Origin of the sequence: Rhizobium tibeticum (assembly GCF_900110205.1) — a bacterium.
GTDB lineage: Bacteria > Pseudomonadota > Alphaproteobacteria > Rhizobiales > Rhizobiaceae > Rhizobium > Rhizobium tibeticum.
Window position 1 is genome coordinate 1 of the sequence record NZ_FOCV01000035.1, and the last position, 56,730, is coordinate 56,730.

The window sequence follows — 56,730 nt, forward strand, 5'->3', positions numbered from 1 at the left end:
GTCTATGCCTCCCTCGTCCAGGGCGACAAGGGCGAGCACAAACTCATCTGGTCCCGCTAAACAACAACCAAGGCGTCCCGCTCGCCGCGGGGCGCTTATCTCCTCCCCCCGGAATTATGCGAAGAGAAATCCGCCGAAATCACCGGCAAATCCGGCCTTCAGCGACCGACACTCTGCATAATCACGTTCTCAGCATAATCGACATTGCCGGCCAGCACCCGGAAGTCCGGGGCGCCTTCGGAGGCGCGTTCGACCCTGACGATCTTTGCCTTGACGTTGAGGTTGAGGGTCTTGATGGTGCCGGTGAAGCCGTCTGTTGAGGCGGTGAAGGAGCCGATGGTAGCCATTGTCGCATTCCTTTTCTGTTGCTCGAGCCGCGCCCATCGCGGTCTCGATGGCTGTCGATCAGACCGGCGACGATCGGCCCGCACCCGCAGGGCCGCAACGAAGTGGAGGACGGCCATGGGCCGAGGCTTTCTTGGTTATCGCGGGGAATGACGCCGATCCGGGGTCCCCGCGTGACCTGTCACGTGGGGTGGTCGCCGTCAGGGGAAGAAAACGAGCCGGCCGTTGCGGGAGGACGATCGAGCCGAGCAGCGTGAGGCGTTCTCCGGTCAGACATGCCCCATCGAGACCGCACTGGGCGTGCCTTGCGCAAAGATTGAAGGGATAGAGAATGGCGGATCCAGGCGCGCCAGGATCGAGGCTGCGACACCCGCGCGTGTCATTTCCCCCTCTGAGGCGAGCTTAGGATCAGGAATGCGTGATACCAGCGAGCCTTCGGGCTGTGTCGGCATTTTTGACTGTGAGTGCGATTTTCTGAGGAAGGCAGGACTGAAACTGAGCGGCGTGGTCGACTCGAAATGCCTTGTCGAGCTCAATCCGATTGTACTCGTCGAGAATGATCCAGCAGGAAAATCCAGGCCCGGCACGACGGCATTCCATTCGACCGATGGCGAGCAAAAGCCAATCCGCGTCGTGCAATTGCGATGTGATGGGGGAAACAGAAACACAGTCCCGGGCACCGCCACCGTGCGACGACAACGCAAACGCGGCTCGCCTTGCGACCGGACTTGTCACCCGCGGTCGCTTGGCGCTTCCGCAGGTTGCCCAGGCTCAAGCATTGTCGGCCCTCGCTACTATCCTCGAGACCGATCATAGGTTCCTGATGGATTTCTTCGGCAGCACCCATCAGGCCGTATGTAACGATGTGGGAACGACCAATCAGCTTGTGTATTGGTCGGCGGCCAGAATGACGAGCTTGTCTTTACCGCGCTTCGTTTCCCCTCGAAGCGCGCCTCATATCTGAGAAAGGAATTGCTTCATTGCCAAGCCTCCACTGAATTACCTATAACACGTATTCTATGCAATTTATGTAATTGGGAAGCTGTCGTCGCGGAGAGCTGTTCCTGTCAATCAGGGGCCGGAACCTCTGTTGCGCTATTCCTGACTTTTGCCCCTTCTTACACGTTGGATTGACCTCATGGCTGAAATTCCCATCCGTTGCTTTGCTGTATCGGTCGTTCTTCTCCGTGCTACAGGCGCTGAAAACCGAGTGCTGCTTCTGCGTCGAAATCACACGTTGATTGGCGAATGGTGCCAGATCGCCGGCGGCATCGAGGACGGTGAGAAGGCATGGGAAGCCGCGCTACGCGAGGTCAAAGAAGAAACCGGCTTGAACTGTGATCGCCTCTATTCGGCAGACATATGCGAGCAATTCTATGAGGTCGATCGCGATGCTATCAGCATGCTACCGGTTTTCGTTGGCTTCGTAGATGCTGGGGCAACTGTGGTCATCAATGACGAACATAGCGAATTTCGTTGGGTTTCATTCGAGGAGGCCTTGAGGATGGTGCCGTTCGCAGGCCAGCGCCATGTTCTGAAACACGTGGAGGCCGAGTTTGCGCAACGGGAGCCTGTGCGCCATCTGCTCATCCATGGGTGACTGCAAATATCCCGCAGACTGTGTGGGTCGCGGCGGCGGCCCGCCGACGGTTCTCGGCCCCTTGCGCCGGCGATCCATCTAATCCTTCATCGGCTCGCCGAGCGTATGCATCAGGCGGTTCGCCCAGCCGAAGATGGCTGACGAGAGAACGAGATCGAGAGCTTCCAGTTCATCGAGACCGACATCTGCTAGCGCCTGCGCGTCGGCCGCCGTCGCTTCAGGCGGCGTTATCGACAGCCGTGCCGATAAGTCGAAGATCGCCTGGAGATGCTCGTCGAGCGTCGCCTCGAGACCGTCGGCAAACACCGCTTCGATGACGTCCGTGCGTTTCGTCAGGTTGTTGAACCGGGATGCGTGGACGGCGGCGCAGTAGACGCAGCGGTTGACGACGGACGCGGCGACTGCACCCAGTTCGCGTTCGCTCGCCGCCAGCCCATCTTTTCCATACATGATGAGGTTGAAAAGTGGTGAGCGAACCGCGAGCGTCTCGGGGTCGTGCGCCAGAGTGAGCACATAGGGCGAGATGCCCTTGTTGGACGGCGTCGTCTGCATCGCCGCATGCTGCTCGTCGGTGGCGGTCGCGAAATCGACTGGAACCACGTAGGGCTGCCAGCGCGGCACCGTGGTGGTGAATGTGTGGACCACCTCGCTCATCGCATTTCTCCAAGCAGCTTCAGGCCCGCAAGAACGCGCACCTGGTAGTTGACGAAGGCCGAAAGCTCCGCAAGCCGGACGATGTCTGCGTCGGTTACGCCGACCTGGCGCAGCGCCTCCACATGGGCACGCGTGGCGTCGCGGGGCGCGACCGTGAGCCTGTCGGCGTAACGGACGATCTCCGCGGTACGCGGGTCCGGCACGTTCGTGTCGGGCTTGGAGAGCAAAGCGGTCGCCCCTTCATCGGCGCGGGCGACCAGGGTGTCGTAGTGGCTTGCTAGCGCCGGGCTGCGGTTATGGCGCGCCATGCGGGCGGCGAGCGCGGCTCTGAGCCCGTGGGACAGGCCGCCGGGATCGCGTGGCAGAAGCACGGCGTCGTGTGCCGCCTGGCTCAGGCGCAGGATCTCTGCGCGTTTCTCCATGGCTTGCGCGAGCGCGGAGCCCGGTCTTGCGGAGACGAGGGTTTCGATGAGTGTCAAAACAAGCTCCTCAGTACGTCAAAGGCATGCGACCTAGGTAGGCGCGGCATCTCATTATGTCAAATGGTAATGAATGGTCGCGTTTGATGCGAAATTTTTATCTATTCCCAATCGCCAATTGAGAATTGTCATGCTTTACTGACATGAAGGAGGGTGTTTAATGTCTATTATGCATTCTAACTCTTTTGATATTCGGCAGCTCGAAGCCTTTGCGGCGGTGATGTCGGCGGGCAGCGTGACCGGGGCGGCACGGCTGCTTGGCCGATCGCAGCCCGCCGTCACCAGGCTGATCCAGGATCTGGAAGCTGACATCGGCTACGCGCTCCTGCACCGAAGCGGGCCGCGCATCACGCCGACGTCGCGTGGTCTCCTTTTTCACGCCGAGGTGGAACGCCATCTCGCAAGCCTGACGCACATCCGCGAGCGGGCGAACGCTATCGGTCTTGAGGAGCCATTGTCGTTGACGATCGCGGCCACTCCCTCGCTTGCGGCCGGCGTTCTGCCTGAGGCGATCGCGGCAGTCGCCCCGAACCTGCTTCCCCGCCATCTTCATGTGCAGGCGCTGGCGGCCGAGAATGTCGTGCAGGCGGTGCTCGCCCGCTCGGCAGACTTCGGGATCGCAAGCCTACCGCTGGAACACCCTGGCCTCGACGTCCACTGGGTCGCCGACGCACCATGCGTTGTCGCCCTCGCCGCGAGCGATCCGCTCGCCGACCATGACGTGGTGCGCCTTGCCGATCTTGCCGACCGCCGTATCATCACCCTGGCGAACCCATATCGTTTGCGACACCGCGTCGACGAGGCCCTTGAAAAGGTGGGCGTCATGCCGCAGCGGATGATTGACGTCAACGCCTCGATGACGGCCCTCACGATGGTCCGTGCCGGACTGGGAGCCGCCATTGTCGAGCCGGCGACCGTCGTTGGCGTTCCGCTCGAGGGTATCGTGGTGCGCGTGCTCGACCACACGATCCCCTTCCTCTTTGGCGCGATCTCGCCTGCCGCGATGCCGCTCACCCCGACCGTCGCCGCCGTGATCGAGGCGGCGCGCGCAGTGGCTCTGGCGATGCCCGGTTGCCGACTGCATGAGTCGGGCGGCGTCGAGGCCTTGGCCGACACCGTCTACGGACAAACCCCGCCGCCTGGAGGAATGCTGTCATGAGCGACCTGTCCTCTTTTCCGAATGGACTCGACGCCCTTGCAGCACGCCTGCGGCAGGATCTCGCCTGGCTGGAACTCCCTGCCAAGTCCTGGGTCCCTCCCCGCGACGTCGATGGCCAACGCGTCGTCGACGTCGTGATCATTGGCGGGGGCATGGCCGGGCTCGTCGCTTCGGGCATGCTGAAGCGGCTCGGTGTCGCCAACCACGTTGTCCTCGACAAGGCGCCCGCCGGTCGGGAAGGTCCGTGGGTCACCTTCGCGCGGATGCGAACACTCCGCTCGCCTAAGCAGTTGACCGGACCGGCGATGGGGCTGCCGGCCCTCACGTTCCGCGCCTACTATGAGGCGCTGCATGGCCGCGAAGCTTGGGTCGCGCTCGACAGGGCGCCGCGCGAGACGTGGATGGACTACCTGGTCTGGTACCGCCGCGTGCTCGACCTGCCGGTGCGCAACGGGGTCACCGCCGATGCTATCCTCCCGCGCGCCGACGGCATGCTCGACATCGTATGCCGCCAGGCCGGCCGCACCGAAACGATGATCGCCCGCCACCTAGTGCTCGCAACGGGCCGCGACGGTCTCGGCGGACCGTTCGTTCCTCCCATCGCCGACGACATCGAGCGCACGTTCTGGGCCCACACCGCCGACGCTATCGATTTTGCCGCGCTCCGCGGCAAGCGGATCGGCGTGGTGGGAGCCGGCGCTTCGGCGATGGACAACGCCGCCACCGCGCTCGAGGCCGGGGCGGGGCGGCTCGACCTGTTCGTGCGCAGGACGGATCTGCCACGGATCAACAAGTTCACCGGCATCGGCAGCCAGGGCGTGGTGCACGGCTTCGCCGGCCTGCCCGACGACTGGAAGTGGCGCTTCCTCAACTACGCAATGCGCGAGCAGACGCCGCCGCCACGGCCGAGCGTCCTGCGCGTCAGCGCCTTCCCGCAGGCCCATCTCCATCTGGAAAGCCCAATCGCCGGGTTGGAGCAGGACGGCGATCACGTCGTGGTGACGACGCCGAAGGGCCGCTATCCCGTCGACTTCCTGATCTTCGGTACCGGCTTCAAGATCGAGCTGACGAACCGGCCGGAGCTCGCCGCCGTCGCTCCTTACATCCGCCTATGGCGGAACCGCTTCCCCGTGCCCGCGGGCATGGGGAACGGCGAGCTCGAAGCCTCGCCCGACCTCGGAGACGCGTTCGAGTTCCTCGAGGCCGAGCCGGGTGCATGCCCGGCGCTCTCCCGGATACATTGCTTCAACTTTCCGGCGACGCTGAGCCATGGCAAGCTCACGGGCGACATTCCCGCGATCAGCGAAGGCGCCGACCGGCTCGCGCGCGGCATCGTCAGGGCCCTCTTCGTCGCCGACCGCGAGCGCCATTTCGCCGATCTGCAAGCCTTCGACACGCCCGAGCTGCTCGGAGACGAATGGGCGGACGACGAGACTGAAACGCTTTCCGAACGACCTTCCGAAAGGATACCGACCTGAAATGCTTGAGCTCAAGAACATAAAGCTGTCCTACGGAAGCACGCAGATCCTGAACGGCGTCGATCTCTCGGTGAAACGCGGCGACGTCGTGTCGATCATCGGCCCGAGCGGCACCGGCAAGACGACGCTGCTGAAGTGCATCAACTACCTGGTGAAGCCGGCGTCGGGCACCATCGCGTTCGACAAGATCAAGATGGACTACCAGCAGGCGGACAAGAATGCGATCCAGGCTATCCGGCTCCGGACGGCCATGGTCTTCCAGCAGTTCAACGTCTTCAAGAACATGACCGTCATTCAGAACGTCATGGATCCCCTCGTGGTCGTGCAGCGCAAATCCAAGGACGAGGCGCGCGCGATCGCCAAGCAGGAGCTGGAGCGCGTCGGCCTGTCCGACAAGCTGGACAACTACCCGTCCCAGCTCTCCGGCGGCCAGCTTCAGCGCACCGGCATCGCGCGTGCGCTGGCGGTCAAGCCGGATGTGATGCTCTTCGACGAGCCGACGTCATCGCTCGACCCGGAACTCGTCGGCGAGGTTCTGAAGGTGATCAAGGACGTCACGTCTTCGGGGATCACCTCGCTGCTCGTCACCCACGAGATGCAGTTCGCAAAGAACATCTCGAACCGCATCGTCTTCATGGATCGGGGCGTCGTCGCCGCCGACGGCAGCCCGGCCGAGATCTTCGAGTCGCCCTCCAACCCGCGCCTCGCGCAGTTCCTCAGTTCCGAACACTCCCTCCAGTAGAGAAAGGTGCCTGACGTGTCTCCCATCAAGTCAACTTCCCGCCGTACCTTCGGCCTCGCCGTAGCCGGCGTCGCCATCGCCCTCGCAACCTCGGGCGTATCCCATGCCCAGGACGTTCGTACGATCAAGATCGCCACGGCGGCCGAATCCAAGCCGCTCTCTTGGGGCGCGATCGGAGTCGAGCCGCAGGGCTACGAGCCCGACGTGCTGAAGGCGATCAACGCCAAGCTGCCCCAGTATAAGTTCGTGATGGAAGGCGCGGCCGACATCGCGCAGGAAACAGGCCTTGCCACCGGCAAGTACGACATCGCGACCGGCGGCTACTATCGGGCGCCCGCTCGCGAAAAGCAGTTCCTCATTCCGGAGGCCCCGATGGGCGCCAGCCTGATCAAGATCTACAGCCGCAAGGACAGCAACATCAACGAGATGAAGGATCTGGTCGGCAAGAAGATCGTACCGGTAACGGCGGGCGGCGGCATCTACAAGTTCGCCACCCAGTGGCAGGAAAAGAACCCCGACTACAAGATCGAGATCACTGCATCGAGCGCTGGCGTCCCCTATCCGGACCGCCTGAAGGAAGTCCAGAATGGCAAGTACGACGCGCTAGTTCTGCCGTCGAACCTGGGCGAGCAGACCGTGATCGACAATCAGAAGCTCGACATCAAGGCGAGCGAGCCGGTCGCCATCAACAATACCTACCTCCTGATCCACCGGTCGGAGGAGAACAAGGCCCTGGCCGACGACATCAACAAGGTGCTCAAGGAACTGAAGGACGACGGCACGTTAGCCCAGATCTCGCAGAAGTGGTTCGGCGAGGACGTCACCAAGTACATCAAGTAACAGGCCCGCCGACGATCAAGGCAAAGTTTGCAAGAAGGAGTGTTCCAAGGTGGACCTTTCCATAATGATCCCCGAGCTGCTCAAGGCGTTGCCGCTGACGCTCGCGATCACGTTTACTGCCATGATCGTCGGCTTCTGCCTGGCTTTGCTTGCGACGACGTTCCGGGTTCGCAGGACGCCCGTGGTCTGCCAACTGGCAGACCTCTACGTGTCCTACGCCCGGAGCGTTCCCGTCGTGCTCCAGTTGTTCGTCGCCTTCTATGGGCTTCCGTTGGTGGTCGGCCTGTTTGAGATCGAGGATTTCGTGTCGCCCAACGTAGCTGCGATGGTCGGTCTCAGCCTCTACCATGGCGGCTATCTGTCGGAAGTCATGCGACCGGCATACCTTGCCGTCGATCGTGGCCAGCACGACGCGGCCGACAGCCTGGGATATTCCTTCCTTCGGAAAATCACTCGCGTCGTGGGCCCTCAGGCCGTGCACATCGCATTGCCCGGCTATGGCAACTCCATCATTTACCTGATCCACAATGTCGCGTTGGTCATGTACATCGGGGCGGCGGACGTGATGGCGACCGCCCACCTGGTCATGGAGCGGGACTACAACCAATACCAGTTCGAGACGTATCTCGTGCTGGCGGTGATCTATTCGGTGCTTTGCCTGGTGGCGTGGCTCGTCGTGCGCTTCTTCGAGCTTCGTTCATCGAAGTTCGCGCCGAAGGCGGCGACGCCGGCGAGAACCACCGTCATGGCAAGCGTCTGATCGAAGAGAGGGTCACCACATGTTCGATATCGAAGTCTTGCTCCCGGACCTTTGGAGCATCCTCAGCGCAGTGCCCGTGACGCTCGCCATGGCGCTCGCGATCTTCGTCCTCTCCACGATCATCGGCAGCCTGTTTGCGATGGTCGAATACAGGCGGATACCGGTGCTGCGGGAGCTCGTCGTGGCCTACAAGGTCGCCTTCAAGGGCGTGCCGATGGTCATCGTGATCTTCCTCTCGTACTACGGTCTTCCGCCGACCCTTCAGTTTCTGTCCTCCCTGATCGGGGTGGAGTTCAACGGTCACTCGACACCCAACTGGATCACGCTCATCGTCGCGTTGACCGCCTGCGTCGCCGCGTTCCAGGCGGAGGTCGTGAAGGGTGCCCTGAACTCCTTCGACACCGGCCAGGCTGACGCTGCCTATTCGCTGGGATACCGACGCGGCCAAGTTTTCCGACGGATCATGCTTCCCCAGGTGATCGTCGCGGCGATTCCTGACCTCGCCAACTCGTTCATGGTGATCATGAAGGCGCTTTCCCTCGGATTTGCCATCGAGGTCGTTGACATCTTCGCGCAGTCCCAATTGACCGCCGCGCTGAATTTTTACTACCTCGAAGCCTTTGTGATCGCCGTCGTGATCTACATGGTCATCGCCTATGTCGTCACATATGCCGCCGACAGGATGGAACGAGCGCTTAGAGTATGGGCCTGACTGCTCGAATTATAAGTTCCGATGCTTTTTGTCAGGTCTGGCAGTTCGCCCCGGGACTAAAGGGTCCATGTGGGATCATCGAAATCAGTCGTGTACGGCCATGCCCCACCACCCTTCACGAGAATTGAAGTGACCGTAGTAGGCTCCTCGAGGCAGTGACAACATTGGGCGCGGATCGCTCCTCACTGAAAGAGATAGATGCGGTCCCTTCTTCTTCGGGGCGGCTGGCCACTTCCACATTAAATCCGGATCGACGGCGGGACTGATTGGATCGGGCTGGCTCTATCGCCGCTTCCGCGCCGACCGCTTCCTCATTTCCATCGCCAGTCGCGCCGGTCTGCATCAGCCAGAAGTTGGGCGGCATCGGGAACGCCAAGTCCCTTGGTTGGCCTTCCTGCCGAAATCACTGTTTCGACCGATAGCCCTGCACGACATGCCGGCAGGCCCGGATCGTCAGGGCCATCACGGTAAGAGTCGTTCCAGCTACGCCGCTGCCAGGAAATGCCGAGGCGTCGGTGACGATAAGATTGGGAACGTCCCAGCTCTGATTGTAGCCGTTGAGCACCGAATCATTGCTGGACGCCCCCATCCGCGCGCCGCCGGTTTCATGGATCGCGGCGCCCATACACATGGTCTTTCGGAACCATCTGCGAAACATGAAGCGGCTGAACCGATCCGCATCCGGAAACGCCCCTCGCCCCATCTCCTTTAGGCCAGTCGGCGAACCGATGAATTCTAGCTCGCCGCCCACACCTTTGATGGTCTCGATCAGGATCTCCTCCTGCTTCTTGAGGAGAGCGAGTTCCTCGTCCCTCATGGCGCATCGTATGTGTGGCACGGGAATGCCCCAGGCGTCCTTTCGCCGCGGATCGAGAGTGATGCGGTTGTCCGCATAGGGAAGCATACGCCCGAAGCCGAAGAAAGAAAGACGGGCGTCGCCGTCGGCGTCCGTCGGCGCGCGGCCGACGCTGCCCTGGAAGTCGAAGTCGCCGCGGCTTAGTTCCGCCTTGTCGAAGCGAGGGATGAAGATGCCGCCGGACGGATTGTAGAAGTCATCAGTTGGCGCCGAGGTGTCCTTTGCCCAGCCCTTCGCTTCGGAGAACGAGCCAAAGGCGAGGCAAGGAAGCTGGTCCATGAAATAGCGACCCAGCGTTCCGGAGCTGTTGGCGAGGCCGTCTGGATGTCTGGTCGACTTCGAGTTCAGAAGCAGCCTCACGCTTTCGATCGGCGACGCGCACAGCGCCACGATTGCCGACCTGACACTCTCGACGCCCCCTGTGACGCGGTCGATGATTTCAGCGCCGGTCGCAAGCCCGGTTCCCTCGTCCGTGGTGATACGCCGGACGACGGCATTGTAGCGCGTGGTCAGAAGACCGGTGGCTTGAGCCTTGCGCAGTGGTGCCCATGTGCGCGTAGGATCCGGCGCGATGTATCGCCAGGAGACAACATGGCGGCCGTGCCACTTACCTTCGACCTTCGCCTTAAAGGCCTCCTCCGCTGGCGTCAGCCCCGCCCGCTTGGCGTATACGCCGTCCGGCAGTGTCTCCACCCCGTCCGGATTGCCATAGAGCCCGAGCAAGGATTCGGCCTCCTCGTAGAATGGAAGCAGCTCATCGTACGACACGGGCCAGTCCTCGCCCTTGCCTGTCAGCGTACGAATCTTGAAGTCTTCGTCGGTCCAACGAAGGAGAACGCGTCCGAAGCTATGAAGACGTCCCCCGCCCTGTCGTCCTCTGATCCAGAGGAACGGCGAATCCTTCGGGGTCGTGTAGGGATTTTTCCAGTCGTTGACGAAGAAATGGCTGAAGCGTTCAGTAAAGAATGCCGCGCGTGCCTGTATCGGTTGTCCCTTCACAGTGGCTCGTGCGCGCTCCCATATGTTGATGCTGCTTGCAGGCGCCTTTTTGCGAGCGGGATCGAAGTCCTTTTCAGTAACGGCGGGTCCCGCCTCCAGAAGAAGTACTGAAAGCCCTTGCGCGGTCAGCTCCATGGCGGCGAAGGAGCCCGCCGCGCCCGAGCCGATGACCAGCGCGTCGTAAGTAGTCTCTGACATGATCTTGATCCGTATTTGCGTATGCGGTGTTACAGGCGACGGCCGTCCGCTCCGAAGAGCGAGGCCTTGGCAATGTCGATACCGGGAGCGATCTTGGCTCCAGGCTGAAGGCTGACCTCGTCCATGACCCGATAGGAGAAGCTCGAGCCCCCCCAGTCGAACCAGACGACGCTCTCGGCGCCCATCGGCTCGACGACGGAGACTTTTGCGGCGACGGTCTGAAGACCTGCCTGCCCGCCATTGGGAGCGACATGTTCAGGTCGGACTCCGAGTGTCGCTGGACCAGGTACGGGCCCATCCGTGAAACGGTATGCAGAAAGGTCGAAACGGACGCCGCGGCTCTCGAAGACAGAATTGCCGCTCGAAAGGACGATCTTGCCCTCGACGAAGTTCATCGCCGGAGCGCCGATGAAACCTGCGACGAACAGGTTGACCGGGCGATGGTAGATTTCCGACGGCGCCGCGAGCTGCTGGATGACGCCATCCTTCATGATGGCGATGCGGTCGGCGAGCGTCAGGGCTTCGACCTGATCGTGCGTCACGTAGATCATGGTGTTGCCGAGGTCCTGATGAAGCTTCTTGATCTCGACGCGCAACTCGTTGCGAAGCTTGGCGTCGAGGTTGGACAGCGGCTCGTCGAAGAGGAAGACGTCGACCTGGCGGGCGAGCGCCCGTCCGATGGCAACGCGTTGGCGCTGACCGCCCGACAGCGCTGCCGGATAGCGGTCAAGCAGGGCGTCGAGATGCAGGAGCGAGGCGGTCCTCGCGACCCTTGTCTCGATTTCCGCTTTCGGCAGCCCGGCAACGCGAAGACCAAAGGACAAGTTCTTCCGGACCGTCATACGCGGGTAGAGTGCATATGACTGGAACACCATTCCGATGCCCCGATCCCTTGGTTCCTCCCAGGTGACGTTCTTGCCCGATATCCAGATTTCGCCATCCGTGATGTCCTGCAGCCCGGCGATGGAGTTGAGCAAAGTCGACTTGCCGCAGCCCGATGGGCCGAGCAGGACAAGGAATTCGCGAGGCTTGATGTCGAGCGACATCTTCTCGATGACGGCGTGGTCGCCGTAGGAAATCTTGAGGTCCTTGATGGAAACAGCGGATTGCATGCGGTTATCCCTTGACTGCGCCGGCTGCGACCCCGCGCACGAACCAGCGGCCTGAAAAGAAGTAGATGGCGAGGGGAACAAGCGCCGTCAGAATGGTCGCGGCCATGTTGACGTTGTAGGCCCGCTCGCCCGTCGTGGTGTTGACGATGTTGTTGAGCTGGACGGTCATCGGCAGGTTGTCCCGGCCCGCGAAGACAAGGCCGATTAGGAAGTCGTTCCAGATGCCGGTGAACTGGAAGATCGAAGCGACCACGACCATCGGAACGGCCATCGGCAGCATGATCTCGAAGAAGATGCGCCAGAAGCCGGCGCCGTCGACGCGGGCCGCCTTGCAAAGCTCTTCCGGAATGGCGACGAAGTAGTTGCGGAACAGCAGGGTCACCAACGGCAGCCCGAAGATCACATGGACGAGGACGACGCCAGCCACGCTGTTGTAGAGTTCCACGGTGGCGAGCAGCCTCACCAGCGGATAGAGAAAGATCTGGTAGGGTATCAGTCCTCCCGCCATGAGCAGGCCGAACAGGGCTGACGAGCCGTGCGGTCGCCAGAACGACAGGGCGTAGCCGTTGACGGCCCCCACCAGCACGGAGATCGCGACCGCGGGGACCGTGATCTGGACGGAGTTCCAGAATCCGACACGCACGCCGCCGCACTGCGTTCCCATGCAAGCACCTGACCAAGCGGTCTTCCAGGCGTCCCAGAAGAATTGCGCCGGCATCGCGAAAATCTGCCCTAGGCGGATCTCCTCCATGTTCTTCAGCGACGTCACCAGCATCGTGTAGCGCGGCAGAAGGAAGAAAAGCGCCGCGCAGCCGAGGAATGCGTAAAGACCGATGCGACCGACAGTCAGACGGAACGGCTTTGCGCCGCGGGGATGGGAACGGCTCATCGTTGCACGCCCTTTCTTCTGGATCGGATGTACACGGCATAGCGGAAGGGAACCACGGCCATCAGAACGGACAGCACCAGGACCGTAGCCCCGGCGGAAGCCAGCCCGAGATTCTGACGCTCGAAGAGGTTGTCCATGATGAACTTCGCCGGGACTTCGGTGGCCGAACCCGGACCGCCCCCGGTCAAGGCCACCACGAGGTCGTACGTCTTGATAACGCCCATGCCAAGCAGCATCGAGGCGGCGGCAAGGGCTGGACCCAGTTGCGGTAGAATGATGGACACGTAGACGCGCCAGACGGGGATCCCGTCGATCTGAGCGGCCTTCCACTGCTCCTCACTGATACCTCGCATGCCGGCGAGCGTGATGACCATCACGAGCCCCGCGCCTTGCCACAGACCCGCGAGGACGATTGTGTAGATCGCCATGTCGCGGCTTACGATCCAGTCGAAGACGAAGCTCGTCCATCCGAGCGAGCGGACGAAGGCCTGTATGCCGAGCGTCGGGTTGAGCATCCATTGCCAGATGAGACCCGTGACCACGAACGACATGGCATAGGGGTAGAGGAAGATCGTCCTGAACATGCTCTCAAATCGAACCTTCCGGTCGAGCGAGGCGGCAAGCAGGAACCCGAGAACAAGACAGCCGATCACGTACAAGACGCCGAAGATCACGACGTTCTCAAGCGAGGCCAGCCAGCGGGAGTTCCGGAAGAGGCGCGCGTACTGCGCCAGCCCGACGTAGTTCGAAGAGGGGAAAACGGTCGAGTCGGTGAACGAAAGCCGGATCGACCAGACCATAGTCCCTATGTAGACGAATATTGCGGCAAACCATGTGGGAAGCAGTGCATAGCTTGCCGTCCTTGAACGCTTACGCATCTGCGCCATGGCGAACTCCTCGGACGATCGGCGCCCTTACGGCAGTGCCGGTGGCGCGTTCAAGTCGCGATGGGCGAACCGCCCACCCATCGCGCAGCGGAACTTAATCGAAGATCTCGTAGAAGGACTTCGCAGACTCCGCCGGGTCGGCGGAAGCATCGCTCCAATACTCGTTGACGAAGTCATTGAGCGCGCCCGCCTGCTGGGGCGTAAGGACCAGCGCCTGGTCGGGGGCGATCTTACCCGCGGTCATCAGCTCGATACCCTTTTGCGCGCAGATGTCGAGCTTCGACTTGTCGACGTCCGACCGCATGGGGATCGAACCCTTCTTGAGAGAAAACGCGACCTGGACGGCAGGATCCATTGCCACTTCCGCCAGAAGCTTCTGTCCGGCCTCGGAGGCCTTGTCCGCAGTCTTGGGAAACGAGAAGGCGTCCGCGACGTAGACCATCCCGTCCGAACCGGGGACGAGCATGCAGCCGTAATCCCTGCCCGGCTCCTTGCCGGCCGCGAGGAATTCTCCCTTTGCCCAGTCGCCCATGAACTGGACGCCGGCTTTGCCGGAAATCAGCATGGCGGTGGCGTCGTTCCAGTTGCGTCCAGCCGCACCCTCGTCGACGTAACCTCGAAGCTTGCCATAGATTTCCAGAGTTTTAGCCAGGCCGGCGACGGAGGCGTCGCTCTGGTCCTTGTCAACGTAGATCTTGAGGAAGCCATCCACGCCGACCTGGGAGAGCAGGATCATGTTGAAGACCTTTGCCTCCTGCCAGGACTGGCCGCCCCATGCCACGGGTGTCACGCCGGCAGCCTTGAGCTTGTCGAGCGCGGCGAAGAACTCGTCCCAGTTCTTCGGCTCTTCGGTGACGCCCGCCTTCGCGAAGACGTCCTTGGAGTAGAAGACCCAGCTTTCGCCGTGGGCGCCCGTCGGGGCGAGATAGACCTTCCCATCGTAGGATATCAGATCAAGGATGGACTTCGGAAGCACGTCGGCCCATTTCCCGGCCTCCGCGGTCTGCTCGACCGGACTCAGCAGGCCCTGCTTCACGAAGTCGGTGTTTGCGACGCCCATCACGCCCTGCTTGGCAGCCGGCGGATCGCCCGCGACCAAACGGTTCTGAAAGGCGGCGTCCGCGGCGCCGAAGCCGGCGATGGACGAATCCTTCCAGACGCCGCCACGCTTTTCAAACTCCGCCTTGATGACGCCAAGGGCCGCGGCCTCGCCACCCGACGTCCAGGACGTGACGACTTCCGCCTTCGGCTTGTCCTCTGCCAAAGCAGGGCCGACGCCAGCGATCAGGACGGCCCCGGCAAGCAATGCTTTCATTCCAGTTTTCATTGTTCCACCTTTTTTGGAAAACGACCCTCTTTGGCGGGATCTTCGGTTAGGGAGAGTTTTATCGGTAGATAGGGAGAAGCGCCTGGTTCACGAGCCGGAGACCGTTCGCTATGTCGCCGACTGGGTCGGGCGCGGCGTCGAGCTCGAGGATGGCCCAACCCTGGTATCCGCGGTCGCGCAGAAGCCGCGCCCAGCCCGGCCAGTCGACACGTCCGAGGCCGAAGCCACAAAAATAGGGCCGATGACGGTCGTGGATGTGCGCGTCGATCGGAGTATCCGATGGCATCGGTCCAAGCCCGTCCTTCCAATGGGCGATGATCACCCGCTCATGGTGACGGTCGACCACTTGAAGAGGATCGGACCCCGCGAGAATAAGGTGCGCGGTGTCCGGGCACATGTTGACGTAGGCGGGATCGGTCAACAGCATCATGAGGTCGACGTCGCGGCCGCCGGCAAAAATCGAATGAGCCTCGGTGTGGAGAGCGAGCCGCACTCCCCTGCCATAGAGAACGGCGCCGAGCCTGTTCAGAAAGTCCGCGATCTTGCGGGCCTGCTCGAAATCGAAGAAACGGACGGGAGTGGCGCCCGGCGTCTGGCGAAGGGGCGCCCCGATGACCATGATGTCGCTTCCGCAAGCCTTGAGGAAATCCGCATATCGTTCCGCCTTGTCGATGATCGCGGACTGCGCGCCGGCCTCCGTGAAGTCGCCCGCGGCCTCGAGTTCGGCGAAGAAGCCGCTCGCCAGCGTCAGCCCGCGCGAGGAAAGCTCAGCGGCGAAGGATTCGACCGACCCGTATGTTTTGATCGCGTCCTGCCAGTTGAATGGAGAGAACGTCAGCTCGATGCCCGTCACGCCGGAGGCTGCGACGCCGTCCAGTATCTTGTCCCAGAACCTGCGCGGCTGCGTCTGCGCATAGGCCTTGATCGCGTCATGATCTGCGACGTCCCAGGATCCGGGATGAAAAAACGTCACGAGATCGACGCCGAAACGAAGTCTGTCCTCACTTGCCATGAAAGCCTTCCATTCAGACACGGCTACTCGGTTGTAAAGGAGACCTTTACACTATTGAAAGCCGATTGATTTCAATGCATTACGGAATGGCAATCGTTTGCCATGACTATATAATAGCCGTGCCGCTTTTTATGGCAAGCGGTTTTTGGCAAACGTTTGCTAAAATTCCGCGATTGCCTTACGCTAGTCGTTGGAAAAATACGAAGCATCGATAAAAAGCGAGTGAAAACAGACAGATGTCAGGCGACGACAATTCGGGCCCGCTTATGGCCGACGTGGCACGTCTCGCTGGCGTGGCGATCTCCACCGTGAGCCGGGCCCTCGCCAATCCGGGACGGGTCAACGAGAAGACGAGGGCGAAGATCGACGCGGCGGCCAAGCAGCTCGGCTACACGCCGAACGCGATGGCCCGCGGCCTGCGGGTGGGGAAATCGAACGTGGTGATGATCGTGCTTCCGGGGTCGCTCTACTACGGCACGTCGCAAGTGATCCCGCAGGTTCTCGAAAGCATCAACAGAACCTTGATGCAGAACGGTTACAATCTGATGATCGCGAACCTCGACAGAGACGAGAAGTCGGAGCGGCATATCCTTGACCTCGCCTTCGGTGGAACCGTGTGCGGCGCGATCGTGCTTTCGTCCACCTTGCCGGAGGACGGAGGGCGATCCCTCGCCGACGCGCCGATTCCCGTCGTTGCGCTCCTCCAGGACCTGAGCAACGTCGGCATTCCGAGCGTCGTCACCAACGACCGGGAGGCTGTTCGTGAGGCGACAGCAGACTTGATCGCGCTCGGACACAGACGCTTTCTCTACCTTGCGGGCCCATATGGCAACTATCACGACGTCGAGCGCTATGCCGGCGCGCTGGAGGCCGTGCTGGCAGCCGGCCTTCCGGAAGAGGCCATTCTGCGCTCGGGCGGGCTCGACTACCGGCATAGTTTCCAGATTGGCGTGGAGGCCGCGGAATTTTTTGCGAGGCAGAGGGACAAGCCGACCGCCGTTATCGCGACGAGCGACGACATGGCGATATCCTTCATGAGCTCCGCGCAGGAGAAGGGCTACCGCATTCCCGACGACGTCTCGATCGTGTCCTTCGACGGATCGCCGGTCTGCGCCCACTGCTCCCCCACTCTCTCTGCGATTCAGCAGCCCATGGAGGAAATGGGAGAACGGGCCGCGCTGATGCTCATCGGGTATGACGGCGCGGTCTGCGACGCAACTCAGGGTCCGATCGTCATTTCGAGCAAACTGGTGAGGCGGAAGAGCATTGCAGGTGTCGCGCGGTGACCGCCCCATTGCCGCCCTGCCTTTCCAAACTGAGCACACCCGCTGCTTTCGGCAATCTCTAGCCAACGGGCCGCTCTCTATGTTCGAGACGAACCTCGCCAAGCCGTAGACGCCGGCCGCGATGATCCTCAACGTTGGCGGCAACAAGTACCGCATAGTGGGGTTGGTCGCGTTTCGATCAAAGCGGATTTACGTCCTTTTTGTCGGAACGCACGCCCAATACGATGCGACAGACGTGAATAAACTCTGACGTGAAAGGAGATCGATATGTTGAATTTGAAAGCTTTTCGAACACTTCAGAGTGAGGACGAATACAATGCCGCGTTGAAGGAAGTCCCGCCGTATTTCGAGAACGAACCCGACGAAGGGTCCAATGAGGCTGCTCATTTTGACGCGCTGGTCCTTCTGATCGAACAGTATGAAGCCAAGCACTACCCAATCCCGACTGCGAGCCCGGTTGAGGTGGTCAAGTCGGTGATGGTTGCGAACAATTACAGCCGCGCCGACCAGTGGCAGTTGGTTCCAAAGCGCGAGCGGCTGATCTTCTGAATGGCAAGCGGTAAATCAACTTGGACCAGCTTCGAAAGCTTAGTAAAGAATGGAATATTCCTGCTGGCTCACTGATTGGCGAAGTTGCTGCCTAAAAGATCATATTGCCGCAGCGGGCAAGCTGATGAGTAGAACATAGCTTATTGTGGCACCTGCTTCATAAGCCGGAGAGAAGCATGACACGAGCACCACGCCGCCCCGTCAATCCGCTAGACGCCGCGGAGGCCTTGTTCAAGCCGGCAAACAAGGTGGCTGCGGCGCCTGCCGTCGAGCGGCGAGCGCTACCAAATGTCAAGGAGCTCGTCTCACTGAAGCTCGACAGCGACGTCCTCGCCTATTTTCAGGCGGATGGTCCAGGCTGGCAGGAACGCATCAACGATGCGCTGCGTGCCGCCATGAAGGACGATCGCTGAACACTGCAGTCACCCGGCAGCGGATTTTTTCGGGCGGCCGCTACCGTTGCCGATGGAAGGATAACCGAAGACAGGCCCACCGCAGCGCCGGTGAAGAGCAACATCCGGCGCGAGACTTCTATCTTCTCAAGTGATTTATGTGTCATGGCACGCATCCCATGTTGACGTCGTCTGCGCTTACTTGACCGGAACGACGAGGGTTTGTCCCTTCGACACGATGTAGGTGGCCAACTCGGAGGCTCTGCCATCACCGACCCGTTCGCGCTCGGCGTCTAGGCCGAGATCCGCGCGCTGATGAAGCCTGATCTCCGGGTGACTGCCCTTCGCCGCGCCATTTGGGCCTACACAAATTCGAAGCGTGCCTAGTTTGACTGCGCGCAGCCCGATGCCCAGCGCCACGATGTCGACGGAAATCCGGTTGGCCCAGTCAGTGATGACGACAGGCTGGCAGCACAAACGACAGTTCTCAGCTTGAGGGCCAATTCGACCCCGGCGCCGTCCCCGGCCGACATCGATCCGCCAAAATCGAACCTCATCCGAGCCGGCATCTTCGGCCGGTACCGGGATGTTCCAACCGTCAGCTGACATTGCGCCGCGCTCCCGCATTTGCTCGAACAAGCGCCATCAGCATCGGCCCTATCGCAAACTCACCCATTTCGGTCCTTCGGGTCAGATCCCGCAGATATCCGCCTGCCGAGTGGATATGCCCTCCCCTTTCCAGGATACAGGCGATCACGGTCGCGGCGTTTTCCGGCCCCATCCCTGCGCAGGCTTCTTCGTAGGCCGAGAGGCTAACGCCGAGCATCGATCGCACGACGACGGCCGCCGACATCAGGTCTCGCCAATTGCCAATCGTCCCACCGGGGCCATAGTCGAGGATTTGCGGGCAGGCTTGGAGGACAAGGGCGAGCGGGAAGGATTTCAGGCTGTGCCCTGCAGGCAGATCGGCCGCCCTGGCCGCCTCACCGCTGGCCCGGCCGGAAGGTGTCGGTGCTTTCAGGCTTCGCTCATCTGACGGCTCGGTGTTCGGGTCATTGTTACCCACCGCCCTCTCGCCCTGCTTTTTTTCGAAAGCTGGTTCAAGTTCAAAAATGGATTCGGGGTTTGAATTCTGTATGTGCCGCTCATCTTGAGCGGGATTGCCGCTTTGATTTTGCGTTTTTAGCTGCATGTCCAACTGATTGACCACCTCTTCGCGCAACAGCTCCACCTCGTCGAGGGTCGCTGCAAGTTGCGCGGCGGTCGGAACTCTTGGCAAGCGCTCCAGAAGACCACGCAAATGCGCGCTGATCGTCATCCAATCGCCAGCCGCGCCTTCCTCGAGGGCCGCTTCAATCAGTTTGGTGATATCGCGTCGGCACAGCGTCAAGCGTTCCCGAAGGCGCTGCATGTGCATGCGCTCAGCAATAACCTCAGCGGCCAGGCGCTCGATCTCCTCTGATCGGGCAAGCAATGGCGCCAGCGAGAAGCCGAAGGCCTCATCGATCTCGCCGGATCTGCCTTTATGAGCGTAGCGCTTGCCGTTCGGGCTGTCTTTGCGGATCAGCAGGCCGGCCTCGATGAGCACGGCCAGGTGCCGTCTAATCGTCTGCTCGGCCATTCCATGAGCGCGCAGCGAGAGCTGTGCGTTCGAGGGAAACACAACGAGCCCATGCTCTTGCGCAAGCGCGTTTTTCGGATAAAAGCTCAACAGGGCATTCAGCACCGCCAACGCCCGGTCTGTTACCCCAAGCAAAGGCCTGGCCTCGCATAGAGCCCGATACAGCTTCCATTTATCGACCGTCTTGTCTGGCTCAATCTCGCGAGACGCGACTTGGCTTGACAGCATCCCAAGCGTCATCGACCGCCGCCCGAAGGGCGTCGTCACAGTTCCACTCTCCATTTCCTTCACCTTCGATCAGGCAAAAGAAATTTGCTCACCGAAACGGTGCCAAAGACTCTTGACTACGATTCGTGGAAATGCGATTCTCGATCTTGTCTAGAAATCAGAGAGAGGCTTCCACGACTTTGGTCGTTTGGGGGCCTTTTTCTTTTGCGATTACTGCTCCTTAGCGTGTTTCAATTCTTGTCCGGGCGGCGTTGCGCCTGGAATGTCTCCAATAGCTCGGGCAAACGGTCCACGAGATAGGCTGCGAATTCCGGTGCTCGCTGCTCGTCGATGACAAGCCTGGTCTTTTTGGCGCCACGTTCGACTTCGGCGAATTTGATGCCGGTCTTCGTAACGACATGGCTATGAGCTTCGGGGCGGACGCGCCTTGGCGCTGTTTCCCGCATGACCTTTTCAAATCGCTCGTCGCTCGAAAGCTTCTCGTAGGACGGCGTATTGACGAGGCCCATCCAATCGACGTCCTTGCGCGCAGCAAGGTTGGTCGCCAGTTGTTCCCAGCGCGGTCGGCCGATCTTTGGCGCAGGGCCAATCGCTACGATGAGCCCCTCCGGAATGCTGCGGACGATCGAAATCATCGTCGACAGGTTGCCTTTGTGGACGGAGAGTGCCGCAAGGATTGTTTCCCGCTTCACTCCCCTCTCCTCTAGCCGGAGGCCAAACAGCGCCCGCTCAATGAAAGAGAGATCTTTCCGTTCGAGATTTTCCTTACCCTGCGCAATGATAAGACGGTCATCGTCAAGCTCTCGAACAACCGCTTTAACCTTCAAGCCCAGTCTGCGTATGGCTTCGACGCGACGGTGCCCGAAGGCAATCTGATACTTGCCCCGGCTCGTGGGATGGGGCCGGACCAGAACCGGCAAGATCTGCCCGTGCTGGCTCAGGCTTTCTTGCAGCTCCAGGAAATCTTGAGATGCAAAACCATCCAGGCGATCCTTGACGAACGAAGCTTCAATGTCGGCTGGATCAAGCTCGACAATCGCAGCTCCTGCTGCAATCTGCGCCCGCAGGGCCTCGGCGGCCTCGGCGTCTTGCGTGAGGCTCTCGAAGGCGCGATTCATAGATAGCAGCGCCCCGGACTGTACAGCGGGCTTAGCTTGCCGCATCGCGTCTGATGCGCCGCCTGTAATTGGCGCTAGCATGTCGCGCATTGCATCGCGCCGCTTACTCATGACGCTCTCCCCCACGCTTTCTTCACAAGCGCCTCGATCTCGGAGTTAACGTTATCGATCGCTTCCATTGCGCGGTCATAGGTTGATCGATGGAAGTTCTCCCGTCCTACTTCGTAAAGGGTCTGCTTTGTCAGTCCGGCATCTGAAATCGCTGCGGACTTCAGAAGAGGATTCGTCAGCACACGCTCCTCAAAGAGGCTGCGTAGGAGTCCAACAATCTGGCTCTGAGGACCGTCGCTCGGCTCATATCGAGTGACGACGTAGCGGAAGAAATCATAGTCGGCATCACCGCCTGCCCTCTCCACGACATCGAAGAGGCCTGCCGTCATATGGAGGAACTGCGACATGGACGCGACATCCAGCATCTGTGGGTGGATCGTTACAAGCACGCTTCGCGCGGCACAGAGAGCCGATAGAGTAAGATAGCCAAGCGACGGTGGGCAATCGAGGATAACGATGTCGTAGTTTTTCTCGACCGATTGCAACGCGCCGCCTACGCGGGCGAAAAACATCCTGTCCTGCGCCCTTCCCCGCTCCGCGAGAACACGCGGCGTATCGTGTTCGAACTCCTGTAGCTCCAAATTTCCCGGAACCATGTCGAGGCCGGCGAAGTAGGTCTTGCGGATGATGCTGGCGAGAGGAACCTGCTGCTCGTCATAACGGATGGCGCCGTAGAGCGTTTCGTTTGGTTCAAGATCAAATTCGGGCTGCAGCCCGAAGAGCGCCGACAGAGACGCTTGTGGATCGAGGTCAACCGCCAGGGTGCGATATCCGCGAAGGGCGAAATATTGCGCAAGGTGCGCAGCCGTCGTCGTCTTGCCCGAGCCGCCCTTGAAGTTGGTCACTGCAATAACCTGAAGGTCTTCACCCTCAGCTCGGACAGGCGAGTAACCTTTCTTGGTCGAAGCCAGATGCTGGCGGATGGTATGGATCTGCTCGAGAGAATAAAGTCTGCGACCAGCGCCGTTCTTTTCTGCCTCGGGGATGGCGCCCTCGAGGGAAAGGTGACGCAGATAGGCATCGCTGATGCCGATGAGCTTTGCCGCCTCTCCCGCCATGAACTTGCGCAGTTGCTTTTGCGATGTGGGGGGAAATGCACGCGCCCTTAACGCCTGCAGCTGCGCGCTTAATAGATCCGCGTCGGCCTCGACGAGGCGCGTTAGCGATCGAACCTGTTGATCGCGCTCGGCAAGCGATTTCGCGCTGGTCGGCATCATAAACGCTCTTCTGCTTCAAAATGAACAATGAGCGTAAATTGCGCTGAGTCTGCGAGTCGGGTCAAGGCGAATTGGACAGGCTCAACTGCAATTTAACCGCGCGGCGGCGGAACTTCGGGAACACAGGCAGAGTAGATTTCCAGATCAAAACCCTTCTGGGAGGTTCCAGGGCGTGCACCATGCCGTGTGGGTGCGACGACCGTATGACCGGATCATTCTCGTGCAGCGTACCGAGAGGACGACCACCAGGGTCCAAGGGTCTTCACCCTCGGATACTACCGCTTCCTTGACTGACACCAAAGTTCTCAGCTGAGAACTATGATGAAGTTTGCCCCCAAAGACATAGAGTGAGACCTCATGTACGTGAAGTGACCGTGCGACGCTTAAAACGCCCACGGAAGCTGACTAAGTATCAGGTTTCGCTCCCTTTTCGGCTCTGGCAACCATTATCGGCAAGCACCATTCCCTCTGTTTCGCACCGCGAATCCAACCTTTCAAGCAGTCCGAAACTCCAGCCTTCTTAAAGCTTCCCGTCGGGGTTCATGAGCGGTTTCCGCTCGAAATTCACGACTTCCTCCAGCGACCCCGATCGCGGCCAAGTCTTTTCGCGATTCGCCGAACAAACCTTGATGGAAAGGCGGTCTCAATGCCGGATGACATTGGGCAGAAGTCCCTCCTGCCGACGTTGCTGGCCCTGGGCTGCTTCCGACGTCAGTCGGAATTCAGAATCATGCGTGCTGCGTGCCTTCGTAAATAGCGCCCCCGTCAGGCTCCATTGATCTCAACATCATTCCGGTCGGGATCGAGCAGATAGAGTTGCGGGACACGACGGACAACCAGCCCGACTTGGCGACTTCAAGGGGCGAACCTTCGGAACCGATCCCCAGATCAGCTACACCTTCAATGTGAACGACAGATCTCCACCAATCCCAGGGGGTACTGGGAGTTTGGCCCCGGCCAAGGCGAGCGACTGAGTAGAGGGAGCTGTCGCCCGTCTGACGTGTTCTGGTATGCTGACGAAGGTCTCGCCCCGCGAGCAGTGTTCTTGCGTCTCGATCAGTCGACTGCACTGAGCTTCAGAGAAGCCACGCCTATCGCGACGTTGACGCCTTCTTCACCTTCCAGCGACAGCGGCTGCAGGGAAACGCTATCGCGGCTTCCGCCAACCAGAACCTTCGCGCCGCCGCCGAGGCCAAGGCTGGCATCGGCCTCGACACCTCGATAGGTCCCCTGCAGGCCCAAGACCGGCTTGCCACTGACGCTCGAGACCAGCCAGACCATCCTCCCAGCCTTGACGTCGCCGACGGCGAGGCCGAACTCGTCGATCGAACCTTTGTAAGTCTGCGTCGGGCCCGAGGGCGATGGCGTGAACGTGCACGAGACGGTCTGCTTGGTTTCGATGATCATCCCGACGCCTTTGGATATGTCGCACTCCAGTTTTCCGACCTCGAGCTTTGCAGCGCCTGCTGAGACTGGAATGACAAGTACCGAGCATGCGATCAAGTGTCTAAACATTATCGTTCCTTTCCGTTGGGTTAGCGACATCCCTCAGCTCAACGTGCCAAAAGATCGCGGTGCTTGAATTCAAAATTTGGTCATGTTGGCCGCAGGTGGATTGGGTGATCGGACAAGGGTCTTCTTGTATTCCTCGACCGCCTTCAGTATCGGCCCGAGGACCCAGTTGTACATCTCGCCGATATTGTGATCCTCCTGCGGATCGGACTCGATATTGAAGACCTTTGGATAGCCATTCATAGCGGCAGCGCTCGCTCCAACCCCGCCTAGCAGGATTGCCCCACCCGCGCCGCTCCGGCCGGGTGCGACGTCGACAAAATAGGCCCGGAATTGCTTCCAGCGGACAGAGACGAGCTCAGCACCGACGAAGGTCAGCAGATGATCGCGTGCCCCGACGCCACCGTCGCCAAGCAGGAGCTCGCTCTGGTCGACCCCGTCGATCGGGCGGTCGCTCGGCAACTTTCCGCCTGCAATTCGCGCAAACGTCGGAAGAAAGTCCATGATCGAGAACATCGCGTATGAAGACCGCGCCATGATCCGTCCCGGCCAGCGGACCACGGCGGCGGTGCGGATTGCGCCTTCGCTGACGTCGCCAAGCGCGCCGCGATATGGTCCGGAACTCCCCATGTCCGGCATGTCGGCGCCGAACCGACTAGCTCCAGGACCGTCCGGCCCATTGTCCGAGGCGAAGACCACGATGGTATCCTTCTCGACGCCGAGCTCCGTCAATGCATCCAGCATCGTGCCGACGATGGCATCGCCTTCCATCAGGGAGTCGCCGAACTGACCGATCCGGGACGCCCCTTCGAATCGCTTCGAGGGCAGGTTCGGAAAGTGTGTCCGGGAAATCGGCAGGTACAGGAAGAACGGCTTGCCCGATGCCTTCTGCCGCCTCATGAAATCGACGCCGTGATCCACCAGTTCCCAGTCGATCCCACGACGCACCTCCTCGGTGTATGGTTTCACCGCCTTCAGCGGCTCGCCGCGTTTTGCCTCGACGATTTGCGGCCCCTTCTCAGGCGGGATATCGAGCGTCTTTGTCTGCAGGCCTTGTCGGATCATACCAAACGCATCCCAGGTGTCCCCCGGCGGGATACCGTAGAACTCGTCGAAACCCTGGTTCTGGGGCTGGCTGTAGGTCTGATCGCCGAGGTGCCACTTGCCGAAGATCGCCGTGACATAGCCTGCGCCGTGCAGCATCTCCGCCATGGTGATCTCATTCGCTGGCAAGGAGAACGACGTACCGGGAACGGCAACCAGCGACAGTCCGGAGCGGATGGAATAGCGTCCTGTCATCAATGCGGCGCGCGATGGCGTGCAGGACGGCTCGACCAGGAACTGCGTCAAACGCAGTCCCTCCGACGCCAGTTGGTCAATGCGCGGCGTTGGCGATCCTCGAGACTCCCCGCCACCGTAGGCCCCGATGTCGCCGTAGCCGATATTGTCGCCGAGTATGAACAGGATGTTCGGCTTCGTCTGTTGCGCAGACGCCGTCGCCGCAAGGAACGGGCAAATGCTCAAACATGATGCGATCGCCATTGCGCTGGCCGCCGGACGCCATTTGTTGACCCAATCCATGATCCGCCTCCGTATCTGGGGTGAATAGCTGGACCGCCTTCCGACCTAAAAGGTGTCGAAGTCTGGACCGAACGGGCCGCTGAAGTTCGAGATCCACGGTCCCCATTCGCCCCAGTCCCAATCGGAATCCGCATAGGCCTGAGCAGCAAGCTGCTGTTGATTGGCGGTCTTTGCCTGATGTTGAGAAAGCCGATATTGGTCGTACGCCTGCTGCGTTCAAACATAGAGGCATTTGCAGCCCGTCGGATCGGTGTAGACGTAGTTGGTCTTGTTGCCGCGCGTGCTTGTTACGAATGTGTTCGGCGCCAACCGTTTCAGCATCGCCTGACGCTTGGGAGTGTTGGCTGGGCGTGCGAGAAAGCCCGCCGCTGACAGATTGCTCTCCTTTGTCGCGACCGATCTCTGAGCAGTAGTGCAGGACGTGAGGGTTATGGCCGAGGCGCCCCTTAGGGTGCAGCTCAGCGCGAGCTTTAAAAGAAGCCTTTCCGTCACTTGGTATGGCATGCTTCGTTCTCCCGTTGTTTCGAGTCCGCGAGCGCACTCCATTTCCTCTCCATCCGACACGTGCGGGTGTTCCTCTGTTCTCGTAAGCTTCACAATCCGAGCGCCTTTTTGATCGCCGCGATTAGTACGGACCCCGCGAAGGGCTTCCGCAGATACGCGATACACCCCTCCCGCTCTGCTTCGGTTCTCAGCCGGTTATCTTCGAGCGCCGTGATGAAGATCACCGGCAAGTTCACCCCAGCCTCTTTCAGCCTGTGCTGCAATTCGATGCCTGAGATGCCCCCGAGATCGATGTCCAGAACAAGACAGTCGATCGCCACCGCTGGATCGCGAACGAGAAAGGCTTCTGCGGATGCATACTCTATATTCGCGAACCCGTAAGCGTTGACCAACCGCCCGACGCTTCGACGTATGCTTGCGTCATCATCAACGACAGCGATCGTGCGGCGCAGGTCGCCCACCTCAAGCCTCCCTCGTGATTACGGGTTCCTCGGCACAGTAGGCCTGTTAGATCTCGATTCATATTGTCCTAAGGGGAAGATCGCCCGATCAAATCCCAGGCCACGGTGCACTCCGGCCGGTGAGATCGATACTCGCGGCTATGGACACTGCCTCGGCCAGCGATCCTACTCCGAGCTTCTCCATAACCTGATGGCGGTGCACCTTCACTGTCCGCTCCGATATGCCAAGGGTATAGGCGATCTGCTTATTGAGCTTGCCACGAATGATCAGCCCGAAGACTTCCGCTTCGCGCGCGCTCAAGCTCGCCACCAATGTCCTCAGTTCCTGAAGACGCTCGTGCTCGGCCCGTCGCCTTTCATATTGAGCCAGCGCTCGATCGATCGCCTCCATCAGCACCGCCGCCGGGCTAGGCTTTTCCAAGAAGTCCTGTGCGCCTGCTTTCATTGCGTCGACGCCGGCCTTTATGTCTCCTTCGCCCGTGAGGAACACGACCGGGATAAGAGGTGCAAGCTCGGACAGTCGATGTTGAACTTGCGGCCCGGATAAGCCGGGCATCTGCAAGTCAAGGAGAACGCAGCCGGGTTCGCAATCTGGAAGGCGGTCGAGAAACTGGTCTCCAGATTCATAGGTTTCAACCTTGAGACCATAGGCTGAGAGGAGCCGTGCAGTCGCCGTTCGGAAGGATTCGTCGTCATCGACGATGTGGATGACCGGTTTCATCAACCTTGCTCCCCCCGTCGGGCGAGAGGCAGGACCACCCGGAAGATGGCGCCGCCTTCGGGCTGGTTATCTGCAGAGATCGTGCCGCCGTATGTTTCGACAATGGCGCGCGCGATGGAAAGACCCAAGCCTGTCCCCGCTTGCTTGGTTGTGTAGAACGGCTCGAAGATGCTGGACAGACGCTCTTCCGGTATTCCGTTGCCTGTGTCGGCCACACTGAGTTCAGCCTTCTCTTTCTCAAGTCCTGTCGCGAACGTCAGAATTCTCCTGGCAGAATCGGCGTCAGTCATGGCGTCCATCGCATTGGTCGCAAGATTAAGGACGACCTGCTGCACATGAACTTTGTCTGCCCGTACCGGCAGCTCGGTCGTCGGCCGATTTGTATCGAGGGTAATCCCTCTGCGTTCGGCCTCACCATGAATGATGTGGATCGCGTTCGACGTGACGTCGTTCAGGTCGAACTCCTGCCAATCGATCTCGCTCCTCTTCTTGAGCAGCCCTCTCATCCGGCCAATGATATCCCCCGCCCGCTGATCGTCCTCCTGGATATCGAGCAGGATTTGCTGGATCAACTCCAGATCCGGGCTGCCGTTTCGAAGCAACTCGGAGGCCGCCTCGGCATTGTTTCGAATGGCCGACAGCGGCTGGTTCAGTTCGTGGGCGATCGACGACGACAGAGCCCCAGCCGTTGCGGACTGGTTGAGGTGAACAGCTTCGAGCAGGTGAAGTCGTGACCGGCTCTCCGCATCATGACGGCGGCGTCGCTCGAGCAGGAGGAGAGCGATAACACCAGCCTGCATCAAGACAACACCAAATGCTCCCGTCACTGCCAACCAGTGCTCTTCCCAGAGGCTCCTCTCCTTGTACATCTGGATGGTGTCCGCAGGCAGGTTCCGCTCTGCAAGCCCCCAACGCCGGAGCTGTCGAGCATCTACGATGTTTGTCTGGGGTGCTTGTATATCCGAGACCGGCCGACCCGCTATGACATCGACGACAAGATTTCCGACGGTTCGTCCCAAACTGTCAAATGTGACGGTATTGCCGCCGACGACGCCGTGGTCGATGTAGGTCTGATAGGGCCCATAGACAGGTGCGCTGGCCGTTGCCGCGATCTGCCTGATCGCTTCGCGCGGGATGAAATTCCGCCCCGCCCGATCCTTAAAGACCGTCAACGCCAGGATGATACTGTCGGAGGGGACGTCAGATGCGCGTTCGATAAACTCCTCGATCGTCAAATCTTCCAGGTACGTCGTTTCGTATGACTTGGAGAACTCGTCGAGATCTGCGCGCGCCGTCGCCAACCATCCCCGGTCGAACTCCGACGATCCACCGATGATGTAAAGGTGACGGGCATTGGGCTGCAGTTTGCGGGCCATTTCGGCCGTCTTCAGAATATCGAATGTCGTGAACGCCCCGACCACATCATCTGGTAAATCGATGTTCTCCGCGGTGGAGTTGCCGAAACCGGCCGCGACTATCTTCGCATCGGGAGCAATCGCGCTGCGGTTCGTCGATATGAAGCTGGCAGACTCCTTGCCGAGTGCGACGATCACATCCGGGCGACGAGGGGCGTACTTCTGCGCCAGGTATCGTCCCATGCGTGCGACATGATCGGCTTCCGGAAACCTCGACAGATCCAGAAACTCTGAAAACAGATCGATCTTGCCATCTGTCGCTTCCAGCAGGCGGCTGCGCAACGCTTCTCCGGCAGACGTCGTTGCCGCGATCCGCTCATCATAGGGATAAAGTATGAGAACCCGCGGCGGCCGATCGAGGAGTGCGGGCGACGTATCTTGAGTGACACCGTAGGAGTTCGAAGCAATCAGCAGGAGCGACGCCAGCAAGGGACCAGCGCATCGCAATCGACCTTCCCCCTTGCCCAAGGCCATTGGTCCACCCTCAAAGCTTTGCGACGATAACACCTTCTTGGTGTGGTGTCATCCGTTGCAAACACCACTATTGATTGCCTTAGGATCCCGACGATTCCCCAAAGTGCAATATCGGAGGGCGATCACATTCGCTAGAGTTGGGCCGCGCCGGGGCGGAGTGCAATTCGCCGGGCGCTCTCTCACTTGAAGGTACACCCGATGTTCACTATCCGCCACCTCATCAAATCGGCACGCGATGTGATTCCGGTTGTCATCGCAGCACTTTTCCTCACGGCGTCCGCGTATGCACAAAGCGATCCCCTGCCCTCCTGGAACGACACCGGTCCGAAACAGGCGATAGTCTCCTTCGTCGAGAGGGTGTCCAAACAGGGCTCGACCGATTTCGTCCTGGAGCCCGAACGGATTGCAGTATTCGACAATGATGGGACCCTTTGGGTCGAGCATCCCATGTACACCCAACTGGCCTTCGCCTTGGACCGCGTGAAGACGCTCGCGCCGCAGCATCCTGAATGGAAAAGCGTCCAGCCGTTCAAGGCGGTGCTCGACGGCGACATGAAAACCCTTGCCGCATCGGGCGAAAAAGGCCTTCTGGAACTCATCATGGTCACCCATGCGGGAATGACGACTGAGGATTTCCAGAAGGTCGTGACCGACTGGCTTTCCACGGCACGCGATCCTCGATTCAAGCGACCCTACACCGAGCTCGTCTACCAGCCGATGGTCGAACTGCTGTCCTACCTGCGCGCCAACGGCTTCAAGACCTACATCGTGTCGGGTGGCGGCGTAGAGTTCATGCGGCCATGGACGGAGAAGGTCTACGGCGTCCCGCCAGAGCAGGTCATCGGTTCCTCGATCAAGACGGAGTTCAAGATGCAGGACGACATGCCGACTTTGCGCCGCCTGCCAGAGGTCAACTTCATCGACGACAAGGCGGGCAAGCCGGTCGGGATCAACCAGGAGATCGGCCGGCGGCCGATTGCAGCGTTCGGCAATTCCGACGGCGATCTCGAAATGCTCCAATGGACAACGATGGCGGGTGCGCCGGCGCGTCTCGGGATGCTTGTTCATCACACCGATGCGGAGCGCGAATACGCCTACGACCGTAAGACCGATTTCGGACGTCTCGACAAGGCGCTGGACGCGGCCGCGATCACCGGCTGGACCGTCGTCGACATGAAGAACGACTGGAAGCAGATCTTCAAGAACTAGGACTGTGTGCGCCTCGGCTGGGCGGCTTGCCTAACGCTTGTGACATCAGACTTCAACAACGTGCATTAAGGTGACGGGCTTCCTGCCCGTTCCAACTGGGAGGATATTCGCCATGAAAGTCGACCGTCTCACCACGCTCATCTTCGCCGGAAGTTTCGCCCTGGCCTCCGCTGGCTTTGCGCAGGACGCCCCGAAGAAGCCGCACGTACCGCTCGAAAAGGCAATTGGCCAAGTCACGCCAACAGGTCCGGTGCCGTCATTGGCAGTGATCAATTCGGCTGGCGCCAAAATCGAAAACGGAAAGCTCATTCTGACTGGCGTCTCGGCCAATTCGATCGTCTTCGCCGACCGGCCGGTGCGAGCTGCCGGGCATGTGATGACTGAACAGTTCATTATGCAGTGGGACGACGGCAAGGACAATTTCGCCGTCGATCCTCCGAACGCAACAGTGTCGGTGCTGGGCGGGGACGGATCGGATGTCAGCGACGCCGTCGTCACGCTGAAGGGGCCGAAACTCGACGGCACGACACTGACATTCGATATCGCCATTCTGGAGGGAAGCCTAAGCGGTGCGACCGGACCCGCGGCCCTCTTCATCGATCACTTCGGTGGAAGTTTCGGTGGAGGGGGTTTCGGCGGTGGCGGCTTTGGTGGCGGCAGCTTCGGCGGAGGCGGTTTCCGCGGCGGAGACTTCGCGGGAGGTGATTTCCGCGGCGGCTACCGCGGAGACGACGTCCATATCGGCGACACCAACATCAACCGTGTGGGAGGTACCTACTGGCATGCGCCTGTCTACCACGGGGCCTGGTATCGCGGTGCTCCCGTCGCGGCGGGCGTGGTGGCCGGCGCGGCCATTGGAGCGGCAGCAGCGCGCCCCTACTACTACAATTCCTACTACAACAACAATCAGCAATGCGGCTACTACCCCTTCCCGCCTTGCTATTGATCTTCAACCAGAGACACGCCGCCCTGGCGGCGTTTCACTGGCCCAGCAAGAGACAGGCAAGACTGAGGCCGGGAAGCCACAGCTTCAGGTATTCTGCCTCGCCAGCAACCCCAAATAGGTGTTTCAGGTTGCCGGAACCCACTTCCTGTTACACAGTCTCGACTCGGAAGCAGCGCTAGGGCGGCAAACGAGATCGGGGGATTCTCATGAAAGCCATTCACTTGCATGCGATTGTCTTGCTAGCCGGCGTCACAGCCGCATCGTTCGGCAATGCCGCCGATCTCACACCGCTCGCGCCCGAAGCGAAGACGGTCGAGACCCGGAGCGGCTGGGAATTCACGGTCGCGCCTTACTTCTGGGCTGCCGGAATTTCCGGGAACGTACGGCAATTCGGGCTTCCCGAGGTCGACATCGATTCCGATTTCGGCGACATTCTCGACAATCTCGACTTCGCCTTCATGGCTACGGCCGAAGCAAGATATGACCGCTACAGCATCGTCGGCGACGTAATCTACGTCAAGCTGGGTGCCGATGCGCACACGCCCCGCGGCATCTTCGCTGACAGCGTCGGGGTGACTTCGGAGACCTTTGCGGGACTTCTCGGCGTGGGTTACGCCGTACTCGAAGATCAAAATGGCCACCTTGACGTGTTTGGCGGCATGAAAGTCTGGTCGGTCGAGACGGATATCTCCTTCAACGGCGGACTTCTGGCCGGTGTGGAGCGGGAAGACAGCGCAACGTGGGTGGACGCCGTCGTCGGGCTGCGCGGGAACTACTTCTTCACCCCGGAAATCTATGTCACGGGATGGGGGCTGGTGGGTGGCGGCGGTGCCGACGTCGACTGGGACGTGGGCCTCGGCCTCGGCTACAAGTTCAACGACACCATCTCGGCGGTGGCCGGGTACCGCGCACTAGGCGTCAACTACGAGAACGACGGGTTTGTCTTCGACGTCGTCCAGCAGGGCCCGATCATAGGGGTATCCTTCCACTTCTAGCATGCCGCTGCAGCCTGCGGTGACACAAGTTTGCTTGTCATCTTTCCCGGTGATCGTCGTGCTCACCTTGCGAAAGCCTGACGTCCTGCAGGAGTCGGAAGAGCGACGCGGCCAGGAAGCAGAGTGCCGCGATGAAGAGGACGGCGGCTCCCGGTTCGTGGCGATATCCCATGAAGGCGACGACGAAACCGAACAGAAGCAGAAACGTCACGCCAATTCCGGCCAGAACAGACAGGTGCAACGCGCTGTTCAAGAGGCGTTCCCGTTTCCTCAACTCCCCGATTTCCGCCTTCAACCAGGCTCGAGCGACGTCACTTTCATCAATCTCGCGGAGGCTTCTGATCCGTTGCGTCACGCCGGCGATCCGATTGACCAGCACCGCCACCATGGCCGCGACGCCATTGAGCATGAACGCCGGCGCGACCGCGTGATTGATCATTGTTGAAAGCTGATCAGGTTCGACAGACATACCAGTGCCTTCGATGGATGGACCGGGCGGAGCATAAGAACTACCGTACAAGATTGAGATTGATGAGTTGAAACCCTTCGATTGTCGGCCGCGTCGGGTGACCAGCATCGATTGGCCATTCCTTTCCGACTCCCATCGGCGGTGAACGTCGCTGCGGCGACCAGCATCAGCCTTTTTTGCATCATGCAAAATCCTTGAGCGGTTGAAGCCATTTACGCTGACGTCCGATGTCGACCCTGTCGATGCCAATCGTTGCGGAGAAGCTTATGGAATGACATTGACTGCACGCGCGGCCACGAGGACGAGCGTCAGGAGCGAAATCACGCTTTCGAGCATCATAAGCGCCTTCGCGCGTTGGGTGAGTGGCAGCACGTCGGTGGGACTGAAAGCGGTCGCCGTATTGAACGCGAGAGACAGGTAGTCGATGAAAAGCGGTCGCCAATCCGGCGCCGCGACGTCGGGAGTTGAAGCCTGAGGAAAGAGCCAGTCGGGTCTCCTTGCTATCCCACGCGCAATACGCGATGGGCCACCCGCGTCGATCTGCCAATAGAGCAGCGAGAAGGTGAGCACGTTGGTGATCCAGATGGTAAATGACGACGTCAACAACGATACTGATCGCGTCTCGGGCGGGTGCACGGTGATGATCCCGATCATATCTGCGAGTTCCGCTGCCGTATTGCCTGCGTAAACACTGGCAAGCAGCATGATCGCAACGCGCTCGATACGCAGCCAGGCAGCGTTGTCAGTCGCCAGCGTCACCATGACCATTGGAACGATAGCTGCCACCAGGACCGCGTATGATACCAATCGCGGCATGGCGTAGACATGGTGCGGCAGCACCTCCAAAAGGGCGAACACTGCAAGTATCGCCACCACCGGAGGCCATCGAGGTTCGTCACGACCTGCTTGGATGACATCGCTCATCGTCCCGCCCTCAGTCGGCCCCAAGGGCCTGACAGGTGAAGCATGGAGCGGACGCCCCGAAGGGCGTCCGCTCCGACGTCGTTACGCTACTGCGCGCGTCAGTCGTGACCAGTCTTCATTTCGCGGACCTGCTGCATCACTTGCTCCAGATTGTAGCTTGCAGGGCTCTGAAGCGGCGGGAAGTCGATGTAGGTCTCGAGATGCTTCAGCCACAACTGCTGGCCGATGGGCAGGATGTTCCAGTCATAGACATAGGCGGTGGACGGTGACGCGATGGCGCCGCCTGTACCGAAGAGCGTCTTCAACTGTTGACCGACCGAGGTTTCGAAGGGGTCGCGCTTGATGTTGACGACCTGCGTCCAGGCGTACGGCATCACCCCGGTAATGAAGCCAGCTGGATCGTCGGAGACCATGGCGAAGTACATCTTCCAGTTCTTGTAGCGGACAGCCGACGGCTCTTTGCCTGAATAGTACAAGAAACTGTCGCGCTTGGATGGCGACTTGCCTTCCAGGAAGTCGCGCTGGTCGATCCCGTCGAGCGTGGTCTTGACGATCCCCGGATACTTGCCCGCCTCGATCTCTGTCTTCAGGCCGTCGCCCTTCGGACCGCCTGCGATGTTCACAAACGTCGGCAGCCAGTCGAGCGCCGAGAACATGTCGTTCTTGACCGTACCGGGCTCGATGTGCCCCGGCCAGCGAACCACAAGCGGCGCCCGCATGCCGCCTTCCCAGGTGCTGAGCTTTCCGCCCTTGAACGGCGTGGTGCCGCCATCTGGGAAGGTGATCGTCTCGGCGCCGTTATCGGTCGTGAAGACGACGATGGTGTTGTCGAGTTCTCCCATCTCCTCGAGCCTTTTCAAAACATAGCCGATGTTGTCGTCCATCTGCTTCATGCCGGCTTCGTTAACGCCCCAGTCCTTGCCGCCGGGCTCGCCGACCATGTTCAGATATTTGTCGGGCAACACCGTCGTTATGTGCATGCGGGCCGGGTTGTACCAGACGAAGAACGGCTTTTTGGTTTTCTCGGGGTCGTTCCTGTCGAGGAAATCGATGACCTTTCCTGAGATCTCTTCGTCAATCGTCTTGGAGCGCTCAAGCGTCAGCGGGCCCTCATCCTTGCAGCTTTGGTTCGCCGGGGATCCGTCGGACGATTTGCACGCAAGCATCGGACGCGGCGGCGTCAGGCAGGTCGTGGTCTTCGGGTCGACGGACGCCGGGTCTTCCGTTAAGCCGGGGATCGGCGTGTTTCTGCAAGGTGGCGCGATCCCCTGCTCGGTTGAGGTCTTGTTGATGTCGGGGAAGCTCACCCCCTGCATGGCGTCGAGGTGATAGAGGTAGCCCCAAAATTCCTGGAACCCGTGTGCCGTCGGCAGGGATTCGGTGGTATCTCCGAGATGGTTCTTGCCGAACTCACCTGTCGAGTAACCGAGATCATACAGGAACTTGGCGAGGTGAGGCGTGCCGGCCCTCAGGTAGGACGGGCTTCCGGGAATCTCCGGTAGAACCATGCCGACGCGCACCGGCTGCATGCCGGTGATGAACGCAGTCCGCCCTGCCGTGCAGCTCTGCTCGGCATAATAGGTCATGAACTTCGCTCCTTCCCGGCCGATGCGGTCGATATTGGGTGTTTCACCGACCGCGAGACCTTGGTGATAGATGCTCGGCTGCATCCATCCAATGTCGTCACCCATGATGAACAGGATGTTGGGCTTCCTGGTCTCCTGCGCATGTATTGCCGCCGTGCTCGCCAACAGGCTGCCCGCGACCGCCATTGCTGCCGTGAAGAACTTCGTAGTCCGTCTCATTTCTAATGCCTCCCTCAGGGGGCCGCCACATGGACGACCAAGGTTGGTTGAAAGACGAGTCAAAGCAAAAGAGGGTTTGTCGCAGCGACGACGTCCAAGTTTACTGACCAGCAAATTGGACAGATCATTTCGGTAGAGACGCGGCTCCTCAGCCCGCATGGTGACCCTCGACTTGCGGAAGAGGACTTTCCACTCTTCCATCCATTTTCTACATTGTATTAGCGTCAGCAGATATTGCCCTTTGGGGAATCCGTCGTGACGAGGCTGCGAGTTGTCAGCGATCGGAGCCGTCCCCGACGCGTTCCCTCCGACCGGATAACAACCTCCCTAAAGGACAATACGCAGCGACCGAGGCCGCATGTCACATGGATCCTCACAGTGGACGTTCCAGCAGTGGGCAGGGCCATGAACGCAGTAGATGCATACGATGCCGTATTCGAAGGCTTGGCCTGGGTACCCGGACGAATGTTTACGATGGGATCGAATAAGCACCATCCGGAAGAAGCCCGTGCGCATCCGGTCAAGGTCGACGGCTTCTGGATCGACGCGACGCCGGTCACGAACCGTCAGTTCACCGCCTTCGTCAAAACCACCGGACATGTCACCGTCGCGGAAAAGACTCCACAAGCTGCCGACTATCCCGGCGCGCTTCCTGAAATGCTGCGGGCCGGTTCTCTCGTGTTCACTCAACCGAAGACAGTCGTCGGCCCTGACATCACCAAATGGTGGTCGTTCAAGTTCGGCGCCGACTGGCGACACCCCTACGGTCCTCGCAGCGATATTCGCGGGAAGCTCGACCATCCGGTCGTTCATGTCGCTGATAGCGACGCCCGGGCGTATGCCCACTGGGCCGGCAAGGATCTGCCGACGGAGGCCGAATGGGAGCTGGCAACCCGCGGTGGCATCGACAATGCCGAATTCGCTTAGGGCGACGAATTGAACCCAGACTGCAAACTTATAGCCAACACGTCGGAGGGCACGTTTCCCACGATGAGCACAAAGCCTGCGGGCGCCAATAGAACATCGCCCGTGGGGTCGTTCCCGGCGAACGGGTACGGTATCTACGACATCAACGGCAACGTATGGGAGTGGACGTCGGACCACTGGTCGACCCGCCACCCCGAGGCTGCGGCGAAACCATGCTGCATTCCCAAGAACCCTCGTGGCGGCGAGCGAGAGGCGTGCTTCGATCCTCGCGACCGAAAATACGAATTCCAAGGCGGTGCTGAAAGTCGGCTCGCATCTTTGCGCCCCGAACTACTGCCGACGCTACCGTCCGGCCGCCCGTCGTGCGGAACCGGAGGACACCTCCACCAGCCATGTTGGCTTCAGATGCGTCAAGCGAACCAAAATTTGACGCCTCCCACGACCGCTTCCCCAGTTCGATGGCCGTCGATGCGAGTCTCCAGCAGGTGTCAGCGAGCCCGCGTGGAATTCACGAGCCGTCCACCTGGGCGTCGTACTCCCTTGAAGCGCAGCGTCGAGACCTCGTCGCAACTAAACGTTCATCCGTCTCCGATACCCCCACCACGCGACCTCCGTGGTGGCAACCGATTCTTGCAGCCCAGAGTGCGCCGTTACCTATCAAGTAAGATGGCGGCCGTTTCTGACTCCGGCAAGCCAGGGACTGGTCGCCCGTGACGATGAAAGCCATCGGAAGGCGACCTTCAACGTCCTTGTGGCTTCCCTTCAGTTCGAACGCGAATATCGGCCAGTGTTGCCGCCACGCACTTGCAACGGCATGAGGACTCAATCAGCGTCAGTTGCAGCATGCGGACTGGAGAGTTCGGGCATGACTCCCCCGGTTTTTCAAAACTTGAACAGGTAGGAGTACGACTATGGCCTCTAGTTCGATCAGGCTCCTGAGCTACACCTTTCTTCTGACGTCCGTCACTGCGTCGGCACACGCCCAATCCAGCGAAGAATTGGCGAAGAAGCTTTCAAACCCGATTGCGTCACTGATCAGCGTTCCGTTCCAGTTCAACTACGATCACGGGTATGGACCGGAAGATGGCGATAAAACCACGCTGAATATTCAGCCTGTTATCCCAATTTCGATAAATGAAGACTGGAACCTGATTTCCCGAACAATCCTGCCGGTGACCTGGCAAGACGATATTGCCGGACCGTCGGGTGAGCAGTTCGGGTTGGGTGATACCCTGCAGAGTTTCTTCCTGTCGCCTGCCAAGCCAACCGAAAGCGGAATCATCTGGGGTGTTGGCCCCGTCTTCCTGCTTCCAACTGGTACCAACGACCTGCTCGGGAGCGGAAAGTGGGGCGCCGGCCCAACCGGCGTCGCTCTCAAGCAAGACGGACCGTGGACTGTCGGGATCCTGGCGAACCACGTGTGGTCGTTTGCGGGCGAGAGTGACCGGGTAGATGTAAGTTCTACCTACCTGCAACCCTTTATTTCCTACACGACGCCGGATGCTTGGACCTTCGCGTTGAACACGGAATCTACGTATGACTGGGAGTCAGATGACTGGTCGGTACCGATCAACTTCACAGTGTCGAAGCTCGTTACCGTGGACAAGCAACCGATAAGCTTGCAGGCTGGAGTTCGTTATTGGGCGTCCGCTCCGGAGAATGGCCCAGAAGGACTCGGGTTCCGAGTGTCCATAACCTTCCTGTTCCCCAAGTAACGCGACCCAACAACAGGTGAGGCCTCCAAGGCGGACTACCAGTGAATGCGAAGTCCAACCCTTCCCTCGACACCATAGGCATTCCAAGCTGACATCTCGGCAGCATTTTACCATGGCCCAATTCCAGTCGCTCGATGATGACCGGCATTATGGGCTTCATTCCAGGCCTTAGCCCTCCAGGACGATAGGATAGAGAAATTGCGCGCACGCTCGGAACCAACGAAGAGACGATGCGTTTCTTTGGTTCAATTCTTTTCGAGTGAATTCGCCCCAGCGTCTTGTGTTGCCGATGACCAAATATTTCTTCCACCTCCGCACAGGCAATGAGATTATCGAAGATGAGGAAGGCGTGGACCTTGACAGCGCTGCTGCCGCACATCGCGAGGCCATCACCGCGGCCCGGGAAATGTTGGCCGAGGCGGTCTTGCAAGGCAACGTTGTCGATGGTCAAGTGTTCGAGATTACCGACAATACGGGAAGAATAATCGAGCGTCTCCCGTTGAAGGAGGCTCTACGCCTTAGCGAAAGTTAGCGGCCGGATTTAGGATACAGCACCAGCTTTGCGAGGCGCGACATCCAACGTCACCCGCCCAATGCCTGAAAAGGCATCGTCTGTGAGCTCTGACGTCGATTGCGGTCGGGCGATAAAAGCTTACTCCGAACCCCTCCGCTGCCATTCCTTGTATGGTTGTAGTGCCTGACCTGGGAACCGCCGCTCAATTTCCGTTTCCACCAATGCGATAAAAGCGAGAGTGTCGTCCAGGTCCATCCCTGCGCGAGAGAGCGCTTCGCTCTGCTTTTCGAGGTCTTGCATCCTTAAAAACACCTCGTCGTCTGTCATCGCCGACAGGCGGTCTGCGAAGGTCGCGGGATCATCTTGCTCGGACATAGGATCCTCTCAGCTCAAACGTTAGCGCCGCCGCAATAGAGATCGTCATACCCCTCGGGAGCTCCAACGTCGGAGCTCAGAAAATCGGCCCTCTACAATTCTGGCATATCATTCATTGAGATCTTCCCCCCGCCAGCGATTTTATCAATTGCAATCGGGAATTGGCTGATGCGCTTTCCCATCGTGCCGAAAATCACATTGGCAACAGCCGCAGCCACGCTTCGCGTAAGTGTCGCACTCAGAGCGATCGCCTTGAGACCCATCGCATTCTCCTGGAATATGACAACCAAGTTTACCCCTCAACTCCGGTTCGATCAGGATGTTCCACCATTGACCGCTAGGGACAACAGCCCACATTTCCGGATTCGGTAGCAAAATGCCACCAGCCGCGAATACTCCGCTACGACCGCCTCGCGCCAAAAGGCGGTCACGAATGACCTACGATGTGTTCAACGAGGCGAGGTGCTTCCTCGGCGATCGCCAATATTATGCCTGACTTGCGTGTGGAGGCGAAATCCAACCCGGCTAAGTAGAGGCCTGGCAGGGAGGCGACCCCATCCGCGTGAACAGGCTGTTCCACGCTGTCAAGCGCACCGGGAAGTCTCACCCAACTGAAATCGCCCTTGAAGCCTGTGCACCACACCACCGTCGTTATGTCGGACCGGGAGAGATCAAGCGAACCGATCGTCGGATTCGGCTGACGCATCGCGACCGTCTCCGCCGGGTCGGGCTCCGAAACAGGTGCATCGATTCCAGCACGGCTGATATATTCGTCGATATGGCGTTTGATGTTGTCTGAGGCTTCATCTGCAAAACGAACATTCGCTTCAAGATCGTCGGCGAACGAGAGGTGACCGCCATTCTCGACGCCAGTGAAATGCCCAAGAAGCACGACACCTCGGGCGCTGAGCGCTTGAAGGCTTATCGTGCGCACCGACCCCAGCACACCACGAGGCGGGATGCGTCCCGCAAGTCGAATGACCTCCTCTCGTCGCACGTCGAGAAACCCGCTTTCGAGGAGCCAGATCATGATGTCGCAGCCTCGGTAGCGCCGTGGGAGCCGTCCGACACGACTGGTGTCAAGGAAGACTGTTCGGCCTGCGTCCGCCAACTCTTCCGCGATCTGGGCACCCGATTGGCCACTTCCGACCACCAGCACCGCTCCATCGGGGAGATCTGCAGCGCTGCGGTAGCCGGAAGCGTCGATCTGGCGAAGGACAGGCGGCAACGCAGCGGCCCAAACTGGGCGCACCGGACAATTCAGGCTACCACTTGCGACGATAACGTTCCGCGCCAAAAGCGTGCCGCGTGAGGTGGTTAGCCGATACTCGCCATTCTCGTGCGTGCGCGCAAGTTCGGTCACCGCAGTATCCGGTTCGATCGGGAGCCCGTTGCGCCTGGCGAAGTCCTCAAGGAGAGAGACGAACTGGTCGCGCGTCAGGGCACCAGACGGATTTGGACCGTCATAGCAGTCGCCTGGCATGACGGTCTGCACGTTGGCGGTATTCATTCGAAAGAATCCCATCGCTGTGTGCGCCAAGTTTCTCCTACGCGGCCTCGCTCCAATACGCTATGGCGTAGGCCTCGTCGTGCCAGCCAATAGCTGACACCCAGGCCGGCCCAGCCGGCCCCGATCACGACCGCATCAAGAACATTGACGTTACCGGTCATTTGCTGTGGTGATCTCATAATCGACATCCCAGCAATCCCGCCATCCCCCGTGCCGTATTAAGCCGTGTTCACGGCAATTAGTCCAGCGTGGCGGATCTCCGCCCGACTGGCCGAAAGCACTCCTTTTCGCCAGCGCCAGTCACCGCATGAAACTGCGCCACAGTGCTCTCGCCAGCCCGGGGAAGGCGAGTTCGCCTGATGTGACGTAGTTCACTTCGTCGCTGGTGCGGACAATGTGAAGGACGCTCCGTCTCCTGCGGCCGCCGTGGCGGCATTTGCTACCCAATCGCGCACATTTCTCCGACCCGTGCGTGAGGGCGATGATTGTGAACTTTTGGGAGAACAAATTCGAAGCGCGAAACGTTACTTATCCGTCTTCAACAAGGATTATTTGCCATGACCATTGTAACGAGAGTAGCCGCCGCCCTTTTCCTGGTGATTTTCATGGCTTCTTGCGCCAACACCATCAAGGGAATTGGCCGCGACACCGCAAATACGGTTAACGCCACCCAGAATGCTGGAAACCGCGTCGGAAACGCCGCAGCAAACTGATCGAATCGGGCGTCCGTGTCTGCCTTTGAGTGAGATCAGCTGTGAGGACAGGCTGCTCCATATGCGTGCCTGTGCCAGGGATGGCGTTCCTTGAAACGTCCGCAAGGCGCGTGCTGCGCCATCTCTTTTCGTAAGCCTCACAACCTGGCGCGTTTCCATCGAGCTTAGCGACGCCAAGCTTACTCAACCGTCCGTGGCTCTAAGGCTGTAGTCGCAAAGATCGAGGGATCGAAAGCCGCGGCCGCCAAGGGCCGCAATAACTGGATTCGCTCGTAAAGGACCAAGGGCAATAGTCAACAAATCCGGAGAAGCACGGAAGCAGCCGGACGAGCCGACGGACGATTCGATCGTTGCGGTAAAGAGCCCCAATGAAAGTGAAGCTCAGATCCAGCACATACGAAAGTTTGGGTCGGCTATACGAGTGCCCAACTATCAGATTTGGACGTCAGTGCCATAATGATCTGGAACCTGGCTACTGCGCACAACCCGCATTTATGGCGGATGCGCTTTGCTGAAAGACTTCGTCCGTGCGCATCGTGATGATCGCGATTCTGGTTTGTATGGTTGCAGGTGTCCTAAGTCCCCTGTTGGTCACAGGAACCGGCGATCAAGTTCCATTTGGACAGCCCCTTCAAAGATCCCCGAACTCGTTACAGTGAGGCACAATGTTCTAATCGCCCGATTGGTTGCCCTCTTGCGAGGCCACTTAGGAAACAGGGAACAAGTCGCGCCTGACCTCCACACTCCTGCATCCTGGCCGCAAATTGCGGTATTGTGGTCCCGTTGCCTTAAATTGGCTGAGCGAGAATGACAGCATGATGACCATCGCGACTCACAGGAGGTGCACGATGATGGTCGTTCCCGGGGATTGGATGTATGGGCTCGAAGTCTGGTTGCCTGGTCAGGCGCATCCGGTCGATGTGAAGAGTACAAACGAAGCTTCGGCACTTCTCGCCGAACGGTGGCCAGTAACTTTTGGTCCAGCCTTCGAGTATGCGCTTGCAACGTGCGCGGCGGTCACTGAGGGACAGCTTCCAGCGGAGGAAGCAAGGCAGGCTTTGGTAGAGGCCGCAATCGCCGTCGGCATTGTTTGTACACAGCGCGTGCAAGGTGCGCCCGCAGCGCCTCGTCTTTAGGTGCCGGCCGATCGTCATCCACAAATGCGGATGCTGGGTCGGGCTGAAACACGTCCAGACCGCCCGCCGTTGTAAGTCATGCGACCACACAGAGGATCGATCCATTGGCGATTGAAGAGGAGACCCCGGCGACGATGCCCGATCTCAAACATGGTGTGCTCGTTGCTGCCATGGTCCTGGCAGCATCAATAGTATCCTCGCAACCGGCTCTTGCCCAACAATGCGCGCGACAAACCTTCGAAGAGGCAAGATACATCGTTTGTACAGTGGAAGTGGGTAAAGCCGACCTGCGATTGTTCTGGAAGAACGTCGATGGCGAGCCATACCGCTATTTTTCAAGCGTTGCGAAAGCCGTTCGCAATGAGGGACGAACGCTGACGTTCGCGCTCAACGCCGGCATGTACCTACCCGATTTCTCGCCAATCGGACTCTACGTCGAAAACGGGCGGGAATTGAGATCCGCCAATACCGTAGAGCCCGAACGCTCCCTCGGCCCGGTACCGAATTTCTACAAAGAGCCGAACGGCGTGTTCTTTCTCGATGCAGAAAGCGCCGGAATACTGCCGACGGATGAATTTCTGAAGCGTCGGCCCAAGGTGCGTTTGGCCACCCAGTCTGGTCCGATGCTAGCTATCCAGAACAAGGTGAATCCGATCTTTATTGTCGGGTCGACAGACAGAACGCGGCGGAGCGGTGTGGGGGTCTGCGGCAGGCGCGCCGTTCGCTTCGCGATCAGCGAAGACAGAGTGAATTTTTATGATTTCGCGCGGTTTTTCCGTGATCATTTGAAGTGCCCCAATGCATTGTTCCTCGATGGTGGACGAGGCGTGGGGATTTACAATCCGGCAATGGGCCGCAATGACCGATCCTGGCATGGCGGTTTCGGCCCGGTCTTCGGACTTGTCGAATAACCGTGGTAAGGCGATGGGCAGCAATTACATGTCGCACGAGTGTGATGGCCCAACATTTCTTCCTGCTAGCTGCGCGCTACGTGGGGTAGCTGCCGGTCGATTAGATTGCAACCAAGCACAATCCCTTGGCCCCGACCGCGTGAAATCCTCCTAAAGGCCCTCGCCCGGCGCTTGGCTGAGGTCTAAGCGTTCGAAAGCTGCGCGCGCAGTTCCTCGATCCAACCTTCGATGGAAATCGTCATCCTGTCTCGTTGAGCTCTCGATAGACGACGGCTGGCGGCGCGCGCAGAACTGGTGGGTTCAAGGATCGCGAAAGCGACCGGCGGAGGTGGCGCAGGGACCGATTTTAGGCGCGGGCGGCGGTGGACGTCCGCTCAATGGAGGGACCACTCATCCTTGCCGTCTGTTCCGAGCGGTACGATTGGGATCTAAGCAGAGGCCGTTAGACTGGATTCAAGGGCGCCGTGAGGGAACGCGTTGATTGAGACGTCGCTTTTCGATGTCGCGGCGCGGTAGCGGCAGCCCGACGCCGAATCCAGGATGGCCCCCCTCAGGCCAGAGGCAATTCAACTTTGCATGGCCGCTAATCCCAATGCTGTTTGTAGTGCTCGATGGCCATGTGGGATCGGATCCGCTCGCCAAGTGCGGCGGCCGACCTTTCTCCTGCAAGCACGCGATCGATCGCCGCGACCATTACGGCCCGGCCCTGGTCGCTGTCAGGAGAGACGCGGTGCTTCCGACACCACTTGGTGACGACCTTGTTGACCAGCTCGATATCTTTCGCGCTGAGAGCAGGTATATTCAAGAGAGACACTGGCGACCTCCGATGAAACCCGGCGCAATCTGTAGCGGCCTGCCCATATTTTTACGCTCGCTCACACAATCCTTCAATAAACCAAGGCTTGAAAAGCGACAAGGCGTCTAAAAGCGACACAACCCTGGAGAGCGAACGTTGAGACGTTTGTTGACAGCGCATCCACTGCGGTTGTCGCCGTCATCACTGGCGAGATGTCTGTTTGCACAGACGACATTCCGGGGTGAAAATAAACATGTGCTTCAATCGAAGCTCAGCCCTTTGCGGATCTGGAACCAAGCTGATTTCGCAAGGTTCATAGCAGTAGGGAAAGGAGACAAAGACATGACCACGCAAGACCGTCTTCCCTTGTTGATCTACATTGGCGGAATTGTCCTTGTCGGGATCGCAATCCTGATTGGAGCACTCGCTGGCAGCCAATACGAGTCGTACCGGGAACGGCCGGCTTTGGTCGAGACCGAGTGACGCCAATGCTCGCCTGGCAAATCCGAACGCGACTAGCGCCTCAGGAATTGCGGCGCGGTGCATGCTTCCGCCAGGGCGTGGAGGCCTATGCCGGCAGATATGCTGCTAATAGCGACGGCGTGCCGCTCAGCGATCCGCGTGCAGGCGTTCTTTGGCTTCGTCTAATCTCTATTAGCGACACGAGCCGCGACCTTCGTTCGATTTTTATCCGTCGGCGGAACCGGATCCTCTGCGCGACGTTCGGGGGTCAGCGGAGGCGGGAAATGGACGGAGACAGATACAACTGGATCAGCCGACGGGCACATCAGATCTGGCAGCAGGACGGCTGTCCATCGGGGCGCGATCGCGAGCATTGGTTGCAGGCAGTGTCTGAGTTCGAAGGGCTGGAACGCGAGGATCAAGGCCATTTTGCCGACCATACGAAGATTGAAAAGGTGTTGGTTGTAGAAGACGAGCCACTCATCCGCTATGCGGCCGTCGACGCGCTGGAGCAGGATGGTTTCGATGTGCTTGAAGCAGCAAACGCTGACGAGGCGCTGGTGCTTCTTCAAGAGCGCTCGATTGATGCGGTCTTCACCGACATCAACATGCCTGGTTCGATTGACGGCCTGGGCCTTGTTTCCCTGGTTCGAGCCCGATTTCCCGACGCGCGGCTTATCGTGACGTCAGGGCATGTTCAGCTCGGCCATTTCGACCTGCCAAGTGGTGTTTCATTCCTTCCAAAGCCATACACTTTCGACGCTTTGATCAAAATGCTCAAGATTCCACGGCGGCTGCTGTCAGCCTAAATTCAAAGAACTTTACCAGATGGCGGCGAGCAAGCGCTGGGAGCGGGCTTTCCTCCGGCGTTTTCTGTTGGAACAATGATCAGCCGCGAGTGTTCGGCGAAACGATGGTGCCACGGCGCAATTCGCCTTTGTGCCAATCTGCCACTCTTTCCAACTCACTCAGGAGGTTCATCATGGTCAAGAAATCTGTCGCGTCACGGGGACGAAAGAGTTCGACAGCTACAATTCACGATCAAATCCTCGAGCGCGGCGATGGCGGCGAGCTTCATCAGTTCGCCGAAGATGGGCAGCCGATCCTTACGACTGCACAAGGCGGGCCTGTCGCTGACGACCAGAATTCGTTGCGGATCGGTGCACGCGGCCCCCTGCTCATCGATGACTTTCATTTCAGGGAAAAGATCTTCCACTTCGACCACGAGCGTATCCCCGAGAGGGTCGTCCATGCTCGCGGCTACGGGGCACATGGTTTCTTCGAGACGTACGAATCCCTGGCTGCGTATACGAAAGCGGACCTCTTCCAGCGTGCGGGGGAGAAGACGCCCGTATTCGTCCGCTTCTCGACAGTCGCTGGCAGCAAGGGCTCCTTTGACCTTGCCCGCGACGTCCGCGGTTTCGCGGTAAAGATCTACACGAAGGAAGGAAACTGGGATCTTGTCGGGAACAACATTCCGGTCTTCTTCATTCAGGATGCCATCAAGTTTCCGGATGTCATCCACGCGGTCAAACCAGAGCCGGACCGCGCTTTTCCCCAAGCGCAATCGGCCCACGACAACTTCTGGGATTTTATCAGCCTGACACCCGAGAGCATGCATATGATCATGTGGGTAATGTCGGATCGCGCCATCCCACGTTCCTTCCGGTTTATGGAAGGGTTTGGTGTCCACACGTTCAGATTTGTGAACACAAAGGACGAGTCAACTTTCGTCAAGTTTCACTGGAAGCCGAAGCTCGGCCTTCAGTCGGTCGCCTGGAACGAAGCCGTCAAGATCAACGGCGCCGATCCGGACTTCCATCGTCGTGATCTGTGGCAATCGATCCAGTCCGGCAACTTCCCGGAATGGGAGCTGCAAGTCCAGTTGTTCGACCAGGACTTTGCTGACAACTTCGAATTCGACGTGCTCGATCCGACGAAGATCATTCCCGAAGAGATCCTGCCGCCGCAGCCGGTCGGCCGTCTGGTGCTCGATCGCATGCCCGACAATTTCTTTGCCGAGACCGAGCAAGTGGCATTCATGACCCAGAACGTCCCGCCCGGCATCGACTTCAGCAACGATCCGCTGCTGCAGGGCCGCAACTTCTCTTATCTCGATACTCAGTTGAAGCGGCTTGGTGGTCCGAACTTCACGCACCTGCCGATCAATGCGCCGAAGTGTCCCTTCGCGCATTTCCAGCAAGACGGTCATATGGCGATGCGTAACCCGGCGGGCCGCGTCAACTACCAGCCTAACTCGTGGGGCGAAGGGCCGCGTGAGTCACCAACAAATGGGCATCGCCCGTTTGCCTCCGAGGAGCAAGGAGAGAAAGTTCGGCTGCGCCCGGAAAGCTTCGCCGACCACTATAGCCAGGCGCGGCAATTCTACATAAGCCAGACGCCGCCGGAACAGCGGCACATCGCGGCCGCATTGACATTCGAACTAAGCAAGGTCCAAACACCGGTGATCCGCGAACGGATGGTTTCGCATCTTATGAACATAGATCAGACCCTTGCATCCACCGTCGCCCAAAAGCTCGGTTTCCAGTCCATGCCGGAGCCGGCCGAGGCAGCGGTGCCGACCCGTCACGATCTTGAACCGTCGCCCGCACTCAGCATCGTCGAGCGTGGCCCCAAACGCTTCGAAGGCCGCAAACTCGGCATTCTGGTAACCGATGGCGTCGACGCCAGCCTGTTGAAAGGCCTGACCACGGCGATAACGAAGGAAAAGGCCGTCTTCGAAGTGATCGCGCCGAAGGTTGGTGGCGTTACGGCTTCCGATGGCACTTGGGTTGAAGCCCATCATATGATCGACGGCGGGCCGTCCGTCCTTTTTGACGCCGTAGCTATGCTGACCTCTTCCGCGGCGATCGACGACCTTGCGAAGGAGGCGACGGCTCGCGACTTTGTGGCAGACGCCTTCCAGCACTGCAAGTTCATCGGATACGACCAGTCCGCCGTGCCCTTGCTGGAAAAAGCAGGTGTTGCTGGTATGGAAGATGAGGGCCTCATTGCGCTTCCCGGCGAAGAAGGAATATCTGCCTTCGTCTCGGCGTTGGGCAAACTCCGCGTTTGGGCTCGCGAGCCATCGGTGAAGCTCGGTAAGGCGTCTGTGCCTGGTTAGTGGCAGTAGTTAGGCGCGCTGCAACGCTCGCTGCCAACTGACATTGTTGTACGATTCATTACGAAGCTTTGCCCGCATGGGAACATCTTGGACTTGGCATCGTTAGCATGCGCAACTTTTCCAAGGAGCTCAAAATGGCAAGAAAGGTTCCCATCCAAGGCACACGTCCGGACGAAACCGCCATCGCAACATCACGCGACAGGCGTGACGACGTCCTAGTTGGAAACCGCACGGAACGCATTCGAAGACGGGCCTACGAACTATGGGAGCGCGAGGGTAGCCCGCCTGGACGACACGACGATTACTGGCTTCAGGCCGAGCGTGAAATCCTTCACGGAAACGATGAATTCAAAACCGACGACGATCCCGATCCGGATAGCATGCCTGAATCGGCCAGGCAGCATTCCGATGCGGTCATACCCGACCGCGGGGACGCCGTGAAACGCGAAACGACACCAGCCGTGGACGAACGAACTGGACAATCCAAACAACGGCAATGAGCGGTGATCCCATTGCTTCAGGCGGACGGAACCGGTTACGCAGCCAAGGAGACTCGTGGACTGAGCTATTTCCAGCGTAGAAGGACGAGGCGCATTTAGTGCCGAGGGATTTGGGTCGTTGAAATAGATCGTCGGGTGCCGGCCCGCTCAGCGACAGATGGGGTTTAATGCCGATTTTGAAGCAGGAGAGCTGGTTGCGCCGAGCGACCTTGGCCAAACTCGAACACAACGCGGGGGTTCCATCCACCCTGCACTTTTAAAAGCCATTGTTCGAACGAATGCCGCCCGACGGCGTTTCTTGCCTCAAGGAGATCCGCATGGGCCTGAACGTACGTGGACAAACGTTTTATACACTCAGCCAGGACGTGCTGGATGATCATGTCCTGATGGCCAATCATTTGATCGATGAGTTTTTGCTTTTCATGAAGGAAGACGAGATCGGGAATGACCTGATCGACGAAATCGAGCTTCCTGTTCCAAAGAAAGCACTTGTCGAAGCTTTTCGCATCGCCATCACCGCCGAGAGGCAGCCGACTATCCGAGCGCTGCTCATTAAGGCGGCGATGACGCTGGCTCAGTTTCGAATTGGTCTTGGCAACCGGATCAAGCTGACGCCGCTGACCCCGCACGGCCGATCCCCGCAAGGGCGATCCTTGGCATTCGAACGGAGGTTGGAACGCATACTGATCGCCACGGCCGAAGAACGAGTTCACCTGTGTGAATTCTATCGGCGCGTGTGCATGCAGTCCTACAATTAGGAGAACGGGAAGACCGACCTTTCCGATGCCGGGAGATCAAATGTCGGTCCGACCACCGCAGCCGACAGAGAGGAAGACGCAAGGCATTGGACGCAATGCCGAGAGTCGTGGTGCTATTTCAACGCCCACCTATCGTTTTTTTCGCCGTCCACCGGATCTGACGACGCTCAAAAGTCCTCGACCAGGATGAGATGATGCAGATTCGTATGCCGGGCGCCGTTTTTGATCAGTGCACTGCAGCGCGTACCTCGCCGTTGTTCCTAGCGGCTAGGTGATCCGTGATCGCCCGACGGATATCCGTGACCGTGTCGAACAGTTTGTTGTCAAGATCTATCACATGAAAGCGGACGGCGATGAACTTCAACCGGTTGTCGAAGGGAACGGCTATACCGACTTCCTGACCATTGAAAACGACTGCTTGCCTTTGCATAGAGCACTCCAATCCGAGACGCGGATCAAATTAGCAAATTGGAATGAATTGTTTACGACACGCTATGTTTGCGGTCGTCGCTTTGCATCGAATTGAAGACGTTTACTCTTTCGATGCATCAAGACTGTGAGAAGAATTCGAACGGATCTTGTCATCGTTCCTCCGACCGGTCGCCATTCGCCGACCGCTGAACGCTCATATTGGCAAATACTTATGTCCCTCTGACGACAAAAGCTAACCTAGGTTTTTCCTTCAAGCAACTATTATCTTTATATTTTTAGTATTTGGTTTAGTATTACTATTACCGCACCTGCGAATAAGAAAAACTATACTACGCCGGCGGCATACACAAAAAGCAGTGCGGCAAGTTCCTATGCTGTGCCAGGACGCGGGTTCGTGTAAGCACGGTGTTGAGATAGCTATGGTTGCCGATCTGGCCCCGTCGCGCAGAAAGTGCTCAAAGCGGCACCAGGCTCGGTCGATGTAAATGGTTCGATGCTTGCCGATTTTTTCGTCCTGCAGGGGTTCGTGCGACGTCGCGGTGATGACGAACTTGCCGTCGACTCCGTCGTCGCACGGGACCATGTTCACTATCGCTTTACTTGCCGAGGTTCCCGAAAAGCCGGCGCATTGAGAAGTTTTTTCCACGGTCGCAAGGTCGGGGCAGATCACTCGATTTCATAGATCGCTGCATTATCCTGCACCTCGCGGAGGCCCTTATACGCCGCGTGCCGCAGCTTGCGGTCATGTGTCCAGGCGCGGTACTCGATTTCGGCAATCAGTGTCGGTTGCACCCACACGACGTTCCTTCGCCGCCCATCGTATTCTACGGGCGGCCGTTTCGCTGTAATGCGGTCCAGCGTATTGCGTAGCGACTCCGCATTGCTTTCGGTGAAGCCCGTGCCGACGTTTCCGACGTAAACCCACTCATGGCCCTTGCGGGCTGCGAGAAGGAGGCTACCGATCCCTGCCCGCGCCACCGATGACTGCTCGTAGCCGACGACAATGAAACTGTCGCTTTGCAAACATTTGACCTTGATCCAATCGCCAAGACGTCCTGACCGGTAACTGCTGTCGCGATGCTTCGCAATAATACCTTCAAGCCCTTGCTCGCAGGCGACTGCGAATATCTCCCGGCCATCTCCGTCAATGGCCTCAGATAGCCGAATAGCGCCCTGCTCGCTGCGCAGAAGAGACTCCAGGAAGAAGCGACGGGACGACAGCTCCATGTTTCGGATATCGTGCCCATCGAAATATAGAAGATCGAAGGCCATCATCATCGCCTGCCCTGAGGGAAGCTTCCCACCTCGACCGCCAAGCGAATTCTGCAGCATGCCAAAGTGGGGCCGCCCCTGCTCGTCCAGAACGACTGCCTCCCCATCGATGATAGCTGTCCCGACACCCAGGCTCTTGGCCGCTGCCTCGATCGCCGGGAAACGATATGTCCAATCATGTCCCCCGCGCGTCAAGATGCGCACATTGCCGTTGTCGAGATGGACCGCAATCCGATACCCGTCCCACTTGATCTCGTAGAGCCACTCCGCACCAACGGGCGCACGCTGCTTGACAAGCGCCAGACATGGCTCGACGCGCGTTGGCATAGTGTCAAAGGGCAACTGTGGTTGGGAGGGGTCACGAGGCTTTCTTGGATTGGAACGAAGTGGCTCGTTCCCAGTGAGCAACGGCTTAGGACGCGGAGATTTGGTCATTGATGCTCATCACGAAATGAAGATGGGAGTTCTTTGCCTTGAAGGCCTCGAATGTGAGGCGTATCGTCCGCGCGTTGCCCGCTCTAGGGCACTGCTCATCATTCCCTGAGCCCCGCCTCTATGTGGGGCTCTTTTTTCTCAGCCTGCTTTTCGGCTGCAACATCGTCCGGCACGACGTGCAGACCCGCCTCATGGGCCACGGCAACGAAGGCCGCTCGGGCACTTGCCGCATCTGTATAGAATTCCAGCGCCTCCAGCGAGGTCATGAGGGCACGATGGAATGAAGGTGCCTTTGACAACGTCAATTTGCTGCTTAGGAGCATGGCGGCGAGATCCTCGACCGTATCAGCGTGTCGATAGCGGCCGGTGTTGCCTTCAATCTCGACATCTATCGGGCTGATAAAAACGGGGATCTCGCCAGCCATGCTCCTAAACTCCCTTAACTTCATTAGAATCCAGTAAATGGCAAGGCGACCCGTTTCGTCCAGCCCCGCAATACCCCATTAGGAGCTCCCTCAAATCAATAGTTGGAACAGAAATGGAACATGCACAATGCAGATCGTCACTGTGCGCAGCGACACGTCTTGCGCAGCATAAAATCTCGTCATCTGGTTTCTCGGCTGGGCCGAGATACCAGGGGAACTCGCCGTCGTGAGACGCCCGGATCACACATGCTGTTGGCACTTTCCGGAAACGACTGGCGTTTCGTTTCCGTTCATTACAACGCTCTCAGCCCGGTATGACCAAGTATTCAGGAGGTTCCCTTACATCGACTACGCAGAAACGTCGGACGCCCCAGGCACTTTCCTACGATCGCAGATCTGACGTTTGCGACCCTTCCAATTCCAGGAGATTTGCGAAGATTTTCTGATTGAGATTGCAGCCGGAAGATGATGCTATGTGGCCTGCATAGCTGAGTCCCCTCGCCCTCCTCCCAATTTTCGACCCGAGCGGCCCATGTCGATTTCAGATGCGATCTACCGTCCCTTCGAAACGCTGATCCGCCCGCTCGACATCCCCTATCGGCCGCTGCCGTCCAAGGGGCCCGTGGCGGTTCTGCTGCACTTCATGTCGATGTTCCGTGGCGTGCTGATCGCGCTCGCACTTTCATCCATGGCGATGGAGGCCATCAACCTGACCATCGTCTGGGGGCTTTCGGTCATCGTCGATGGCGTATCGCAGAAGGGCGCATCCGTCTTCCTGCACAGCGAATGGCCGCTCCTGACTGTCCTCGGGCTCCTGATCTTTCCGGCCATGCCCGTCGCCTCCTTCCTTCTAAACACACTCACCTCGCATACGCTCGGCATCGGCATGCCGGCCGCCATCCAGTGGCAGGGGCACAAAGCGGTGGAGCGGCAGGATCTTGCCTTTTTCCATGATCTCTACGCAGGACAGGTGGCCTCGCGCCTGCAGCAGGTGTCGTCTGCCGTCCAGCAGCAGATCATTGCCGCCTTCCAGTCCATTCCGCGCTTCCTGCTGCAGCTGGTCGGCTCAGTGATCCTGCTATCGAGCCTGTCCTGGCAGCTCGCCTTGCCAGTCGTTGTCTGGATCGCGCTCAATGTGGCGCTCACCGTCAAGATGGCGCCGATCTTTGCCGAGCGTTCGCGCCGCACCGCCAAGCAGCGCAGCCTGGTGGCCGGCGCCATCACCGATCTCTACACCAACATGCAGATGATCAAGCAGTTCGCCGCCGAAGACAGCGAAGCCGGCGCAATCAGCCGCATCATCCGAAAGGCCATACAGACGCAGCACGGAGAACAGCGCATCTACCGCACCTCGGAACTGATTGTCGTGGTCCTCAACACGACGCTCTGGCTGGTGATGCTGTCGATTGGTTTCTCGGGTCTCGTCAACGGCTTTCTCACGGTCGGCGAGTTTGTCGGCGCTGTCTACATCCTCCAGCGGCTCTCCACGCAGATCTTCACCTTCCTGCAGATGGGCCAGCAGATCTTTCAGGCGATTGGGACGATCAAGGACGCGATGCCGGTGATGACGACGCCGCCCACCATCACAGATCGGCCTGACGCGGCGAGCCTCACGGTCAATAGCGGCGAAATTCGTTTCCAAGACGTCTGCTTTGCATACAAGTCCGGGAAGCCTGTCATCGATAATCTGTCGCTGACGGTACGGCCCGGCGAGAAAGTGGGGCTGGTCGGCCTCTCCGGAGCCGGCAAGACTACGCTGGTGAGTCTGCTGCTGCGTTTTTACGACATCGAGGACGGCGCGATCCTGATTGACGGCCAGGACATCCGCGATATTACGCAGGCAAGCCTTCGCCGCAACATCGGCGTCATTGCACAGGACGTCGCGCTGCTGCACCGCTCGGTCGGAGACAACATCCGTTACGGCCGACCGGAGGCGAGCCAGCACGAGATCGAGCAGGCGGCAAAGACAGCAAAGGCCGATGTGTTCATCACCGATCTTGCGGACGGCGAAGGCCGAAAGGGTTATGACGCCTTCGTCGGCGACCGCGGCATCAAGCTCTCCGGCGGTCAACGGCAGCGTGTGGCGATTGCTCGCGTTTTGCTGAAGGATGCGCCGATCCTCGTGCTCGACGAGGCGACCTCCGCCCTCGACAGCGAATCTGAGGCCGCAATCCAGGAAAAGCTCAACTTGGTGATGGAGGGCAAGACGGTGATTGCCATCGCACATCGCCTTTCGACCATTGCCATGATGGACCGGATCGTGGTGTTAGATCAGGGACGCATCTTGGAAGAAGGCAGGCCGGACGAACTGGTCGAACAGGATGGCCTGTTTGCCCGCCTGTGGAAACGCCAGACCGGCGGCTTTATTCCTGAAGACATCGACGAACCTTTGCCGGCATCGCCTACGAACTAACCCTCCGGCCGACGCTTATTGCATCGGCGAGGCTGTGCCTTGCGGCCAAAGGGGTCACTCGTTAGCAGGTCTTAGCGGGAAGCGAACATCTCGATGTGCGGTTTCAAGATGCGTGGTGTGCGAACCATTCATTGTCAGATGCTGCCGGAAGAAGGACTAGCCATGCCGCTTTGGCCGCCGCCAATAACTACTGTGTCGTGTCGGTCCTGCATTTCTGCGTCTCCAGGTCGGCTAGAGCGGCAGGAGCCTAACAAAGCCGACCTGGAACGACAACGCGACTTGGAAGTCTATTCTCCCCTCAATGCAAAGTTGAACCACACGGTGAAGAGACGAGAAAACTCGGCGAACAACAGAAGTAAAACAACCTCCCCAATGTGGATCTCCAAGGATCATGAGGCTGATCAACGCCACCATAAAATAGGCTGCGGCAAAAATCGAAACGCACCTCAGTAGCGCCATCCTTTACCCCTCCATTACCGACTAGCTTGTTTGGTGTCAGTTCTCACAAAAACGCAGAGTAACGACGGCAACATCATCCATTGGCGGCTTATGCACTCTCCGACCAAGGCCGCCTTGCGCTATCGGGCCCAAACGCGACATTCCCCTACGTTACTATACTCGAAGTGAAGCACAGGAGATGGCAACCGCTAAGCCGGTGATCTGCTTAGACCGGATCATTTACGCCGACATTTACCGTAACGTGCTTGCTATTTTAGAGGATCGTGTAACTCTGAGCTATTCAACCTGCAATCGTGCTGTGCCGGGCGACAGGCCAGGCAACTTAGCCAAGGTCGAACCGACGTGCATAGCACTCGAACACCGCAACAGTGGGTCGTCTGAGCTGATCCCAGTTCATGGATATGGAGGACAGCATGAGAAATATAAGCCCATGTTCACTTCTGGCCCTAGTCGCCGCAACATCTCTGTGCGGCGGGGGCATGGCTTTTGGCCAGACGGCGAACAAAATTCCACCAATTCTGGTTACCCCCGACAGAGTCGAGTCGAGCATCGGGACACTGGATTTTAAGGACGGCGCTCCGAGCCCTGAAACCATAAAGAAGGTGTACGACACACTGGCTTTCACCCGAGGCCTCGACGCGTTCCTGAATAGCTACGGCGGCGCGTCCGCCTATGCGATTCACAAGGGCCTTCTCGGCATCGGTGCTGAGGACAACACAGTTACTATTTTTCCCGAACTGATGGATTCGAAGTCGCTGTTTCTCACGGCAAATGCTGACACCGTCTATTACTTCAGTGTCGTCGATCTGACGAAGGGGCCGATGGTAGTCGAGCAGCCTCCAAAGGGCGTCGGGACCATCAATGACATGTGGTTTCAGTGGATCATCGACATCGGCTTCCCCGGTCCCGACCGTGGAGAAGGCGGGCGATACCTGATCCTTCCACCCGGCTACGACGGTCCTGTTCCCGAAGGTGGCTTTTACGTGGCTCGGGCGAAGACGAACCGTGTCCTCTATGCCTCGCGTGGCTACCTCGTTGACAACGACCCCAAGGCAACGGTCGCGAACATCAAGGAGCACATGAAGATATATCCGTACACGCCAGGAGGAGTAGGTACGAGCATCGCGACAGCGCTTGAAGGCACGGTCAAGCTTGCCGCAAATCCGGTGGTGCCTGAGACCAAGTTCAACGAGGCGAGTGGGAAATCGTTCAATACGATCCCTCCAAGCGACTACTCGTTCTTCGAGATGATCAACGCCAACATTCAGGCCGAACCGGCCGATTCCTACAACCCGGAACTCGCGGGGCAGTTGGCGGCGATCGGGATCGTGAAGGGCAAGGAATTCAGACCAGATGAACGGATGAAGAAAATCCTCACCGACGCAGCAGCGGTCGGAAACGCGTCGGGACGAGTGCTAAATTGGGATTCAAGCAACATTCCAGGTTGGGCTTTCTACCCCGGGTCAGGTTGGGCCAACATGCTTTGGGAAGGCGGCGCGAATTTCGAGACGCCGCCGCCGATGATAACCAAGGAAGGCATGTTCGCCCCTTTGCCGCCGACTGGCGCGCGGACCCTCGACTCCAAAACGGCATTTTATTACGGCTATACTCTCGACTCTCCCGGCATGATCATGCGGCTACCCAAGGTCGGCTCGCAGTACCTCATGGGCTTCGTCGATGCGGATAAAAAACCCTATGACGGTGGCAAGACCTACAAGGTGACCCTACCGCCAGACATTCCAGCCGAAGCATTTTGGTCGTTCACGCTCTACGACAATCAATCGCGGTCAATGCTCGACACGCCGCAGCGATATCCGCGTGCGGGCAGCCAATCCTATCCGTCACCCGCTGCTGAAGCGGACGCTGATGGTTCCACGACGATCTACTTTGGTCCGACCCAGCCCAAGGACGTAAAGCGCGGCAACTGGATTCAGACCATGCCTGATAAGGGGTGGTTCGTGCTGCTTCGTCTTTATAGCCCTCTCGAATCTTTCTTCACGAAGGAATGGCGTCTGAGTGAAGTCGAACTCGTGCCCTGATGTTGGTTGATGCAGTCTGGCGCGCGGGCAGAGGTCCGCGCGAGGCGGGGACCCCTAATGGCGCGCGTTCCGGGTCTATCGATGGTCGCCTTACGGGCATATCTTCCATTTGACCGACCATCTGCTCCGCGCCTAAGCTTCCAGAGAGCACGCGCGGGACAATGAGAGCTAGTTGGAGTATGGTTGAGCCAGAGATTCCTCTCGTAGGCGGTGCGGACTCGAGGGTC

54 protein-coding genes and 3 pseudogenes (1 of these 57 only partly in view) are annotated in these 56,730 nt (G+C 59.2%); 28 read left to right on the plus strand and 29 right to left on the minus strand.

Annotated features, from left to right (window positions below; all coding sequences use genetic code 11):
• Positions 1-194 precede the first annotated feature (194 nt).
• A pseudogene (locus BSG20_RS27790) lies at positions 195-347 on the minus strand (DUF736 domain-containing protein); the annotation flags it as partial.
• A 1,136-nt stretch (positions 348-1,483) separates the two neighbouring features.
• Here BSG20_RS27790 and BSG20_RS27805 point away from each other — a divergent pair.
• Positions 1,484-1,945 carry an NUDIX hydrolase gene (locus BSG20_RS27805; protein ID WP_072380553.1) on the plus strand — a complete coding sequence of 154 codons (462 nt, stop codon included), beginning with the start codon at positions 1,484-1,486 and terminating at the stop codon, positions 1,943-1,945.
• A 78-nt stretch (positions 1,946-2,023) separates the two neighbouring features.
• Here the strand turns inward: BSG20_RS27805 and BSG20_RS27810 are convergent, their stop codons facing one another.
• Together BSG20_RS27810 and BSG20_RS27815 are read right to left on the minus strand one after the other, a co-directional pair.
• Positions 2,024-2,599: a peroxidase-related enzyme gene (locus BSG20_RS27810; RefSeq protein ID WP_072380555.1), complete on the minus strand. Its 576-nt coding sequence runs from the start codon at positions 2,597-2,599 to the stop codon at positions 2,024-2,026.
• The gene (locus BSG20_RS27815; protein WP_072380557.1) at positions 2,596-3,078 is read right to left on the minus strand and encodes a CMD domain-containing protein; all 483 of its coding nucleotides are present in this window, start codon (positions 3,076-3,078) and stop codon (positions 2,596-2,598) included. The genes BSG20_RS27810 and BSG20_RS27815 overlap by 4 nt, the downstream gene beginning before the upstream one ends.
• Before the next feature lie 160 nt (positions 3,079-3,238).
• Here BSG20_RS27815 and BSG20_RS27820 point away from each other — a divergent pair, with 160 nt between their 5' ends.
• The 6 genes from BSG20_RS27820 to BSG20_RS27845 are packed head-to-tail and all read left to right on the plus strand — an operon-like array spanning position 3,239 to position 8,769.
• Positions 3,239-4,237: a LysR family transcriptional regulator gene (locus tag BSG20_RS27820; protein WP_072380559.1), complete on the plus strand. Its 999-nt coding sequence runs from the start codon at positions 3,239-3,241 to the stop codon at positions 4,235-4,237.
• Positions 4,234-5,715, plus strand: a complete 1,482-nt coding sequence (locus BSG20_RS27825) for an NAD(P)-binding domain-containing protein (protein WP_072380561.1) — start codon at positions 4,234-4,236, stop codon at positions 5,713-5,715. The genes BSG20_RS27820 and BSG20_RS27825 overlap by 4 nt, the downstream gene beginning before the upstream one ends.
• 1 nt (position 5,716) lies before the next feature.
• The gene (locus BSG20_RS27830) at positions 5,717-6,457 is read left to right on the plus strand and encodes an amino acid ABC transporter ATP-binding protein (RefSeq protein ID WP_072380563.1); all 741 of its coding nucleotides are present in this window, start codon (positions 5,717-5,719) and stop codon (positions 6,455-6,457) included.
• 15 nt (positions 6,458-6,472) lie between these two features.
• Positions 6,473-7,297: an amino acid ABC transporter substrate-binding protein gene (locus BSG20_RS27835; RefSeq protein ID WP_072380565.1), complete on the plus strand. Its 825-nt coding sequence runs from the start codon at positions 6,473-6,475 to the stop codon at positions 7,295-7,297.
• Positions 7,298-7,346: 49 nt separating this feature from the next.
• Positions 7,347-8,057 (plus strand): amino acid ABC transporter permease, encoded by a 711-nt coding sequence (locus BSG20_RS27840; RefSeq protein ID WP_072380567.1) that lies wholly within the window; start codon positions 7,347-7,349, stop codon positions 8,055-8,057.
• A 19-nt stretch (positions 8,058-8,076) separates the two neighbouring features.
• Positions 8,077-8,769: an amino acid ABC transporter permease gene (locus tag BSG20_RS27845; protein WP_072380569.1), complete on the plus strand. Its 693-nt coding sequence runs from the start codon at positions 8,077-8,079 to the stop codon at positions 8,767-8,769.
• A gap of 403 nt (positions 8,770-9,172) precedes the next feature.
• Here the strand turns inward: BSG20_RS27845 and BSG20_RS27850 are convergent, their stop codons facing one another.
• The 6 genes from BSG20_RS27850 to BSG20_RS27875 form a co-directional block, all read right to left on the minus strand.
• The gene (locus BSG20_RS27850; RefSeq protein WP_072380570.1) at positions 9,173-10,822 is read right to left on the minus strand and encodes a GMC oxidoreductase; all 1,650 of its coding nucleotides are present in this window, start codon (positions 10,820-10,822) and stop codon (positions 9,173-9,175) included.
• Between the two features lie 29 nt (positions 10,823-10,851).
• Positions 10,852-11,934: an ABC transporter ATP-binding protein gene (locus BSG20_RS27855; RefSeq protein WP_072380572.1), complete on the minus strand. Its 1,083-nt coding sequence runs from the start codon at positions 11,932-11,934 to the stop codon at positions 10,852-10,854.
• 4 nt (positions 11,935-11,938) lie between these two features.
• Positions 11,939-12,823: a carbohydrate ABC transporter permease gene (locus BSG20_RS27860; RefSeq protein ID WP_072380574.1), complete on the minus strand. Its 885-nt coding sequence runs from the start codon at positions 12,821-12,823 to the stop codon at positions 11,939-11,941.
• Entirely contained in the window at positions 12,820-13,710 is an 891-nt protein-coding gene (locus BSG20_RS27865) for a carbohydrate ABC transporter permease (protein ID WP_072380576.1), read from the minus strand. The genes BSG20_RS27860 and BSG20_RS27865 overlap by 4 nt, the downstream gene beginning before the upstream one ends.
• 94 nt (positions 13,711-13,804) lie before the next feature.
• Positions 13,805-15,037 carry an ABC transporter substrate-binding protein gene (locus BSG20_RS27870; RefSeq protein WP_072380578.1) on the minus strand — a complete coding sequence of 411 codons (1,233 nt, stop codon included), beginning with the start codon at positions 15,035-15,037 and terminating at the stop codon, positions 13,805-13,807.
• Between the two features lie 58 nt (positions 15,038-15,095).
• Complete coding sequence (locus BSG20_RS27875) at positions 15,096-16,049, minus strand: sugar phosphate isomerase/epimerase family protein (protein WP_072380580.1); 954 nt, start codon at positions 16,047-16,049, stop codon at positions 15,096-15,098.
• A gap of 236 nt (positions 16,050-16,285) precedes the next feature.
• Between BSG20_RS27875 and BSG20_RS27880 the strand changes: the two genes are divergently transcribed.
• From BSG20_RS27880 to BSG20_RS27895, 4 genes and pseudogenes are all read left to right on the plus strand, one after another.
• A complete protein-coding gene (locus tag BSG20_RS27880; protein ID WP_072380582.1) occupies positions 16,286-17,335 on the plus strand; it encodes a LacI family DNA-binding transcriptional regulator in 1,050 nt (349 codons plus the stop codon).
• A gap of 121 nt (positions 17,336-17,456) precedes the next feature.
• The gene (locus BSG20_RS27885) at positions 17,457-17,585 is read left to right on the plus strand and encodes a type II toxin-antitoxin system HigB family toxin (protein WP_083540012.1); all 129 of its coding nucleotides are present in this window, start codon (positions 17,457-17,459) and stop codon (positions 17,583-17,585) included.
• Positions 17,586-17,602: 17 nt separating this feature from the next.
• Positions 17,603-17,979: pseudogene (locus tag BSG20_RS27890) on the plus strand (helix-turn-helix domain-containing protein).
• A gap of 81 nt (positions 17,980-18,060) precedes the next feature.
• A complete protein-coding gene (locus BSG20_RS27895; RefSeq protein ID WP_072380584.1) occupies positions 18,061-18,297 on the plus strand; it encodes a BrnA antitoxin family protein in 237 nt (78 codons plus the stop codon).
• Between the two features lie 177 nt (positions 18,298-18,474).
• Here the strand turns inward: BSG20_RS27895 and BSG20_RS37825 are convergent, their stop codons facing one another.
• From BSG20_RS37825 to BSG20_RS27945, 9 genes are all read right to left on the minus strand, one after another.
• Positions 18,475-18,885, minus strand: coding sequence for a hypothetical protein (locus BSG20_RS37825; RefSeq protein ID WP_244541460.1), 411 nt, complete (start codon positions 18,883-18,885; stop codon positions 18,475-18,477).
• Positions 18,875-20,179, minus strand: coding sequence for a plasmid replication protein RepC (gene repC, locus BSG20_RS27905; RefSeq protein ID WP_072380588.1), 1,305 nt, complete (start codon positions 20,177-20,179; stop codon positions 18,875-18,877). Before repC ends, BSG20_RS37825 begins: the two co-directional genes overlap by 11 nt.
• A gap of 176 nt (positions 20,180-20,355) precedes the next feature.
• Entirely contained in the window at positions 20,356-21,354 is a 999-nt protein-coding gene (repB, locus tag BSG20_RS27910) for a plasmid partitioning protein RepB (RefSeq protein ID WP_072380590.1), read from the minus strand.
• Positions 21,351-22,568: a plasmid partitioning protein RepA gene (repA, locus tag BSG20_RS27915; RefSeq protein WP_093041527.1), complete on the minus strand. Its 1,218-nt coding sequence runs from the start codon at positions 22,566-22,568 to the stop codon at positions 21,351-21,353. The genes repB and repA overlap by 4 nt, the downstream gene beginning before the upstream one ends.
• 1,059 nt (positions 22,569-23,627) lie before the next feature.
• Positions 23,628-24,086 (minus strand): DUF992 domain-containing protein, encoded by a 459-nt coding sequence (locus BSG20_RS27920; protein WP_072380594.1) that lies wholly within the window; start codon positions 24,084-24,086, stop codon positions 23,628-23,630.
• A gap of 69 nt (positions 24,087-24,155) precedes the next feature.
• Positions 24,156-25,664, minus strand: a complete 1,509-nt coding sequence (locus BSG20_RS27925) for an arylsulfatase (RefSeq protein WP_083540013.1) — start codon at positions 25,662-25,664, stop codon at positions 24,156-24,158.
• A 593-nt stretch (positions 25,665-26,257) separates the two neighbouring features.
• On the minus strand, positions 26,258-26,629 hold the full coding sequence (locus tag BSG20_RS27935) for a response regulator transcription factor (protein WP_072380596.1): 372 nt from the start codon (positions 26,627-26,629) through the stop codon (positions 26,258-26,260).
• Between the two features lie 88 nt (positions 26,630-26,717).
• Positions 26,718-27,350 carry a response regulator transcription factor gene (locus BSG20_RS27940; RefSeq protein WP_072380598.1) on the minus strand — a complete coding sequence of 211 codons (633 nt, stop codon included), beginning with the start codon at positions 27,348-27,350 and terminating at the stop codon, positions 26,718-26,720.
• Positions 27,350-29,239, minus strand: coding sequence for a sensor histidine kinase (locus BSG20_RS27945; protein WP_072380600.1), 1,890 nt, complete (start codon positions 29,237-29,239; stop codon positions 27,350-27,352). Before BSG20_RS27945 ends, BSG20_RS27940 begins: the two co-directional genes overlap by 1 nt.
• Positions 29,240-29,437: 198 nt before the next feature.
• On the opposite strand from BSG20_RS27945, the gene BSG20_RS27950 reads away from it, so the two are divergent.
• The 3 genes from BSG20_RS27950 to BSG20_RS27960 all read left to right on the plus strand — a co-directional run bounded on the left by BSG20_RS27950 (position 29,438) and on the right by BSG20_RS27960 (position 32,389).
• A complete protein-coding gene (locus BSG20_RS27950) occupies positions 29,438-30,448 on the plus strand; it encodes an HAD family hydrolase (protein ID WP_072380602.1) in 1,011 nt (336 codons plus the stop codon).
• A gap of 112 nt (positions 30,449-30,560) precedes the next feature.
• Positions 30,561-31,394 (plus strand): hypothetical protein, encoded by an 834-nt coding sequence (locus BSG20_RS27955; RefSeq protein ID WP_072380604.1) that lies wholly within the window; start codon positions 30,561-30,563, stop codon positions 31,392-31,394.
• A 206-nt stretch (positions 31,395-31,600) separates the two neighbouring features.
• Entirely contained in the window at positions 31,601-32,389 is a 789-nt protein-coding gene (locus BSG20_RS27960) for a porin family protein (RefSeq protein WP_072380606.1), read from the plus strand.
• 37 nt (positions 32,390-32,426) lie between these two features.
• Here BSG20_RS27960 and BSG20_RS27965 read toward each other — a convergent pair whose 3' ends face one another.
• The 3 genes from BSG20_RS27965 to BSG20_RS27975 form a co-directional block, all read right to left on the minus strand.
• Entirely contained in the window at positions 32,427-32,858 is a 432-nt protein-coding gene (locus BSG20_RS27965) for a DUF2721 domain-containing protein (RefSeq protein ID WP_072380608.1), read from the minus strand.
• A gap of 264 nt (positions 32,859-33,122) precedes the next feature.
• Positions 33,123-33,782 carry a hypothetical protein gene (locus BSG20_RS27970; RefSeq protein ID WP_072380610.1) on the minus strand — a complete coding sequence of 220 codons (660 nt, stop codon included), beginning with the start codon at positions 33,780-33,782 and terminating at the stop codon, positions 33,123-33,125.
• Positions 33,783-33,880: 98 nt separating this feature from the next.
• On the minus strand, positions 33,881-35,554 hold the full coding sequence (locus BSG20_RS27975; protein ID WP_072380651.1) for an arylsulfatase: 1,674 nt from the start codon (positions 35,552-35,554) through the stop codon (positions 33,881-33,883).
• 438 nt (positions 35,555-35,992) lie between these two features.
• On the opposite strand from BSG20_RS27975, the pseudogene BSG20_RS27980 reads away from it, so the two are divergent.
• The 3 genes and pseudogenes from BSG20_RS27980 to BSG20_RS27990 all read left to right on the plus strand — a co-directional run bounded on the left by BSG20_RS27980 (position 35,993) and on the right by BSG20_RS27990 (position 38,761).
• Positions 35,993-36,944: pseudogene (locus tag BSG20_RS27980) on the plus strand (formylglycine-generating enzyme family protein).
• Between the two features lie 481 nt (positions 36,945-37,425).
• Positions 37,426-38,229, plus strand: a complete 804-nt coding sequence (locus BSG20_RS27985; protein ID WP_072380612.1) for a hypothetical protein — start codon at positions 37,426-37,428, stop codon at positions 38,227-38,229.
• A gap of 289 nt (positions 38,230-38,518) precedes the next feature.
• Complete coding sequence (locus BSG20_RS27990) at positions 38,519-38,761, plus strand: DUF6894 family protein (RefSeq protein WP_072380653.1); 243 nt, start codon at positions 38,519-38,521, stop codon at positions 38,759-38,761.
• A gap of 120 nt (positions 38,762-38,881) precedes the next feature.
• Here BSG20_RS27990 and BSG20_RS27995 read toward each other — a convergent pair whose 3' ends face one another.
• The 4 genes from BSG20_RS27995 to BSG20_RS38685 form a co-directional block, all read right to left on the minus strand.
• Positions 38,882-39,118, minus strand: coding sequence for a hypothetical protein (locus BSG20_RS27995; protein WP_072380614.1), 237 nt, complete (start codon positions 39,116-39,118; stop codon positions 38,882-38,884).
• A 92-nt stretch (positions 39,119-39,210) separates the two neighbouring features.
• Positions 39,211-39,381, minus strand: a complete 171-nt coding sequence (locus BSG20_RS36680) for a hypothetical protein (RefSeq protein ID WP_167371611.1) — start codon at positions 39,379-39,381, stop codon at positions 39,211-39,213.
• A 164-nt stretch (positions 39,382-39,545) separates the two neighbouring features.
• Positions 39,546-40,628 (minus strand): NAD(P)-binding domain-containing protein, encoded by a 1,083-nt coding sequence (locus BSG20_RS28000; RefSeq protein ID WP_306372255.1) that lies wholly within the window; start codon positions 40,626-40,628, stop codon positions 39,546-39,548.
• Positions 40,625-40,816: an FAD-dependent oxidoreductase gene (locus tag BSG20_RS38685; protein WP_342030078.1), complete on the minus strand. Its 192-nt coding sequence runs from the start codon at positions 40,814-40,816 to the stop codon at positions 40,625-40,627. The genes BSG20_RS28000 and BSG20_RS38685 overlap by 4 nt, the downstream gene beginning before the upstream one ends.
• Before the next feature lie 369 nt (positions 40,817-41,185).
• Here BSG20_RS38685 and BSG20_RS28005 point away from each other — a divergent pair, with 369 nt between their 5' ends.
• From BSG20_RS28005 to BSG20_RS28015, 3 genes are all read left to right on the plus strand, one after another.
• Positions 41,186-41,341, plus strand: coding sequence for an entericidin domain-containing protein (locus BSG20_RS28005; protein WP_072380616.1), 156 nt, complete (start codon positions 41,186-41,188; stop codon positions 41,339-41,341).
• Positions 41,342-42,189: 848 nt separating this feature from the next.
• Entirely contained in the window at positions 42,190-42,477 is a 288-nt protein-coding gene (locus tag BSG20_RS28010; protein ID WP_244541461.1) for a DUF982 domain-containing protein, read from the plus strand.
• Positions 42,478-42,611: 134 nt separating this feature from the next.
• Positions 42,612-43,388 carry a phosphodiester glycosidase family protein gene (locus tag BSG20_RS28015; RefSeq protein ID WP_072380618.1) on the plus strand — a complete coding sequence of 259 codons (777 nt, stop codon included), beginning with the start codon at positions 42,612-42,614 and terminating at the stop codon, positions 43,386-43,388.
• A gap of 583 nt (positions 43,389-43,971) precedes the next feature.
• Here the strand turns inward: BSG20_RS28015 and BSG20_RS28020 are convergent.
• Positions 43,972-44,202, minus strand: coding sequence for a hypothetical protein (locus BSG20_RS28020; RefSeq protein WP_072380620.1), 231 nt, complete (start codon positions 44,200-44,202; stop codon positions 43,972-43,974).
• Positions 44,203-44,526: 324 nt separating this feature from the next.
• On the opposite strand from BSG20_RS28020, the gene BSG20_RS36685 reads away from it, so the two are divergent.
• From BSG20_RS36685 to BSG20_RS28040, 5 genes are all read left to right on the plus strand, one after another.
• On the plus strand, positions 44,527-44,667 hold the full coding sequence (locus BSG20_RS36685) for a hypothetical protein (RefSeq protein WP_167371612.1): 141 nt from the start codon (positions 44,527-44,529) through the stop codon (positions 44,665-44,667).
• A 263-nt stretch (positions 44,668-44,930) separates the two neighbouring features.
• A complete protein-coding gene (locus tag BSG20_RS28025; protein WP_072380624.1) occupies positions 44,931-45,455 on the plus strand; it encodes a response regulator in 525 nt (174 codons plus the stop codon).
• Between the two features lie 173 nt (positions 45,456-45,628).
• Positions 45,629-47,770: a catalase gene (gene katE / locus BSG20_RS28030; RefSeq protein ID WP_072380626.1), complete on the plus strand. Its 2,142-nt coding sequence runs from the start codon at positions 45,629-45,631 to the stop codon at positions 47,768-47,770.
• Between the two features lie 134 nt (positions 47,771-47,904).
• Complete coding sequence (locus tag BSG20_RS28035) at positions 47,905-48,270, plus strand: DUF2934 domain-containing protein (protein ID WP_072380657.1); 366 nt, start codon at positions 47,905-47,907, stop codon at positions 48,268-48,270.
• Between the two features lie 317 nt (positions 48,271-48,587).
• On the plus strand, positions 48,588-49,028 hold the full coding sequence (locus BSG20_RS28040) for a hypothetical protein (RefSeq protein WP_072380628.1): 441 nt from the start codon (positions 48,588-48,590) through the stop codon (positions 49,026-49,028).
• 226 nt (positions 49,029-49,254) lie between these two features.
• On the opposite strand, the gene BSG20_RS28045 is transcribed toward BSG20_RS28040, so the two are convergent.
• The 3 genes from BSG20_RS28045 to BSG20_RS28060 all read right to left on the minus strand — a co-directional run bounded on the left by BSG20_RS28045 (position 49,255) and on the right by BSG20_RS28060 (position 51,592).
• On the minus strand, positions 49,255-49,458 hold the full coding sequence (locus BSG20_RS28045) for a hypothetical protein (RefSeq protein ID WP_072380630.1): 204 nt from the start codon (positions 49,456-49,458) through the stop codon (positions 49,255-49,257).
• 668 nt (positions 49,459-50,126) lie between these two features.
• On the minus strand, positions 50,127-51,167 hold the full coding sequence (gene ligD / locus BSG20_RS28055; RefSeq protein ID WP_072380632.1) for a non-homologous end-joining DNA ligase: 1,041 nt from the start codon (positions 51,165-51,167) through the stop codon (positions 50,127-50,129).
• A 98-nt stretch (positions 51,168-51,265) separates the two neighbouring features.
• Positions 51,266-51,592, minus strand: coding sequence for a DUF982 domain-containing protein (locus BSG20_RS28060; RefSeq protein ID WP_072380634.1), 327 nt, complete (start codon positions 51,590-51,592; stop codon positions 51,266-51,268).
• Between the two features lie 532 nt (positions 51,593-52,124).
• Between BSG20_RS28060 and BSG20_RS28065 the strand changes: the two genes are divergently transcribed.
• The 3 genes from BSG20_RS28065 to BSG20_RS28075 form a co-directional block, all read left to right on the plus strand.
• Positions 52,125-54,005 (plus strand): ABC transporter ATP-binding protein, encoded by a 1,881-nt coding sequence (locus BSG20_RS28065; RefSeq protein WP_072380636.1) that lies wholly within the window; start codon positions 52,125-52,127, stop codon positions 54,003-54,005.
• Between the two features lie 938 nt (positions 54,006-54,943).
• The gene (locus tag BSG20_RS28070) at positions 54,944-56,503 is read left to right on the plus strand and encodes a DUF1254 domain-containing protein (protein ID WP_093041521.1); all 1,560 of its coding nucleotides are present in this window, start codon (positions 54,944-54,946) and stop codon (positions 56,501-56,503) included.
• Positions 56,504-56,682: 179 nt separating this feature from the next.
• Positions 56,683-56,730: the beginning of an aminoglycoside phosphotransferase family protein gene (locus tag BSG20_RS28075; RefSeq protein WP_072380639.1), read on the plus strand. 765 nt of this gene lie beyond the right edge of the window; 48 of the gene's 813 nt are visible here — the first part of the coding sequence; it begins with the start codon at positions 56,683-56,685; its stop codon lies beyond the right edge, outside the window.

Coding starts and splice junctions, on each gene's coding strand:
- repB (WP_072380590.1), bottom strand. CDS start 21,354: ATGAGTAAGCGGCGCGATGCAATGCGCGACATGCTAGCGCCAATTACA.
- BSG20_RS27955 (WP_072380604.1), top strand. CDS start 30,561: ATGAAAGTCGACCGTCTCACCACGCTCATCTTCGCCGGAAGTTTCGCC.
- BSG20_RS27870 (WP_072380578.1), bottom strand. CDS start 15,037: ATGAAAACTGGAATGAAAGCATTGCTTGCCGGGGCCGTCCTGATCGCT.
- BSG20_RS27975 (WP_072380651.1), bottom strand. CDS start 35,554: ATGGCGGTCGCGGGCAGCCTGTTGGCGAGCACGGCGGCAATACATGCG.
- BSG20_RS27960 (WP_072380606.1), top strand. CDS start 31,601: ATGAAAGCCATTCACTTGCATGCGATTGTCTTGCTAGCCGGCGTCACA.
- repA (WP_093041527.1), bottom strand. CDS start 22,568: ATGCCGACCAGCGCGAAATCGCTTGCCGAGCGCGATCAACAGGTTCGA.
- BSG20_RS27885 (WP_083540012.1), top strand. CDS start 17,457: ATGATCCTCAACGTTGGCGGCAACAAGTACCGCATAGTGGGGTTGGTC.
- BSG20_RS27860 (WP_072380574.1), bottom strand. CDS start 12,823: ATGAGCCGTTCCCATCCCCGCGGCGCAAAGCCGTTCCGTCTGACTGTC.
- BSG20_RS27830 (WP_072380563.1), top strand. CDS start 5,717: ATGCTTGAGCTCAAGAACATAAAGCTGTCCTACGGAAGCACGCAGATC.
- BSG20_RS28070 (WP_093041521.1), top strand. CDS start 54,944: ATGGCTTTTGGCCAGACGGCGAACAAAATTCCACCAATTCTGGTTACC.
- BSG20_RS27945 (WP_072380600.1), bottom strand. CDS start 29,239: ATGGCCTTGGGCAAGGGGGAAGGTCGATTGCGATGCGCTGGTCCCTTG.
- BSG20_RS27995 (WP_072380614.1), bottom strand. CDS start 39,118: ATGTCCGAGCAAGATGATCCCGCGACCTTCGCAGACCGCCTGTCGGCG.
- BSG20_RS27850 (WP_072380570.1), bottom strand. CDS start 10,822: ATGTCAGAGACTACTTACGACGCGCTGGTCATCGGCTCGGGCGCGGCG.
- repC (WP_072380588.1), bottom strand. CDS start 20,179: ATGGAGAGTGGAACTGTGACGACGCCCTTCGGGCGGCGGTCGATGACG.
- BSG20_RS28065 (WP_072380636.1), top strand. CDS start 52,125: ATGTCGATTTCAGATGCGATCTACCGTCCCTTCGAAACGCTGATCCGC.
- BSG20_RS27970 (WP_072380610.1), bottom strand. CDS start 33,782: ATGAGCGATGTCATCCAAGCAGGTCGTGACGAACCTCGATGGCCTCCG.
- BSG20_RS27875 (WP_072380580.1), bottom strand. CDS start 16,049: ATGGCAAGTGAGGACAGACTTCGTTTCGGCGTCGATCTCGTGACGTTT.
- BSG20_RS28060 (WP_072380634.1), bottom strand. CDS start 51,592: ATGGCTGGCGAGATCCCCGTTTTTATCAGCCCGATAGATGTCGAGATT.
- BSG20_RS27920 (WP_072380594.1), bottom strand. CDS start 24,086: ATGTTTAGACACTTGATCGCATGCTCGGTACTTGTCATTCCAGTCTCA.
- BSG20_RS27865 (WP_072380576.1), bottom strand. CDS start 13,710: ATGGCGCAGATGCGTAAGCGTTCAAGGACGGCAAGCTATGCACTGCTT.
- BSG20_RS28040 (WP_072380628.1), top strand. CDS start 48,588: ATGGGCCTGAACGTACGTGGACAAACGTTTTATACACTCAGCCAGGAC.
- BSG20_RS28025 (WP_072380624.1), top strand. CDS start 44,931: ATGGACGGAGACAGATACAACTGGATCAGCCGACGGGCACATCAGATC.
- BSG20_RS28005 (WP_072380616.1), top strand. CDS start 41,186: ATGACCATTGTAACGAGAGTAGCCGCCGCCCTTTTCCTGGTGATTTTC.
- BSG20_RS27820 (WP_072380559.1), top strand. CDS start 3,239: ATGTCTATTATGCATTCTAACTCTTTTGATATTCGGCAGCTCGAAGCC.
- BSG20_RS27825 (WP_072380561.1), top strand. CDS start 4,234: ATGAGCGACCTGTCCTCTTTTCCGAATGGACTCGACGCCCTTGCAGCA.
- BSG20_RS28015 (WP_072380618.1), top strand. CDS start 42,612: ATGCCCGATCTCAAACATGGTGTGCTCGTTGCTGCCATGGTCCTGGCA.
- BSG20_RS27880 (WP_072380582.1), top strand. CDS start 16,286: ATGTCAGGCGACGACAATTCGGGCCCGCTTATGGCCGACGTGGCACGT.
- katE (WP_072380626.1), top strand. CDS start 45,629: ATGGTCAAGAAATCTGTCGCGTCACGGGGACGAAAGAGTTCGACAGCT.
- BSG20_RS27925 (WP_083540013.1), bottom strand. CDS start 25,664: ATGGATTGGGTCAACAAATGGCGTCCGGCGGCCAGCGCAATGGCGATC.
- BSG20_RS28010 (WP_244541461.1), top strand. CDS start 42,190: ATGATGGTCGTTCCCGGGGATTGGATGTATGGGCTCGAAGTCTGGTTG.
- BSG20_RS27805 (WP_072380553.1), top strand. CDS start 1,484: ATGGCTGAAATTCCCATCCGTTGCTTTGCTGTATCGGTCGTTCTTCTC.
- ligD (WP_072380632.1), bottom strand. CDS start 51,167: ATGACCAAATCTCCGCGTCCTAAGCCGTTGCTCACTGGGAACGAGCCA.
- BSG20_RS27940 (WP_072380598.1), bottom strand. CDS start 27,350: ATGAAACCGGTCATCCACATCGTCGATGACGACGAATCCTTCCGAACG.
- BSG20_RS37825 (WP_244541460.1), bottom strand. CDS start 18,885: ATGTCAGCTGACGGTTGGAACATCCCGGTACCGGCCGAAGATGCCGGC.
- BSG20_RS36680 (WP_167371611.1), bottom strand. CDS start 39,381: ATGGGTCTCAAGGCGATCGCTCTGAGTGCGACACTTACGCGAAGCGTG.
- BSG20_RS27855 (WP_072380572.1), bottom strand. CDS start 11,934: ATGCAATCCGCTGTTTCCATCAAGGACCTCAAGATTTCCTACGGCGAC.
- BSG20_RS27845 (WP_072380569.1), top strand. CDS start 8,077: ATGTTCGATATCGAAGTCTTGCTCCCGGACCTTTGGAGCATCCTCAGC.
- BSG20_RS27985 (WP_072380612.1), top strand. CDS start 37,426: ATGGCCTCTAGTTCGATCAGGCTCCTGAGCTACACCTTTCTTCTGACG.
- BSG20_RS27810 (WP_072380555.1), bottom strand. CDS start 2,599: ATGAGCGAGGTGGTCCACACATTCACCACCACGGTGCCGCGCTGGCAG.
- BSG20_RS28035 (WP_072380657.1), top strand. CDS start 47,905: ATGGCAAGAAAGGTTCCCATCCAAGGCACACGTCCGGACGAAACCGCC.
- BSG20_RS27990 (WP_072380653.1), top strand. CDS start 38,519: ATGACCAAATATTTCTTCCACCTCCGCACAGGCAATGAGATTATCGAA.
- BSG20_RS27965 (WP_072380608.1), bottom strand. CDS start 32,858: ATGTCTGTCGAACCTGATCAGCTTTCAACAATGATCAATCACGCGGTC.
- BSG20_RS36685 (WP_167371612.1), top strand. CDS start 44,527: ATGACCACGCAAGACCGTCTTCCCTTGTTGATCTACATTGGCGGAATT.
- BSG20_RS28045 (WP_072380630.1), bottom strand. CDS start 49,458: ATGCAAAGGCAAGCAGTCGTTTTCAATGGTCAGGAAGTCGGTATAGCC.
- BSG20_RS38685 (WP_342030078.1), bottom strand. CDS start 40,816: ATGTCGATTATGAGATCACCACAGCAAATGACCGGTAACGTCAATGTT.
- BSG20_RS28000 (WP_306372255.1), bottom strand. CDS start 40,628: ATGAATACCGCCAACGTGCAGACCGTCATGCCAGGCGACTGCTATGAC.
- BSG20_RS27895 (WP_072380584.1), top strand. CDS start 18,061: ATGACACGAGCACCACGCCGCCCCGTCAATCCGCTAGACGCCGCGGAG.
- BSG20_RS27950 (WP_072380602.1), top strand. CDS start 29,438: ATGTTCACTATCCGCCACCTCATCAAATCGGCACGCGATGTGATTCCG.